This window comes from Nocardia takedensis NBRC 100417 (assembly GCF_000308695.1).
Lineage (GTDB): Bacteria > Actinomycetota > Actinomycetes > Mycobacteriales > Mycobacteriaceae > Nocardia > Nocardia takedensis.
Genome location: NZ_BAGG01000028.1, coordinates 1 through 56,955, shown reverse-complemented (window position 1 = coordinate 56,955; position 56,955 = coordinate 1). Strand labels below are relative to the sequence as shown.

The window sequence follows — 56,955 nt, the reverse complement described above, 5'->3', positions numbered from 1 at the left end:
CGCCTGCACGCCCGGCGTCACCGCGACGCCGGAACTCCCACCGGAATCCTGCGCGGCGACCGGCATACCCGCCACTGACCTGCCGCACCCGCTCAGAGCTGCGACGACGAGTGCACCGGCGAGCATCGACCGCCGTATTCCCCCACGTACGAACACGGCTCGAACCCTAGCGCACCCGGGGAAACAGGAATGCCCGGTGATGTGGGGGCACGGTTCGCGGGCGCCGACCGGACTTCGGCACGGGCGAGTCGGGACCACCGCCGGGCGCGGTTCGCCCAGAGCGGAACGCGCGGAATGCGCGCCCCCGCCCCCGTACGCTCGGAGCATGAGCGAGCATCCGCGACTGCACGCGATCCCCGGAGGCCGCGCGGACGACCCGCGCGAGCGTCCGGCCCCCGAACCCCTGTGGCGCGAGGTGCTGGGTGAGCAACTGCGCGAACTGCGCCGCGACCTGGACGAGACGCTCGCCGAAACCTCGGGTCGCGCGGGCATCTCGCCGCAGTATCTGTCGGAGGTCGAGCGTGGTCGCAAGGAACCGTCGAGCGAGATGATCGCGGCGTTGGCGGGCGCGCTCGGCATCGGACTCGGCGAACTCACCGAACGGATCGCCGACGACCTGCGTGCCCGCAGGTTGCGCGCGGTGCGTCCCGCGCTCCCCCGCACCGGTATGCCGACGATGCTGGCCGCCTGATCGACCGAAGCCCCTCCCCGCCGACTATTACCCGCGCGGGCGCATCACGTGGTCGGCCAAGCCGTAATCGACGGCCGCCTGGGCGGTGAACACCCGGTCGCGGTCGGTGTCGTGACGTAACCGTTCGGCGGTCTGGCCGGTGTGCGCGGCCAGGATCGACTCGATTTCGGCGCGCATCCGCACCAGCTCATCGGCCTGGATGATCAGGTCCGGGATCGCGCCCTGTCCGCGCGCGGCGGGTTGGTGCAGGACCACCCTGGCGTGCGGGAGCAGCGCGCGATGCCCCGGCGCGCCCGCCGCGAGCAGGACCGCGCCGACCGCGATGGCCTGCCCGACGCAGGTGGTGTGCACGGGCGCGCCGATGTGCTGCACGGTGTCGTAGATGGCCAGCCCCGCCGACAGGTCGCCGCCCTCGCAGTTGATGTAGAGCTGGATCTCCTGTTCGGGACTGTCCGACTCCAGGTGCAGCAACTGGGCGATCAGCGCGTTGGCCACCCCCGAATCGATCGGGGTGCCCAGGTAGACGATGCGTTCGGCGAGCAGGTGCGAATAGATGTCGGTGATGCGTTCACCGCCGCGCGGATGCTGGGCGATGACATTGGGAATCGTGTAGGAGCTCATGAGATTCCGATCCGGTGCCGTTGCGGGACGATACTGTCGAAGCTGTCCACGATGGCGTCGACGAAGCCGTAGTCGCGGGCTTGGGCGGCGGTGAACCAGCGGTCGTGCAGCGAATCCTCGTAGATGCGGTCGAACGGTTGGCCGGTGTCCTCGGCGATGATGCCGAGCACGGTGTCCACGGTGTAGCGCAGGTCCTCGGCCTGCACCTGCACGTCCACGGTGCTGCCGCCGATGCCCGCCGAGCCCTGGTGCATGAGGATGCGCGCGTGCGGCAGCGCGTAGCGGCGGCCCCTGCTTCCCGAGGAGAGCAGGAACTGCCCCGCGCTGCACGCCAATCCCAGTGCGAGCGTGGAGACTTCGCACGGAACCAACCGCATGACGTCGCGGATGGCGAGCATCGCGGGCACCGACCCGCCGGGTGAGTGGATCCACAGCGAGATGCCCGCCGCGGAATCCTCGGCGGCCAGCGTGAGCAACTGCGTCATCAGCAAGGTGCCGTTGTCGTCGTCGAGCGGACCGTCGAGTACGAGGATGCGGCGGCCGAAGAGTTGTTCGCGGGCGCGCCACCCGAACAGTGGAGTCTTGTCGTCGTGAGCCATGCCTCCACGATGCGGCGCGCGGGGCCGGGAATGCGCGCGACGCTGCTGTGAGCGGATCCGCTCACAGCAGCGCGGCATTCAGCCGCAGACCGCGCCGATCGAGGCCGAGCCGACCAGTTTGGTGTATTTCGCCAGCACACCGCGGGTGTAGCGGGGCGCCAGCGGCGCCCAACCCACGGCGCGGTCGGCCAATTCGCGCTCGTCGACATCCAGATCGAGGGTGCCGTTGGCGACGTCGAGGGTGATGCGGTCGCCGTCGCGCACGAACGCGATCGGGCCCGCGTCCACCGCCTCCGGCGCCACATGCCCCACACACAACCCGGTGGTGCCGCCGGAGAAGCGACCATCGGTCAGCAGCAGGACGTCCTTGCCCAGCCCCGCGCCCTTGATCGCGGCCGTGATCGCCAACATCTCCCGCATCCCCGGCCCGCCCTTGGGGCCCTCGTAGCGGATGACCACCACGTCACCGCCGGTGATCGTGCCGTCCTCGAGCGCGTCCAGCGCGGCCCGCTCGCGCTCGAAAACCCGTGCGGTACCGGTGAACACATCGGAATCGAAACCGGCGGACTTGACCACCGCGCCACCCGGGGCCAACGACCCGCGCAGGATGGTGATGCCGCCGGTCGGATGGATCGGGGCGGTCATGGCGCGCAACACCTTTCCGTCCGGATCGGGCGGTGCGACGTCGGCCAGGTTCTCCGCCACCGTCTTTCCCGTCACCGTCAGGCAATCCCCGTGCAGCAGACCGGCGTCCAGCAGCGCCTTCATCACCACCGGCACGCCGCCGATGCGGTCGACGTCGGTCATCACGTAACTGCCGAACGGTTTCACATCCGCCAGGTGCGGCACCCGCGCGCCGACCCGCGCGAAATCGTCCAGATCCAACGGCACCTCGGCCTCGTGCGCGATCGCCAACAGGTGCAGCACCGCGTTGGTGGAACCGCCGAAGGCCATCACCACCGCGATCGCGTTCTCGAACGCCTCACGGGTGAGGATGTCGCGCGCGGTGATCCCGCGCCGCAACAACTCCACCACCGCGCGGCCGCTGCTGCGCGCGAAACCGTCACGGCGACGGTCGGTCGCGGGCGGGGCGGCACTGCCCGGCAACGACATTCCCAACGCCTCGGCCGCACTGGCCATCGTGTTCGCCGTGTACATGCCGCCGCACGCGCCCTCGCCCGGACAGATCGCGCGTTCGATCGCGTCGACGTCCTCGCGCGACATCAACCCGCGCGCGCACGCCCCCACCGCCTCGAACGCGTCGATGATGGTGACCTCGCGTTCGGACCCGTCCGACAGTTTCGCGATCCCCGGCAGAATCGACCCCGCGTAGAGGAACACGCTCGCCAGATCCAGCCGTGCCGCCGCCATCAACATGCCCGGCAGCGATTTGTCGCAGCCCGCCAGCAGCACCGAACCGTCGAGTCGTTCGGCCTGCATCACCGTCTCCACACTGTCCGCGATCACCTCGCGCGACACCAGCGAGAAATGCATGCCCTCGTGCCCCATCGAGATGCCGTCCGACACCGAGATCGTGCCGAACTCCAGCGGATAGCCGCCGCCCTCGAAGACACCGTCCTTGCACGCCTTGGCCAACCGGTCCAGCGACAGGTTGCACGGCGTGATCTCGTTCCACGACGAGGCGACGCCGATCTGCGATTTCGCGAAATCGGCGTCCCCCATCCCGACCGCGCGCAACATCCCGCGCGCCGCGGTCTTCTCCAGTCCGTCGGTGACATCGCGGCTGCGCGGCTTGATGTCGGCCCCAGGCCGGTCGGTGGTCGTCATGACAGGCAACGTACCCCCGCCGCACCGGGGTCCGCGACGTTCACCGCCGACAAGCAGGGATTTCGTCACCTTCGCCTACGGTCGTCGCATGGCCACCCCCGATTTCATCCACACCATCCGGGCGAGCGCGGGCACCCAACTGCTCTGGCTGCCCGGCGTCTCCGCGGTCGTCCGCGACGACGCCGGACGCATCCTGCTCGGCCGCCGCGCCGACAACGGGCACTGGTCGGTGTTGGCGGGCATGCCAGAACCCGGCGAACAGCCCGCGGCGTGCGCGGTGCGCGAGGTCTACGAGGAAACAGCCGTGCACTGCGTGGTCGAACGCGTCGTGCTGGTGCGCGCGCTGCCCCCGCACACCTACCCCAACGGCGACATCTGCCAGTTCATGGACATCACCGTCGCCTGCCGGGCCGTCGGCGGCGAGGCACGGGTCAACGACGACGAATCGCTCGAAGTCGGGTGGTTCGCGCCCGAGGACCTGCCCGACCTGCGCGAGCACGACCGCTTCCGCATCGCGCGGACCCTGGCCGAGGAACCGACCTGGTTCGCGCCCGCCGACTGACCCCTCCCGGAACGGAGACACCATGCCACCACCCCAGGTCGCCGTCTGCGGACCCCGCGACCGCACCGCCGCCGAAGCCGCGTGGGCGCGGGAAGTCGGGCGTCTGCTCGCCGAAGCGGGCGTCACCGTGCTGTGCGGCGGCGGCAGCGGGGTGATGGCCGCCGTCGCGGCGGGCGCGCGCTCCGGCGGCGGACCGGTCATCGGCATCCGCCCCGACACCGACCGCGACGCGAATCGCGCCGACCTGTCCGCCGTCGTCCACGGCGTCGCCGCTGCGCCGAGGGCGGACCGGCTATCGCGGGCGGGGATCAGGGGCGGTCGGAGGCCCGATCGGGAAATTCGATGACGAGCGCGAGGTCGAAGGAGTCCGGTTCGACGTCGTCGCTGTCCGCGATCAGGTCGCGCGCTGTCCCCTCCACCTCGGCCAGTTCGCCGGCCCGGGTGACACGGCCGACTTCGGGCACCTCGACCCGCCACGCGTCGTCGTCGCGACTGACCCGCGCGGTGTACGCCTTCACCCGGACCCGCGACGGAACCACCCGCGCCACCCTCGGCGTGCGGTCCGTTCGCGCGGTTCGGCAATGTGGGGCGGCGGTTCGGGGACGGTCCGGGCGGCGGGCGCGCGTAGCGCACTCCACCGGGTGAGCATGTCCTCGACGTCGACCAGCCCCATCGGCACCATGGGGCCCTGCGGCACCCGCATCCAGTCCACGATGCGCGCGTTGAGGTCCGCGCAGGCCGCGCGCACCTCGTCGGCGGAATCGAACTCCCCCAGCCCGTCCGGGAACCGCTCCACCTCGCGCCGCAACCGGAGCGAGGTCGGCAACATGACGTCGCCGCTCACCCCCTCCCGGCGCAGGTACCCCCGCAACCACCAGTTCTCGTCGATCGGCGAGCCCGCCCCGGGGATCGGCTTCCCCGCACCGGCCAGATTCTCGAACTCGCCGCGCTCGGCGGCCTCCCTGACCTGCTTGTCGATCCAGGACTCGAAAGTGGAACCGGCCGGTTTCCGCTCGGTCACGAGGCCGTGGCGTCCCGCGCGGCGATCCGCGCCCGCACCTCGGGCCTGCGCAACGGCGGCACCGTCTTCGGCGGCGCCTTGCGATCCGGCAACCGCGCCAACAACCGGTGCGTCACGGCCGCGATCTCCGCCACCGCCTCCTCGATCGCGGGCCGCGTGGCCTCCGAAACCGAGGAGATCCCCCCGACCTTGCGAACATATTGCAGCGCGGCGGCCTCGATCTCCTCCGATGTCGCCGCAGGTTCCAACCCCCGCAGGGGCGTGATATTTCGGCACATACCCCGAGGCTAACCCTCCCCACCGACACCCGCCCGCTCTTCTGCGCCGTATCTCCTCGACACGAGACCAGGCGCAACGGGCGAACACGAACACCGCCGCCGCACCTGCGCGTGCCTATTTCGCGCCACACCGACCTCCCGCGTGCGGCTCAATCTGTCATCAAAAATCATTAATAGAACATCAAAACTGGATGCTCGTGCGCACTATTGCGGTTTCAATGTTATTTTTGATGCCATGCGTGGAGTCGAGAGGCTTGTGGACCTAGCCGACCTGGCAGGGTCGCAATGGGGGCTGTTCACGTCCGCGCAAGCCGGCGATCTCGGCTTCGTCGCCCAACAACTCAAGCGACTGACCGAGGCCGAACTGCTCACCCGGCTTCGCCACGGCGTCTACCGACTCACCGGCGCTCCGGAGACGCCTTGGGATGCGATCCGAGCCGAATGGCTGGCCCTGGAACCCACACGCACCGCGGGCGACCGACTCACCGATCCAACTCCTGTCGGCGTCGTCTCCCATCGTTCCGCCGCCAGACTGCTGGACCTGGGCGACATCGACGCCGACATCCACGAGTTCACCGTGCCGAAACGGCGTGGCACCCGTAGCCCGGATGTGCGGTTTCACGTACGTGAACTCGCACGCTCGGAGTGGTATCCGGTGGCGGGACTCCCGGTCACCAGACCGTTGCGCACGACCCTGGATCTCGCTCGAACTCGCTTGGACGGCGGCCACTTGGCAACGATTGCCCGCGACACGATCCTCAGCGCGGATGCCACCCGTGACGAACTCGCCGCCGCCCTGCGCCCCTTCGCCCACTTCTACGGATTGCCACTGGGTGCGGGCGAGGAACTCGTGCGCGACTTCATCCGCCAGGCGGGCGTGCCGGAATCGGCGCGCGACCTCACTCGCGACGAATAGACGTCAATTCCGACCGAATCCACCGGCCGATCGGCCTCCCATCAACAGCTCTACGGTCGAACAGCGCAGCACCGCAAACGCTTTCGCTAGCATGTGCGCGGCCCCGACGAATCGTGCACTCCGTCGCGGGCATCTCGGTGCGACGGGAGCCGAGACGACGACCGAGGGGGAGAACTGTGCCGGAGAAGTATGCGAGCCGCCGCGGATTCCAGGCCGCGATCAACCAGCGGATCACCGAACAGGCCCGCGCCTTGTCACGCCCGCCGGCGGAACTGCATCGCGAGTTCTACATGCAACGCATGCTCGCTCGGGTGTTCGCCGATCCGGCGTCACCTTGGATTCTGAAGGGCGGCACCGCACTGCTCGTGCGGATCAGCGGGGCACGGCACAGCCAAGATGTGGACTTGCTGCATCTGGACGCCGATCTGGAGCGAGCATTCGAAGAACTGGACCGCACCGTCTCCGCGACCAGTTCATTGGATCGGCTGACCTTCCAATTGGACGTCAGGCAGCGCAATGTCCACGAAGGGTCCACCGCTGTCTGGCAGGTTCGGGCCACTCCGCGACTCGGGACCAGAGACCTCCAGCACTTTCCGATCGACCTGACGGCGGGCCGGACGTTGATCGACCGGATCGCGCCGAAGCAGACGATCGAGATCGCAGACGTCGCGCCGCTGCCGCCGTTCGCGTGCTATCCGCTCGCCGACCAGATCGCCGACAAGCTCGCGGCGATGTACGAGTACCACGGGGCGGCACAGCATCCCTCGACACGGTGGCGTGATCTGGTGGATTTGTTGCTCATTCTCCGCACCTCCGCTTTCGACGCGGCGGCGGTCGTGTCCGCGCTGGATCATCAGCGTGCGCGTCGACCGGCTCTCCAACTCCCCGGGTCGATCCACACACCCGGGCCGCGATGGCACGACGCCTATCCAGCCCTCGCGGCGAGTGTCACCGGGCTGCCGAAGGCACTGCACCGCTTGGACGACGCACTTGCGTTCCTCGGGCGGTGCATGAATCCCTTGCTGGACGGCACCGTGTCGACCGGTACGTGGAACCCCACCGAATGCCGATGGGATTCGCCGCGCTAGCGCCCAGGTCAGGGTTTGCGGGCTAGGGCGCCGTAGGCGCCGGATTGCCAGGGGGATTCGGGGGAATCGGTGGGGGTGTCGGGGCGCCAGAGGGGGAGGGGGACGAGGCCGGGGTCCAGGAGGGGCCAGTCGCCGAAGTAGGCGGCGATGGCGGATTTCGGGCGCAGGACGATCGTGGTGTCGGTGCGGCCGGAGAGCTTCTGGGCTTCGAGGACTTCTTCGGGTTGGCCGTCGGCGGTGGCGTGGGTGATGGCCAGGTAGCTGCCCGCCGCGACGGCTTCGCGCAGGTGGGCGACGCTGGCGGCGGGGTCGGCTTCGTCGGGGAGGAAGTGCAGGACGCCCAGGAGCAGGACGGCGATCGGGCGGTCGAAGTCGAGCAGGTCGCGGACCTGGGGGTCGGCGAGGATGCGGGCCGGGTCGGCGGCGTCGGCGAGGATGACGGCGGTGTTGGGGTCGCCGTCGAGGATGGCGCTGCTGTGCGCGACCGCGACCGGATCGATGTCGACGTACACGACACGCGCGGCGGGGTTACCGGCTTGGGCGACCTCGTGAACATTCCCGACGGTCGGTATACCGGAGCCGATGTCGAGGAACTGGTCGATGCCCGCCTCGACGAGGTGGCGGACACAGCGCCGCAGCAGTTCCCGGTTCGCGCGCATGGTTTCGGCGATGTTCGGGGTGAACGCGGCGATCTGGTCGGCCAGTCGACGGTCGATCTCGAAGTTGTGCATCCCGCCGACGAAGTAGTCGTAGACCCGCGAAGCGCTGGGCCGTTCGACGTCGATGCCCTCGGGCGCCCAGCTCGGTCTGGTCATGGATGGCCAAATCCTCTCGCACCGACCCTGTTTCGCCGACGCCGCGCACCGGCCTGTGCATCCTATCCCAGCGTGCGTCCGGACGGAGGTTGTCCACTACTATGTGTGCTCATGGGATGGGATGCCGGGCCCGCACCACATCCTGTCGGCCCGCACACCGACCTCGCGGGCCGCTGGTCGGCCGCGCTACGCGAGGGTGCTCGCGATCACATCGTCCCGATGAGCGCGGCCGAGGCGCGGGCGCTGCTGACGGAGTTCGCGGCCGAACTGGTCGATGCCGCAGCCGTTTCGCCGTTGCCGAGCGACCGGATCGCGGCGGTCGGCGCGCGACTGGCCGGTTCGCATTTCGTGGGTTCGGAGGTCCTGGGCCGCAGTATCGCCGTGCTGGGGCAGCATTTTCCCGAAGGAGCGGCGGATCTGCTGGCCGCCTTCGCCACCGGTTACCTGCGGGCCTTCCGCGGCTGGCTGCTGACCGAGCAGGAGAGTGTGCGCGCGGCGGAGATCACGGCGCGCCGCGAGGCCGAGGAACAGTTGCGCGCCAGCGAAGCACGGTTGCGGGCGGTGTTCTCCCAGGCGGGCGTGGGGACCGGTCTGTCGGATATGTCGGGCCGGATCATCGAGGTGAACGTGGCGTTCGCGCGGATGCTCGGATACGAGCCGGAGCGGATGGCGCGGATGTCGGTCACCGATCTGACCCATCCCGACGATCCGCCCGGGATGTGGGAGCTGTATTCGTCGCTGCTGCGCGGCGAGGTCGACAACGTGCAGGTGGAGAAGGCGTATTCGCATCGCGACGGGCACGCGGTGTGGACGAACCTGAACGTCTCGCTGATCCGCGACACCCACGGCCGTCCCCAGTTCACCCTGGTCCTGGTGGAGGACATCTCCGAGCGGCGCGCCCTGCGCGAACGCCTGGACTACCGCGCCAACCACGACCAGCTGACCGGACTTCCCAACCGTTCCAAGTTCTTCGACGCGTTGCGGGCCGCGTTCGCCGACACCTCCGCGCGGGTCGGCCTGTGCTACGTCGACCTGGACCACTTCAAGAGCGTCAACGACACCTTCGGACACGCCGCGGGCGACGAGGTGCTGGTGCAGGCGGCGGCGCGGTTGAGCGCGTGCGCGGGTCTGCCGGACCAGATCGTGGCGCGCATGGGCGGAGACGAATTCGTGGTGCTGGTCCCGCGTCCGCGCGGTCCGGGCGAGGTGGCCTCGCTGGCGCGCACCATCCTCGACACGCTGGCCCGCCCGTTCGACGTGCACGGCCACCACATGACGGTGACGGCCAGTATCGGCGTCATCGAGGATCGCAGGCATCACGCGAGCGCCGACGACCTGCTCCAGGCGGCGGACACCACGATGTACTGGGCGAAGGCGGCGGGGCGCGACCGCTATTCGGTGTTCGATCCGGACCGCGACCGCCGCGAGCACACCCGGGCCGAGTTGTCGGCGGCGATGCCCGCCTCGTTCACCCGCGGTGAGTTCTTCCTCGACTACCAGCCCATCGTGGCGCTGGGCGACGCGCGCCTGACGGCGGTGGAGGCACTGGTGCGCTGGCGGCATCCCGAACTCGGTGTGCTGCCGCCGGGCCGGTTCGTCGATCTGGCCGAGGACAACGGACATATCGACGCGCTCGGCGCGCTGGTGCTGGAGTTGGCGTGTCAGGACAGTCGCGGGTGGTGCGACCGGTTCCCGGAGCACACGCCGACGGTGAGCGTGAACGTCTCGGCGGCGGAGGTGGCCGATCCGACGTGGTTGGAGCGGGTGCGGCGGATCATCGCCGACACCGGCATCCCGCCCGCTCTGCTGCAACTGGAGTTGACCGAACGCACCTTCATGGAGACCACCGGCCGTCCGCTCGAGGCGCTGCGGACACTGGCCGAACAAGGCGTTCGCATTGCGATCGACGATTTCGGCACCGGATACTCCAATCTCGCCTACCTGGGTCAGCTACCGCTGCACGTGGTCAAACTGGCCGGCCCGTTCGTGCAGCGCATCCGGACGCCGGAGACGGTGCAGCGCTCGGACCTGCTGGTCCTCGAGACCATCGTCGGCCTGAGCCACGCGCTGGGGCTGACGGTCACCGCGGAATGCGTGGAGACGGCCTACCAAGCCGAACGGTTGCGCGACCTGGGCTGCGACACCGCGCAGGGCTGGCACTTCCACCGTCCGATGCCCGCGCACCGCATCACCGATCTGCTCGCCCTCCCCCGCCACCGTCGAACCCTGACGCCCGAAGGCCGAGGCGGCGGCCGCCGAGCGGCGGCCGGCCCCGCGCCGGCGGGGGAAATCCGGTGGGCGCGACGGCCGCGACGCCGGCATGCTGACTGGGTGGAGTCCGGGGAGATCACGATCGGCTTCGCGCCGGAGTTGGACGTCTTCGTCGGCGCGGCGCGGCGGGGTGGCGCGACCCGCGTGCGGGTCGACGGGGTGTCGACGCTCGGTCACCTGGTGGAGTCGCTGGGCGTGCCGCTGACCGAGGTGGGCGAACTGGTGGTGGACGGGCGCACGTCGCCGCCCGCGCACATCCCGGCGGCCGGTCAGGTGATCGTGGTGGCCGCCGTGACCCGCCCGCAGCGGCTGACCGAGCAACCGCGCTTCCTGCTCGACATCCATCTCGGCACGCTGGCGCGACGGCTGCGACTGCTCGGCGTGGACGCCGCCTACGAGAACCCCGATATCGGCGACGCGGCGTTGGCGGCCCGGTCGGCGGGCGAACGCCGGGTGCTGCTCTCGCGCGATCGCGGCCTGCTGCGGCGGCGCGAGATCTTCGCGGGCGCTTACATCTACAGCCATCGGCCCGCCGATCAACTCGACGACGTGCTGTCGCGTTTCGGTCCGCGCCTCGCGCCGTGGACGCGCTGCACCGCGTGCAACGGTGCGCTGCGGGCGGCGGACAAGGAGTCGATGCGCGGGCAACTGCCGGGCAGCACCGAGCAGACCTACGACACCTTCGCGCAGTGCGTGGAATGCGGTCAGGCGTATTGGAAAGGCGCGCATCACGCGCGCCTGGACGAGATCGTCGCGCACGCCACCGCGAAATTCGGTCTCTGACCGAGCGGTCGGAGACGACCGGAAACGATTACGCCAGAGTCGATCCCGGACAGCGGGTTGTCCGGGCCAGGCCCTGATCCGCACCGCGTGTCGTCGCGAATATCCCTCCGATCACAGCTTTTTCGTCCGCGCGGGGTTCCGGAGGTGCGGCGGGCGTGCAGGCCGGACTGCGCGACTACACCGCGCAGGTGATCGGCCCGGAATGGGCGGTGATGGACGACGAGCGCGCCCTGCGCCCGAACACTGGGCGTGGTGGTGGGCGCGTCGCTGTGGCAGATCCAGAGCCTGGATCACCCGTTCGCGGGCGGGAACCCGGTCCCCCGTGCGGCTTTCGAGCTCGCGGTCACGCGCTTCGAGCAGATCGACCGCGCCGACCACCGACTCGTCGACTGATCCGGGCGGCCGTCGATGACTCCGCTCGTCCCGCGCACCCGTCCATGGGTGGTCGCGCTCGCCCTGCTGCTGCCCGCCGCGCCCGCGCAGGCCGGTCCGCCTGCCGACATCGCCTCCGGCAGCGCCGGTCCCGTCGCCGTCGACACCGGAAGCGCCTCGGTCGGAGAGGAACTGGCGTTGTCACCCGCCACCGGATCCGCGTCACCGAACGATACAGCGCCGGCCGCCGCGCCCACGACACCGAGCGACGTTGCGCCGGTCCGCATTCCGGGCACGACGCTCGCGACACCCGGCGAGGCCGCGCCCTCGGCGAACTCGGCCGAGACGCTCGGGGTGGACACGGGCAGCGTCGCGGTGGCCTGCGCGGGAAGCGCGGCGGCCGGGAGCGGCCTGCTCGCACTGGGGTCGGCGACCAGCGGCGTCGGTTCGGCGGCCGGGTCGCACGGGCCGTACCTGGTCGGGCCGGGATCGAGCGGATCGGGCCCCGGGAGCGGCGTGGGAACGGGATCGAGCGGTTCCGGGAGCGGCGCGGCGCTCGGCAGCGCGGCGGTGGGCAGCGCGGCCGTGGGGAGCGCGGCGCTGGGCAGTGCGCTGCCGACGTGTCTGCTCCTGGTACCCGTGCCGGAACTACCGGGGATACCGCTGCGGCTCGATCCCCTCCCGCCGGTTCCGGAGATACCGCCCGCGCCGTCGCGGGCCCCGCAGGCGATCGGGCCGCCGATGCCGGTTCCGGTGGTCGACGCTCCCCCGGAGCCGGTGGCGGCCCCGCCGACGGCCGCCCGCGCGACCGAGCGGTTCGAGCCGATGCCGTCGCCGTCGGACCCCGTCGCCTGGAATCTGCTGGAACTGGTGACTGTGCTGGTTGTCACGGTCGTGGCGGCGATCCGGCTGCGCTCGGGCGCGGCACGCGGTTCTGGGCCGGGGACGCACGCCCCGATCTGGTGATGGGATGTTCACCTGCCGGTCACCGGTGCGATCTGCCGATGGCGTACCGATCGGCCGCGTTGTAGCATCGGCCCGCTCAGCAGTTCGTACAGGCGGGACAGAACGTGACCAGTGGTGTGCAACGGGCCGCGTCGTCGCGCCGGGCCCGCCCGCGTCGTCGCGGGGGCGTCCAACCGCCGACGCTCGCGACGTTGTTGACGGCGGCGGCCGAGGCCAATCCCGACGGTGTGGCGGTGATCGACGGTGACCGCACGCTGACCTATCGCGCCCTGGACGCGCGTTCCTCGCAGTTGGCCCGGCTCCTGCTCGCCCGTGGCGCGCGGCCGGAGTCGGCGGTCGCGATCGCCTTGCCGCGCTCCCTGGAATCGGTGGTGGCGGTGTGGGCGGTGGCCAAGACGGGCGCGGCGTTCGTGCCGATCGATCCCGGTTTCCCGCCGGCGCGGATCGAGTACCAGGTGGCCGATTGCGGCGCGCTGGTCGGCCTGACCGTGGACGCGCACCGCGCGGCGCTGCCCGATGCCCTGGAGTGGCTGCGCCTGGACGATCCCGATCTGGTGCGGCGCTGCGCCGAGGAGCCGACCAATCCGCTGTCCTACCTCGATCAGCTCGCCCCGGCGCGTCCGGCGAATCCGGCCTACCTCGTCTACACCTCCGGGTCCACCGGTCTGCCCAAGGGCGTCGCGGTCACCCATGCCGGACTGGCCGCGCTGTGTGCGGAGCAGATCACCCGGTTCGGCCTGACCGAGTCCGACCGCGTCCTGCATTTCGCCTCGCCCGGATTCGACGCTTCGATCCTGGAGATGCTGCTGGCCTTCGGTCCCGCGGCCACCATGGTGATCGCGCCGCCGACCCTCTACGGCGGGCCGGAATTGGTGACGCTACTGGCCGAGCACGAGATCACCCACGCCTTCCTGACGCCGTCCGCGCTGGCCTCCATCGAACCGGCCGGGCTGACGGCGCTGCGGGTGGTCGTGGTCGGCGGCGAGCCGTGTCCGCCCGCGCTGGTGCGGCGCTGGGCGTTCGGCGGGCGGGCCTTCCACAACGCTTACGGCCCGACCGAGGCCACCATCGCCGCCACCCTCAGCGGCCCGCTGACGGCGGGGATGCCGGTGACGATCGGCTCGGCGGTGCCCGGCGTGGGCGTGCAGGTGCTCGATTCGCGGCTGCGCCTGGTCGGGGTCGGGGTGGCCGGTGAGCTGTATCTGAGCGGTCCGGCGGTGGCGCGCGGCTATCGGGGTCGTCCCGGGCTGACCGCGCAGCGTTTCGTGCCCGACCCGCACGGCGCGCCCGGGGCCCGCATGTATCGCACGGGCGATCTGGTGCGCTGGAGTTCCGACGGCGAATTGGACTATCTGGGGCGCGGCGACGACCAGGTGAAGATCCGCGGGTTCCGTATCGAACTCGGTGAGATCGACGCCGCGCTGTCGGCGCTGCCGGGCGTGCGGTCCGCGGTGACGGTCGACCGCCGCACTCCGGCGGGCGACACCGAATTGGCCGCGTTCGTCGAGCCCGGCCCCGGCGCCGACCTCGATCCGGCCGCGCTGCTGACCGCGGTGGCCGATCGGCTGCCGCGCTTCATGCTGCCCGCCTCGGTGACCGTGCTGGACCGCCTCCCGTCGACGCCCACCGGCAAGACCGATCGGGCCGCGCTGCGCGCCACCGTCACCGACCAGCCCGCCTCGCGCAGGCTCTCCGGGCTCGGGGAGGAACTGGTCGCGGCCGTGTTCGCGCACGTGCTCGGTCGCGAACTGGTCGGCGCCGAGTCGGATTTCTTCGCCGCGGGCGGCAATTCGATCCTGGCGACGCAGGTCGCGGCCCGCCTCGGCGAGACCACCCGACTACAGATCCCGGCGCGGCTGGTCTTCGACCATCCGACGGTCGCGGGACTGGCCGCGGCCATCCAGTCCCAGCGCTTCGACTCCGCGCGGCCCGCGCTGCTGGCCCGGCCGCGTCCGGCCCGGATCCCGTTGTCCCCGGCGCAGTTGCGGTTCTGGCTGCGCAACCAGTTCGATACGAGTTCCGCGGTCGACAACATCGGCTTCGCCATGCGGGTGGCCCGCGAGCAGGTCGACGTCACCGCCCTGCGCGCCGCCTTCGCCGATATCGTCACCCGGCACGAATCCCTGCGGACCCGGTATCCGGCCGACGCCGACGGCCCCCGGCAGGAGGTCATGACCACCGCGGACGTGCTGGGCGAATTCACCGTCGAGGACGTCGATCCCGCCGTCGTCGAGGATCGGGTGCGCGCCGTGCTCGGCCGCGGTTTCGACGTCGCCGCCGAGGTGCCGCTGCGGATCACCCTGCTGCGCGCGGGCGACGGGTACGTCCTGGTGTTCACCGTGCACCACATCTGCGCCGACGGTTCCTCGCTGGCCCCGCTGGCCAACGATCTCGCCGCCGCCTACGCCGCGCGGCGGGCCGGGAACGCGCCCGGGTGGCGTCCGCTGGACGTGCAGTACGCGGATTACGCATTGTGGCAGCGCGAAGTCCTCGGCGAGCGCACCGATCCCGACTCGACGCTGGCGCGTCAGCTGGACTACTGGACCACCGAATTGGCCGGTCTCCCCGACGAATTGGATCTGCCCGCCGACCGCCCGCGCCCGCCGGTGGCCTCGCTGCGCGGCGCGGCGGTGCAGGTCGCGGCGCCCGCCGACCTGCACCGCGCCCTGCTGGCGGTGGCGCGCGAGCATCGCGCGACGTTGTTCATGGTGATGCGCACCGCGCTCGCGGTCCTGTTCGCGCGCCTGTCCGGCACCGCCGACATCGCCATCGGCGTGCCGATGACCAACCGCGCCGAACCCGCCCTCGACCAACTCGTGGGCATGTTCGTCAACACGACGGTGTCGCGGACCACCGTCGATCCGGCGGAGAGTTTCGCCGCGCTGCTCACCCGCGCCCGCGATCGGGATCTGGCGAACTTCGCGCACGCCGAGGCCCCGTTCGAGCACATCGTGGACGCGGTCGACCCCGTGCGCTCCCCCGGTCGCCACCCGCTCTACCAGGTGGGTTTCGCGTTCCAGAACTTCGCGCAGGCGAGTCTGGAACTGCCGGGGCTGAGCTTCTCCTTCGTGGACGTCGACGCCACCACCGCCAAGACCGACCTGCACATCGTGGTGGTCGACACCGTCGCGGTCGACGGCGGCCCCGGTGCGATCATCCTGCGCTTCTGTTATGCCACCGACCTTTTCGACGAGCCGACGGTGCGGCGCTTCGTGGAGGGGTACCTGCGGGTGCTGCACGAGGTGGCCGCCGATCCTGGCGTGGCGGTCGGCGCGCTGGACATCCTCGCGCCCGCCGAGCGGAAACGGCTGCGGGCGTGGTCGAGCGGCGAGCGGGTCGCCGTGGTCCCCGAGTTGTTGGGGGACGCGCTGGTCCGCAGCGCGAGCGCGACCCCGCACGCCGTCGCGGTGATCGCCGGATCGGTCTCGCTGACCTACGCGGAATTGTCCGCGCGGGTGAATCGGCTGGCGCGCAGGCTGATCGCGGACGGGGTCGGGCCGGAGACCGTGGTGGCGATCGCCATGCGCCGCGGTCTCGACCAGCTCGTCGCGCTGTACGCGGTCGTGGCGGCGGGCGGCTGCTGGGTTCCGGTGGACCCGGACCATCCCGCCGAACGCGTGCGCGCGGTCCTCGACGCCGCCGTCCCGCACCGGGTGCTGACCACTGTCGCCGACGGGTTCACCGCCGCCGAAGCGCTGGCCGTCGACACCCTGGACCTGTCGGCCTTCGCCGACGGGCCCGTGCGCGACGGCGAGCGGCGCGCGCCGTTGCGCGGCGACCATCCCGCCTACGTCATCTATACCTCCGGGTCGACCGGGCGACCCAAGGGCGTGGTGGTCGAGCACCGGGCGATCCTCAACCAAGTGGTGTGGATGCTGCGCGCCTACCGGATCGACGAGCACGACCGCTACCTGCACAAGACGCCCGCCACCTTCGACGTCTCGCTGTGGGGTTACTTCCTGCCGATCCGCGCGGGCGCGACGCTGGTCCTGGCGGGCCCGCAGGATCACCGCGATCCGGCCGCGCTGAGCCGGGCGATCGCCGAGCACCGGATCACCCTCACCGATTTCGTGCCGTCGATGCTGTCGGTGTTCGCCGCGCAGGCGGGCGCCGCCGAGATCGCCACGCTGCGCGCGATCTTCGTCATCGGTGAGGCGCTGCCCCCGGAGACCGCCGCGGCCCTCGACGCGCTCTGCTCCGCCGAGATCCACAACCTGTACGGGCCCACCGAGGCCGCGGTGAGCATCACCGGACATCTCGTGCGTCCCGCCGACCTGCGCGCGGGCGCGGTCCCTATCGGTGTGCCGCAGGGCAATTCGATCTGCCACGTGCTGGACGAGCGGCTGCGACCGGTTCCGGTCGGCGTGGTCGGCGAACTGTATCTGGCCGGTGTCCAGTTGGCGCGCGGCTATCTCGGCGCGTCCGCGATCACCGCGGGCAGGTTCGTGGCGAATCCGCTCGACGGCGCGGGCGAGCGCATGTACCGCACGGGCGACCTGGTCCGCTGGAACTCCGCGGGTGGCCTGGACTATTTGGGGCGCACCGACTTCCAGGTCAAGGTTCGCGGCCACCGGATCGAACTCGGCGAGATCGAGACCGCGCTGCTGGCCGTGGCCGACGTCGCCCAGGCGGCGGTGACGGTGCGGCCCTCGGAGACCGGCGATCAGCTCGTCGGCTACGTGGTGCCCGCCGCCGGAACGACCCTGGACCCGGACACGGTGCGACGTGGACTCTCGCGCACCCTGCCCGGCTATCTCGTCCCGGCCGCCGTGCTGGTGCTGCCCGCGTTCCCGGTGAACTCCAGCGGCAAACTCGACCGGGCCGCGCTGCCGGAACCGGTGTTCGCCGCTGGTGCGGGCGCCGCGCCCGCCACCCCGCTCGAACGCGAGATCGCCGCCGTCTTCGCCGATGTCCTAGGGCTGGACCGCGTCGGCGTGGACGACGACTTCTTCGCCCTCGGCGGTTCCTCGCTGCTGGCCTTCACGCTGCACCAGCGACTGTCGGCCCGTCTCGGGGTGACCGTGCCGATGGCGGTGCTGCTGGCCGAATCCACGGTGGGGGCGCTGGCGACCCGCCTCACCGGGACCTCGCTGCCCGGACTCGCGACGACGACAGAAGCTCCGCTCGCCGACAGCACCGGCACCGCACCTTCCGGTGAACCTGGAACCCACTCCCCCGAAGACGGCCACGCCACAGCGCGGCCCGGCCGCACAGCGGAAGCGCCGGAACACCACGACCTCCCCGGCCGCTCGGACACCGTGTCGCCCCTGGTCTTCGATGCCCTTCCGTCCAGCGACGACCTGCTGGCCGCGGATATGGTCCTCGACGCCGACATCACCGCGATCGGCCGGGAACCGGCCGTGACCGGCACCCCCCGCACGGTGCTGCTGACGGGCGCGACCGGGTTCCTCGGCGCGCACCTGCTGCGCGAACTGCTCGACAGCACCGAGGCGCGGGTGTGGTGTCTGGTGCGCGCCGAGGACGCCGTCGCGGCGGACAATCGGCTGCGCCGGGCGCTGACCCGGTTCCGGTTGTGGGAGCCCGCGCTGGCGCAACGGGTGGTGGCGATTCCGGGCGATCTCGCCGCGCCGCGGCTGGGGCTCTCCGAAGACGACTACGCCGCGATCGCGCGCACGGTGGAGGTCGTCTACCACAACGGCGCGCGGGTCAACCACGTCGATCCGTACGCGCGACTGCGGGCGGTCAATGTCGAATCGACGCGGGAAGTGCTGCGACTGGCGACGACCGGGCGGATCAAGCCGGTGCATTTCGTGTCGACAGTGGGCGTGACCGTCGGCTCGGCGGCGGTGGACGGGCCGATCGCGGAGTCGACCCGGTTGGCCGCGCGGGACCTGCCCGAGAACGGGTACGCCCGATCCAAGTGGGCGGCCGAGGAATTGGTCCGCGCGGCCGGGGAACGCGGTGTGCCGGTGGCGATCCACCGACCCGGCACGATCTGCGGTGATCCGGCGGCCGGGATGAACAGCGCCGACGACTCGTTCTGGAATCTGGTGCGGGCCGCGGCGATTCTCGGCGTGGCCCCCGAGGTCGGCGAGACGGCGGTGCCGCTGGTGCCGGTGACCTACGTGGCGGCGGCGATCGTGGCGATCTCCCGCGCGGCCCGGCACGAAGGGGTGTATCACCTGGTCAACCGTGAGCCGGTGCCGGTGCGCGAGGTCTTCGCGAGCCTGCGCGACCACGGGATGCCGGTCGCGACCGCCGACCTCGACACCGTGCGCGACGCCTTGGAACGCCAGGCCGCCGCCCGCGCGGATTCGGGTGACGACTCGCTGGTCCGCGCCGTGCTGACGGCCGGGAATTACGCCGGATTCGCCGCCGAGTTCGCCTGGGCGGACGATGCGGCGCGGGAGGCTCTGCGCGACACCGAGATCCGGTGCCCGGTCGTGGATCGGGCCGCCGTCGACGCCTTCGTCCGGGAGTTCGTGGTCACCGGATTCCTCCCGCAGCGCTGAGGTGTCGCCCCGGTCCCGGCGGCGGCACCGGCCGCCGGGAACCATCCCCGCCCCTGATCGTCACCCGACGGCGAACCGGCGGGCTGAATCCTCGCCCGCGCAAGACCCCTCGGCACCGCCCGACAGCGCTCACGCGGCCGACGGCGAACCGTCAATCGAGTCCTCACCCGCGCGTGACGCCTCGGCACCGCTTACGAACCGGCGGGCCGAGGTCGACCGCGGAGCGGGGCCGACCGCGGATTTCAGCGCAGGACGTAGCGACTGGTCGGCACCACATCGATGTCGCGGTCCGCGCCGAAGGTCGCGACGCTGCGCATCATGATCTCGACCCGGCGGGTCAGTTCGGCGGGGTCGCCGTCGCTGCCGTAGAAGGCGTGCGGGTCGGTCAGGGCGGCCATCGGGAAGAGTTCCTCCACGATGGCGGCGATCTCCGGGGCGTCGGGCGTGACGGCGTCGAGGACCAGGTTCTGGACGTAGCCGAAGGTGGCCTGGGTGTCGATGGCGACGGGGGTGTGCCGGGTGCGCCAGGCTTCCAGCCAGCGATCGTGGGGCAGGTCGGCGGGACGGCGCAGGAACGCGACGTTCGCCAGGCCGGGAGTGCGCTCACCGGAGGCCGTCGCGGGCGGTTCGATGGGGCGGAACTCGCGGACTCGCCACCCCGCGACGCGATCGGCACAGGCGGCGACCTCCTCGACCAGGGCCGGGATGTCGGCCTCGACGGCGTCGACGGAGACCACGGCCTGAACGGGACGGTCGAAGGCGGTCAGGCGCAGCATGGCTCCGGCGACCGCGGCGTCGGCGAGGTTGAGGCACAGGGCCGTCGCCGCCCGACAGCGCGCGGTGAGTTCCTCGGCCACCTGGTCGCGGGGCTCCCACAGCGCGAAGACCAGTTTCGTCGGAGGCAACGGACCACCCTCAATCTGCAACAGGTTCTACTCAAGCTCGGGCAGCCTACGGCGACCGGGCCGAACCGGTCAACGAATCCCCCCTCGCGCGGCCGGAACCACATCGGCCGCGATCAGAGCCCACTCAACCCCTTGCCGAGCACCACGGCGCCCATGACCAGCAGCAGCGTCGCCGGCACGGCGTGATTGTTGGCCTGCAACCAGTTCTTCGTAGCGTCCAGCGGGCCGCGCAACCGGTCGGCGGCCACCGCGTAGCCGACCACCGGCACCGGTACCGAGACCGCCGCGAGAACGGTGAACAGCGCCACCGTCACCACTTGTTCGCCCGCGCCGAGTCCGGCCGTGCCGATCGCGACGCCCGCCGAGACGCACAGCAGCAGGTTCTTGGGATTGATCGCGGACAAGGCCAGACCGAGTCCGGCCGCCTTGACGGCGGTCAGGCCGTCGATGGCCCGCATCCACCCCGGGACCGAGGTGTCGGCGCGCGAGCGCCACTGCCGGATCGCCAGCGCCACCAGCGCGACGCCGAGTCCGATCTTCACCCAGGACGCCGCGGCCGACGGCTGACCGTCGCCCGGGTCGATCCAGCGCGCCCCGAATGTGAGCAGACCGGTCGCCGAGAAGATGCCCGCGACCCAGCCGAGACCGAATCCGAGACTGGCCGCGTCCGCGTCGCGGGAGAGCAGCATGAGGATGGCGGCCACGATCGGGATAGGGGAGATCGCCACCCCGACCGCGAGCGGCAGCACTTCGCCGAGCACGTCGAGGATCATCGCGCTCCTTCCGGTCGGGTCCGCGTGCCCGCGACGCTAGGCACGCTCCGGCGGCGGTGCCTCACACCTTCCGGATGAGATGCGACGAGTTCGCTCGTGGCGGACGGGCCCGCGCGGTCGACCGCGAGCGCCACCGCCGCTGTTCGGGCGCCGCCGCGACCCGCTATCGTCGTGCACGCCGAACCCGGCGGATCACCGGGGGCAGGCGGACCTTCGCCGGGGGCCGAACGGGTCCGCGGGGGTGGCGCTGGGCACGCGACCTCCACGCGGCGAAACGCGTTGATCGAGAAGGCTATCGATAGGTGACCGCACAATGATCGCGGAGGCGAGAACGCCGGAACAGTGGGCCCGACTGTACGAGTCGTGCGGACTGCGTGGAACTCATTCCACGGCACCGGGATTCGTGATACTCCCGCTCACCGGCGACGTGACCGCCGTCAACACCCCTGGCGCACTGGGGGATCGGATACTGGGACTGATGCCGGAGGCGGGCATGTACGGTCCGGTGCTGGCGCGGGCCAAACCCTCGCGCTATACCTTCCTGACCCTGTTCGACCGGGCGGGTGAACCGGAAGTGGTCGCGCGACTGGTGCGCCACGGCGTCGACGCCGGACCGCATCGCGCCAATGTCATCCTGCCCACCGGTTTCGGGCCCGTCACCCGCGAGGACCGCTACTGGGTGCGCTCACCGCGACCGGGTGAGCCGCTACCGACCTTGACCGTGCTGCTCGACCTGATCGCGACCCATCTGGACGGCTAACCGTGCTCGCCGCGGTGCACGCGCGGCGGCACGCCGGTCCAGCGTCGAAAGGCGTGGGTGAACGCGGCGGTCTCGGCGTAGCCGAGGCGTTCGGCGACCTCGGCCACCGACAGTCGCGTCTCGACCAGCAATTGTTCGGCGACGCCGCGGCGCACGTCGTCGAGGATGCGGCGGTAGGAGGAGCCTTCCTCGATCAGCCTGCGCCGCAACGTGCGCGGGGTCAGGAACAGCGAGGCGGCCACCTCGTCACCGGTGGGCGGGCGGGCCGGGTTGCCGAGCAGCAGGGTGCGCACCTGCCCGGTGACGCCGACGCCGGTCTGGCGTTCGAGCAGTTCCCGGCACTGCTGTTCGGCCATCGCCGCGGTGTGCGGTTCGGCCAGCGGCAGCGGATCGTCGATGCGGACCGCGTCGAAGCCGATCGCGTAGCGGCCCGCGCCGAAGTGGGCCTCGACACCGAGCAGGCGGCGGATCTCCGCGCGGACGGCGGGTTCCGGTGCGGGGTAGGCCAGTTCGACCCGGCGCGGGCGCGCGCCCGCGCCGACCAGTTCGCGGTGCAGGGAGCCGATGATGCCGAGGTCGCGTTCGGCGACGAAGCGGCGGACGGGTTCCTGGACGGGTTCGGGGTCGATGACCAGGGTCAGCAGGTCGCCTTCGGTGCGCGCGACGATCCGGCAGAACGAGAAGGACAGGTCCAGATAGCGCAGGCCGAGGGCGATCGCGGCGCGCAGGGTCCGACTGCTGATCAGCGCGTATCCCCAGATGCCGTGGGTGGTGACGTGGTAGCGCACGCCCGCGGCGACGCCGAGGCCGGGCGGGTCGGCGAGCGCGGTCACCAAATTGGTGATCACGACCATTTCCTGTTCCGGCGACACCACCGCGGCCGGGTCGGCCACGCCGGACGCGCGCAGTCCGGTCCGCCGCAGACAGACCGGCGGCGCGACGCCGTGTTCGGCGGCGAAGTCGACCAGCAGGCGCACGCTCGGGGCCCGTCGGGCGCTCACCACCCTGTCGGCCACTGCTCCACCTCCGTGAACTGCGCGCGAATCCCGGGCGACCCCGTGGCCGAATCTATCAAAATTCTGTCCGCCGGCACCCTGGGTTCGGGGTATCGATCGGCCGTACATTGGAGCTAGACGTGACGTAGGTCACGCCAGTTCTCGGTGAGGAGACGCGGGTGCCCGATCAGGACAGCTTCGATTACGTCATCGTCGGCGCGGGCAGCGCGGGCTGCGTGCTGGCCGACCGACTCAGCGCCGACGCGGGCGTCTCGGTCCTGCTGCTCGAGGCGGGCGGACAGGACGACGCCGACGAGATCCACATCCCGGCCGCGTTCTCGAGCCTGTTCAAGACCAAATGGGACTGGAACTACGAGACCACCGAGCAGAAGCACATGGACGGCCGCAAGGCGTTCTGGCCGCGGATGAAGGCACTCGGCGGCTGTTCGTCGATGAACGCGATGATCTACATCCGCGGCAACCGCGCCGACTACGACGGCTGGCGCGACGAATACGGCGCGACCGGTTGGGGTTACGACGACGTGCTGCCGTATTTCCGCCGCGCCGAGGGCAATTCGCATTTCGGTGGTCCGCTGCACGGTAGCGACGGACCGCTGCACGTGGAGGATCGGCGCTACACCCACCCGCTGTGCGACGCCTGGGTGCGCGCGGCCGTGGCACACGGGCTGAAGCCCAACGACGATTTCAACGGCGCGAGCCAGGAGGGCGCGGGCCGCTATCAGGTGACCTGCAAGAAGGGCCGCCGCTGGTCCACCGCCGACGGCTACCTGCGCCCCGCGCTGCACCGGCCCAATCTCACCGTGCGCACGCACGCCTACGCGAGCGGGATCGTCTTCGACGGTGTCCGCGCGCGCGGCGTGCGCTACCGGTCCGAGGGCGTCGAGCACACCGTCACCGCCGAGCGCGAGGTGATCCTGTCCGGCGGCGCGCTCAATTCCCCGCAGTTGCTGATGCTCTCGGGCATCGGCCCGGCCGCGCACCTGCGCGAACTCGGCATCGACGTGGTCGCGGACCTGCCCGGCGTCGGGGAGAACCTGCACGACCATCCGGTCACGCCGATCCTCTGGTACACCAAGGACACCAGCGACCTCTACGACTACCTCGGGCCCTCGCGGCTGATGCAGTGGAAGCTCACCGGCCGCGGCCCGCTGACCTCCAATGTCGGCGAGGCGGGCGCGTTCTTCGCCTCCGACGAGGACCAGGCCGCGCCCGACATCCAGATCCACGTCGCGGGCACCGGCTTCTACGACAACGGGATGCGCGAATTCCTCGCGCCGATGTTCACCGCGGGCGTCACCCTGGTCAAGGTGCACAGCCGCGGCCGGATGCGCCTGCGGTCGGCCGACCCGTCGTGGAAGCCGGAGATCGACCCCGGCTACTACGCCGACCCGCAGGACATGCGCGCCACCGTCGCCGGGATGCGGCGCACCTTGGAGATCACCGCGGACTCCGCCTTCGGCCGCTACCTGGACCGCCCCTACATCCCCGAACGCCTCGCCGGCGTCACCGACGACGATTTGGCCGACCACGTGCGCGCCTGGGCGCAGACCCTGTTCCATCCGGTCGGCACCTGCGCGATGGGCGTCGACGACAACGCCGTGGTCGATCCGACGCTGCGGGTCAACGGCGTCGAGGGACTGCGCGTCGTGGACGCCTCGGTGATGCCGGAGATCGTGCGCGGCAACACCAACGCGCCCACCGTGATGATCGCGGAGAAGGCCGCCGACCTGATCCTGGGCCGACCGGCGTGAGACCCCGTCCCCGACTCCGAGGAGTACCGAGATGACCGCAACCACCGAGACCACCGCGGTGGCCACCTTCGATTCGCTGGACCCCGCCACCGGCGACGTCGTGGGCACCTACCCCATCCACGACGCCGAACAGGTCGGTGCGGCCGTCGCGCGCGCCCGCGAGGCCGCGACCTGGTGGGGCGAACTCGATTTCGCCGAACGCGGCAAGCGCCTGCGCGCCTGGGGCGGCGTGCTGACCCGCCGCATCCACCAACTCGCCGACGTCTCGCACGCCGAGACCGGCAAACCGCATTCCGACGCCACCCTCGAGATCGCGCTGGTGCTGGACCACATCGCCTGGGCGGCGAAGAACGCGCGCAAGGTGTTGGGCCGCAAGCGTGTATCGACCGGACTGGTCATGTCGGACCACTCGGCCTCGGTGGAGTACCGACCGCTGGGCGTGATCGGCGTGATCGGCCCGTGGAACTATCCGGTGTTCACCCCGCTGGGTTCGATCGTCTACGCGCTGGCGGCGGGCAACGCGGTGGTGTTCAAGCCCAGCGAATACACCCCCGGCGTCGGCAAGTGGCTGGTCGACAGCTTCGCCCAGGTGGTGCCGGAAGCGCCCGTGCTGCAACTGATCACCGGGTTCGGCGCGACCGGCGAGGCGCTGTGCCGCTCGGGTGTGGACAAGATCGCCTTCACCGGATCGCCCGGCACCGCGCGCAAGATCATGCACGCCTGCGCCGACACCCTCACCCCGGTCGTGATCGAGGGCGGCGGCAAGGACGCGCTGCTGGTCGACGCCGACGCCGACGTGGCCAAGGCCGCCGACGCCGCGGTGTGGGGCGCGCTGTCCAACGCGGGCCAGACCTGCGTGGGCGTGGAACGGATCTACGTCCACGAACAGGTCTACGACGAATTCGTCGGCAAGCTCACCGATCTGGTGCGGCCGCTGCGGGCGGGCTCGGACGCGGCGGCCAAGATCGGCCCGATGACGATGCCCTCGCAACCCGAGGTGGTCCGCCGCCACATCGCCGACGCGCTGCGCCGCGGCGGGCGCGCGCTGGTCGGCGGACTCGACGCGGTCGGCGACCGGTTCGTCCAGCCCACCGTCCTGGTGGATGTCCCGGCGGATTCGCTGGCCAACACCGAGGAGACCTTCGGGCCGACGGTCACCATCGCCAAGGTGGCCTCGATGGACGAGGCGGTCGATCTGGCCAACGACTCCAGCTACGGCCTCGGCGCGACCATCTACGCCAAGAAGCGCGGCAAGGAACTGGCCCGGCGCATCCGCTCCGGCATGGCCTCGGTGAATTCGGTGATCTCCTTCGCGGGCATCCCGGCACTGCCTTTCGGCGGGGTCGGCGAATCCGGGTTCGGGCGCATCCACGGCCCGGACGGCCTGCGCGAGTTCACCTACGCCAAAGCGGTGGCGAGTCGTCGGATGCCGGGCCTGATGAACCTCACCACCTTCGGGCGCACCGAGGCCAACGACAAGACGCTGACCACGTTGGCCACCCTGCTGCACGGCAAGGGCTGAGCCCGCCGAGGAGCGTCAGACCCCGAGCAGGCGCTCCCCGATCACCTTCAGCGCCGCGTCGACGCCGCGCCGCCCGCGCAGATGCGGGACCAGGGCGATGTCGTTGAACGTCGTCTGCGCCGCCTGTACGCGCACGCGGGCGCGCACCTCGTCCCATTCGGGGTGCACCAGCACCGCCAAGTGCACCCATTCGGCGATGTAGCTGTGCTGGGTGGACCGCGCGCGTACCCGGTCCGGTTCGGGCAGGTGCGCGGTCTCGGAGACGAGCAGTTGGATCAGGTCCGGGTTCTCCAGGACGAACCGGATGTAGCTGTCGATCAGGCGGCGCAGTCCGTCGCGGGGGTCGGCGGCGTGCGCGTAGACGCGGTTCAGATCCATCCACAGCCATTCGTCGCCCCGGTACATCACCGCGGCCAGGATGTCGGTCTTGGCGGCGAAGTGGTTGTAGAGGCTGGGCCCCGCCATGCCGACGCCCGCGCCGATGTCGTCCATGCTGACCCCGGTGAAACCGCGGCGGGCGAACAACCGGGTCGACTCGGCCAGGATCGCCTCGCGACGCGAGCGGGTCACCAGCGCGGGAGGTGCCGGCGGGCCGTCGGCGGGGGCGGGCAGCGCGATCGGCGCGTCGATCACCTCGGCGACCAACTCGGCCAGCGAGACGGTGAAACCCGGTTCGGGCAGGACCAGGCTGTGGAAGGACACGCTGTTGGCGGTGGCCAGCGCGCACCACGCCAGCAACGCGGTCTCGTCCGCGCCGAGGTCGGGTCGGCGGTGGCCGATCAATTCGCCCAAGCGGGCCCCTATTCCCTTGGTGGCCGCGCGCAGATCGGCCAAGGGGGCGGGGTCGAGGTGGCGGGCTTCGCGTTGCCACAGCACTCCGACCCGCCGGTGTTCGAGGGTGAGTGCCGCCAGTCGCCGGGCGACGTCGTCGGGGCCCGCTTCGGCCAGCACCCGCCGGGTGGCCTCGATGGCCTCGCCGACGACGGTGACGAGCAGATCCTGTTTCCCGCGGAAGTGTCGGTAGAGCGCCGACGGGCCGATCGCGACGGCCTCGGCCACCTCGCCCATCCCGACCGTGGCGTAGCCGCGGCGGTAGAACAGGTCGGCGGCGGCGCGCACGATCAGTTCGCGGCGATTGGCCGGGCGGGTGCCGCGCGCCGGGGCGCGGGTCGGCTCCACCTCCTCGAGCATCGCGAATTCCTCTCCGACAACCGTGCGCGGGCAGTCGAGAGTAACTAATCGAAGTTCACATCACCAAGCACGACTTACCATAGAGTAGTCTATTGAAGTTCTGACCTGCGGTTAAATATCAGAGTCAGCGGCTATGACATCGCAGAAACGGACAAACCCACCTGACGTGATCGCTGTTACACTACGGGCGATTCACATGGACGGCCCGCGCACCGCTCCCGCCGGACCGCCGCGACGGCACGACACGAAGGAACCACGCCGATGTATCTCACCCAGGGCCTGCACCGCGCGCTGCAACAGAACCCCGACGGCGTCATGACCGTCTGCGGCGCCAGGAGCACCACTTTCCGGCAGGCGGCCGACCGGGTGGCCCGACTCGCGGGCGGACTGCGCGCACTCGGGGTGAACAGCGGCGACCGGGTCGCGATCCTCGCGCTCAACTCCGACCGCTACAGCGAATACCTGCTCGCCGTCCCGTGGGCCGACGCCGTGCTCAACCCGGTCAACATCCGGTGGAGCCCCGCCGAGATCATCTACAGCTTCCAGGACTCCGGGACCAACGTCCTGTTCATCGATGACGCGTTCGCGCCGATGCTGCCCGCCATCCACGCCGCCTACGACGGCCTGATCGCGGTCGTGCACTGCGGCGACGGGCCCACCCCCGAGGGCGCGCTGTCCTACGAGACGCTGATCGCCGAGGCCACACCGATCGCCGACGCGCGCCGCGGCGGCGACCAGGTCGCCGGCCTGTTCTACACCGGCGGCACCACCGGGTTCCCCAAGGGCGTCATGCTCAGCCACGCCAACCTGTTCGCCTCCGCGCTCGGGGCGGTCGCCAGCGGCCATCTGTTCCGGCCCAACGGCAAGTACCTGCATGCCGCGCCCATGTTCCACCTGGCCGACCTCGCGGGCTGGATCTGTTCGGTCACCCTGGGCAACACCCAGTTGACGATCCCCGCCTTCGATCCGGTGGCGACCATGAAGGCCATCGCCGAACACCGGGTCACCGACACCCTGCTGGTGCCGGTCATGCTCCAGATGCTCGTCGACCACCCGGAGGTCGCGAACTACGACCTGTCCAGCATGGAGCACGTGGTCTACGGCGCGTCCCCGATCGCGCAGACGGTGCTGGAGAAGGCCATGAAGGCGTTCCCCAACGCGGGCTTCGTGCAGGCCTACGGCATGACCGAACTCGCACCGGTCGCCACCCTGCTCGGCCCCGACGACCACCGCGACGGACTGCTGCGCTCGGCGGGCCGCTCGGCCCCGCACGCCGAAGTGCGCATCGTCGACCCCGCGGGCGACGAGGTCGCGCGCGGCACGGTCGGCGAGATCGTGGTGCGCGGCGACCACGTCATGCTCGGCTACTGGAACCGGCCCGAGGAGTCCGCCGCCGCGGTCCGCGACGGCTGGATGCACACCGGCGACGGCGGTTACATGGACGAGAACGGTTACGTCTACGTGGTCGACCGGATCAAGGACATGATCGTCAGCGGCGGGGAGAACGTGTACTCCGCCGAGGTCGAGAACGCGGTGTCCGCCCATCCGGCCGTGGCGACCTGCGCGGTCATCGGCGTGCCCGACCAGGAGTGGGGCGAGCGAGTGCACGCGGTGATCGTGTGCGTGCCGGGGTCGTCGGTCACCGCCGAGGAGATCCGCGAGCACAGCAAGGCGCTCATCGCCGGCTACAAGGCGCCGCGCACGATCGAGGTCGTGGAAACCCTGCCGGTCTCGGGCGCGGGCAAGATCCTCAAGCGCGAACTGCGCAAGCAGTACTGGGGCGAGTCCGACCGCCAGGTGCACTGAGACTCGCGGGTCTCAGAACAGCGTCATCGGCTCGGTCGCGATCGGTTCGGGCAGCGGGACCAGGTCGGGGACCCGCTGCCGGACCGCGTCGTGGAAGCGGCGGGCCAACCCGAGCGCGCCCGCGTTGTCGGGGGTGTGCACGAACACCGTCGGCGACCGGCCCTCGCGCAGCCAGCCCGTCACCACCTCCACCCAGGGAAGCCAGCCCGCGACGGTGCGGTCCGCGTCGTCGCGACCGTGGTAGCGCACCATCGGGAATTCGGTGAGCGCCCTGGTGCGCCGGGGCATGCGCGGCTTCTTGGCGCGCGCCTCGGCCTCGGCGGGACTCGCGGCCGCGCCCTCGAACAGCACCGTGGTGTCGAAGACGACCCACTCGGCGTCCGCGCGCTCCAGCACCTGTTCCAGCCGCGCGGCGGCGCGGTCGTCGGTGAAGAAATCCGGGTGCCGGACCTCGACCGCGCGGCGCGGACCCGCGGGGAGCTCACGCAGGAATCCGGCGAGTCTGCCCAGCTCGGCGGGGCCGAAGGTGGGCGGCAACTGCACCCACCAGGCGTGCACGCGCGGGCCGAGCGGACGCAGCGCGGTGAAGAACTCGCCCAGTTCCGCGTCCGCTCGCACCAAGCGGCGCTCGTGGGTCACCGTCCTGGGCAGTTTCATCGCGAACCGGAAATCCGGGTCGGTCTGCTCGGCCCAGCCCGCGACCGTCCGCACCGTGGGTGTGGCGTAGAAGGTCGTGTTGCCCTCGACCGCGGTGCAGTGGCTCGCGTAGTGGCGCAACGCCTCGCTCGCCGCGAGTTGCCCGTCCTGCCAATCGGCGTGACGCCACTGCGCGCAGCCCACGAACAGTCGGGGGGCGCTCACCCGCGGTGGTCGCGCGACCACGCTGTCATCACGCGGGCCGAGAGGTCCGGCCACGGCGGGCGGCGCAGCAGCGTCAACGTCCCGATCGTCGCCGCGACCAGTCCGACCAGCACGCCCGCCAGCGCCACGCGCGAGGTGGGGTCGGCCGAACGCCAGGTGACCTGGCCGTCGCGGATCACGAAGACGCCCATCGGTATCGCGGCGTAGGCGTCGGTCCCGGCGCCGTGCACCTGCGCTGCGGTGACGACGGTCGAGCCGTCGGCGATCTCGTAGGGTTCGCCGAATACCCGCGCGGGCTCGTTCGGTGCCATGGGTCCCCTCGGAAGTCGAAGTAGCTCTTCGATACTCGCACACCGGCCGACCGGCCGCGCTACACCGCCGCGGGCGGGGTGGCGGGCTCGGGTTCCTCGACCGGACGGCGACGCAACAGCAGCAGGTTGAGCAGGCAGCCCACCGCGATGACCACCGCGACGAGCGCCGGTTTGACCTCGTTGAGCACGAGCGACGGGTCGGTGTAGAACAGGCGTCCGCGCATCGAGATCACCACGCCGGGGACGAGCAGCATCGCGATGCCGAGCATGATGCTGGGACTGTTGCCGGGCAGGGCCGCGCTGAAGGCGTAGCCGGTGACGAACCCCAGCACGACCGTGCCGATCAGCGCGATCGTCAAGGTGTTGTGCAAGGGGCCGGTGATCAGAACGCCGAACAGCGACAAGCCGAGCAGGGCCAGCATGGCGGCCACCGGCGACGGCCGGCGCAGACCGTAGAGCAGTCCGGCCAGGTCGAGGGTGATCGAGAAGGGGATGAACCACATCGGCAACGGCAACGGCACGATGACGCTGCCGACCGTGCCGACGCCGACCGCGAGTTGCAGCAGCATGCCGTCGCGGCCGGGCAGCAGGCGTCCGGCGATGAGCGCCGCGAGCACGGTCGCGGCGGTGACCAGCGCGAGGTCGCTGTTCTCCACGCCGTTGCGGACCAACCACTCCGACCCGAGCACGGGGACGCTGATGCCGATGACGGCCGCCATGATCGGGCGCAGCGGCAGTTCCACGGTCAGCGCCGAATACCGCCGCCCGAGTCGGTAGCGCAGGGTGCACCAGGCGAACAGGACGGTGGCGGGGCAGATCAACCACAGCGGCGGCGAGTCGACGATGAGCCAACGCGCGACGCCGTGCACCTCGCCCAAGCCGCCGGGGGTGTTCAGTTCGCCGATGACCACCGCCGTCAGCGCGCCGAGGATGAAGGCCAGCGTCATGGCGAGTTTGATCGCCGCGGCAGCGGCCAGCCCGCCCAGCAGGACGCCCCCCGCGAGGGAATCGATGTAGTTGAGCGTGGTCAGCGGGGCGATCGAGGACAGACTGCGCCCCAGCATGTGGTTGAGCAGCAGCACGATCATGCCGCACAGGGCGCTGGCCCACGGCACCACCAGCGATTCGGCGGTGCTGCCGAAGACCGCCACCACCACGGCGGCCAGGCAGCCGATCGCCGCGGCCCTGGGCATGTTGGTGGCGAGCAGTTCGATCTGCACCGTCGCGGTGCCGCCGCGCAACCAAGCCACCGAGGCGGGGGTCACGAGCGCGAGACCGCCGATGACGGCCGAGAGCAGGACCGTCACCAATTCGAGCACGCGGCTGCTTCGGCGCACCTGCCCAACCTACCAACTCCGACATGTTTGCTCGGTGTTTGCGCGAATCCTCGAGCGGCGGATGTGCCGCGGTTCGCCGCGCCGCGTTCGCACCGAGGACGACGACACCGGCCCGGAGAAAAATCCTGTGACCTCGCGTCACTGTTGTTCCGCCCCAGCGGAAGTCGGGGGATCGACACGGCCGACATTCGCCCCCGGGGTGGACAAGGGGGCGATACACTCATTTGCAGGTCAGTTCTCCTCTCAAATATTCGGAAACAGGGCCGGGCCACCGACCCGCGCCCCGACCTACGCGAACACTGATGCGGGGCAGCGTGATCCGGGGCGCACGGCGCGACGGACGGCTGCCACCGAGGACACCACCGGAGGTGCGGGATGGGCGAGGGTTGGCACGCGGCCGAATCGGGCGGGTCGGGACCGCCCCCCGAGGCCCCGGCATCCCGCCCGCCCGCCGACCACATGTGGACGGTGTCCGCGGTCGTGGTCGAAGGTGACGATCTCGCCCCGCGCCACGGCGTCGTCGCCGCCGCCGACCTCGGCGACGCCGCCGAACAACTCTGCGAATACCTCCCCGAGACGCACCCCGACGACGGCGACTACTACCTGGTCGCCCGGGAGGTGCCGCTGATGGCGCGCGAACCGCGTCCGCGCGGCCAGCATCCGCGCCGCACCTGGGTCAGCCCCATCCGCCGCGACGACGACACCGGCGAGACCACCTACGGCCGCTGGACGGTCGCCGACGAGCACCCGCACTTCCGCGACCACGGACCCGGCTACCTGAACTGAGTCACCGCGCGCCGGGCCGCCGGACCCGATCCCGGTACATCAGCGACTTGTTGCGGTACATGGCCGTGTCCACCGAGTTCATCAACTCGTCCACCGCGGCGGGCCGGTCCTCCACGAACACGGTGCCGATACTCGCGCCGACCGTCATCGTGGCCCCGTCCACCTCGACCGGGCCCGCCAAGGTCCGGTGCAGCAGTCGCGCGATCGAGGCCAGTTCGGTGTCACCGTCGCATTTCTCCACCAGCACGATGAACTCGTCGCCGCCGAGCCGGGCCACCAGGCCGCCGGTCGGGTCGATCGCCGCGCGCAGGCGCACGGCCACCTCGCACAGCACCTTGTCGCCGACGGTGTGCCCCCACTCGTCGTTGATGGCCTTGAAACCGTCCAGGTCCAGGTAGCACACGCCCAGCGGCGGGGTGGCCCGGGCGAGCCGGTCGAAGAACAGCACCCGGTTCGGCAGACCGGTCAGGCTGTCGTGATGGGCGTCGTGCCAGAGCCGGTCGGCCAGTTCGCGACGTTCGGTGACGTCCACGGCCACGCCGATCAGGAACTGGATCGCCCCGACCGCGTCGCGCACCGCCGACATCGACAGGTCGATATAGGCGACCTTGCCGTCGGGCCGCACGTGCCGGGTCTCCAGGCGGAAGCGGTCGGTCTCCCCGCCCAGCAGGCGCTGCATCTGGGCGAAGGCGTAGCCGATGTTGACCGGGCCGAGCAGTTCGGCCACCGAACGGCCCGGCATGACCTGCGCGGGGATGCCGAGCATCTCACCGAACGCGGCGTTGACGTCGAGAACCTCACCGCGGGTGTTCAACGTGCCGATGCCGATCGAGGCCCCCGCGAACACCGCCTGGAACCGGGCCTCGGACAGTTGGCGGCGGGCCTCGGCATCCTGCGCGGCGGCCAGCACCGCCATCAGCGTGGTCTCCTGTTCGCCCAGCGCCGCGCTGCGCAGGGCCTCGGTGAAACCCGCCGCGAATTCGGCGGCGATCACCTCGGAGCGATCGCGGACCCGGTCGTGGGCCGGGTCGGCCGGATCGGGGCAGACGGCCTCGACCATGTCCCGGCAGATCACCAGCATCGACCTGCTGACCGCGACCGGATCACGATAATTCGCCGCGACCAGGGCGGCCGCGGCGTCTCGGGCCGCGCCTGCCTCCGCCGCGCCGCCTACCGCCGCGATCAACGGATCGGCGAGTTCGGTGAGCAGATCCTCGATCCGATCGCGGGTCAGCGTGGGAGCGACGACACCGTCGAGCGCGTCGGCCCACCGCACTGCCACCTCGCGAACGCCCACCTCAGCGCCACCCAGCCCCTGGTCCGGTCAAGCCTTGCGGCCGACGCCGGCCAACCCGAGGGACCGGCCCGGGGCTTCGTGTCGATCGCGGTCGGATTCGGGTCGCCACAGCGGCAACTCCACCACCCCCGGCTCGACCGGTTCCCATCCCTCGAACATAGCCTCGATCGCCGAACGTGGCCGGAAATGGATACCCACCCGGCTGCTCGAGGCCGCGCTCGCACCGAGCAGGCCCGCGTCCTCGGGACGCAGTTCCGAGGTCAGATGCGAGATCGCGACATGGCTGCCGGGCCGGACCGCCGCGCGCAGGTCGGCGACCTTGGCGGCCGGGCCGTCCTCGTCGGAGAGCAGGTGCAGCACCGCGACGAGCAGCAGGCCGACGGGTCGGTCGAAGTCGATCAGGCCGGTGGCGCGGGCCTGGTCCAGCAGGTCCTCGGGTCGGCGCAGGTCGGCCTCGATCGCGCCCGCCCGATCGTTGCCGTGCAGGATCGCGCGGGCGTGGGCGACCGCGACCGGGTCGATGTCGGCGTAGAGCACGGTGATCTCGGGATCGATGCCCTGGGCGATCTCGTGGACGTTGCCCGCGGTGGGGATGCCCGAGCCGACGTCGAGGAACTGGGTGATCCCGGCCTCGACGAAGAAGCGCACCGCGCGGCGCAGGAAGGCGCGGTTGCTCAGGGCCAGCCTCGGCAGGTCGGGAACGAGTTGGCGACCCATGTCGGCCGCTTTGCGATCGACCTCGAAATTGTGCGAGCCGCCCAGCAGCGCGTCGTACATGCGCGCCGGACTCGGCTGGTGCATGTCGACGCCTTCGGGGGCCCACGACGGCCTGTTCATTCCGACTTCCCTCTCACCGCGTACCTCTCGACGGACCGTCGCCCGATCCGGGACGATCCGGGGCGGTTTCCGAGGGTAACGAGATCGATACCGACCACCCGGATCGCGCAGTCCGAATAGTAATCGCGCCGGTCAATCGCCATGTATCGCACTCGATCACATTTGAGCGGCGGTCCGGTGGGACGCGCCGACATCAGATGCAGACATGCGCATGTCTGCACAATCGGTTAGGCTGTGCCGCGGAACACGGACGACGAAAGGGGTACGGGGCACCATGGGTGAGCACTGCCTGTCCGACGGGGGCGCCGCGGACGCGCTCGCGCCGACGCGCGCCGCCGCGGCATCCGCGACGCGGAAACAACCGCACCACACCGACCAGCACGGACACGACCACGGACACGAGGGCCACGACCACGGCGTCACCGCCGACTCCGATCCGCGCTGGCTGAGCATCGCGCTCACGCTCATCGTGGTCTTCATGGCCGCCGAAGTCGTCGTCGGCGTCATCGCGCAGTCCCTGGCGCTGATCACCGACGCCGCGCACATGCTCACCGACGCGGCCTCGATCGTGCTGGCGCTGATCGCCATCCGCCTGTCCCGCCGCCCGGCCGGCGGCCAGTACACCTACGGCTACAAACGCGCCGAGATCCTGTCCGCGCAGGCCAACGGCATCACGCTGCTGCTGCTGGCCGCGTGGTTCGTCTACGAGGGCATCGCCCGACTCATCGACCCGCCCGACGTCGAAGGCCCGCTGGTGCTCATCACCGCGCTCGTCGGCATCCTGGTCAACATCCTCGCCGCGTGGAGCATCAGCCGCGCCAACCGGACCAGCCTCAACGTCGAAGGGGCCTTGCAGCACATCCTCAACGACCTCTACGCCTTCATCGGCACGGCCGTCGCGGGCGCCGTGGTCTGGCTGGCGGGCTACCCGCGCGCCGACGCCATCGCCGCGCTCGTGGTGGCCGCGCTGATGATCAAGGCGGGCTGGTCGCTGGTGCGCGAATCCGGGCGCATCTTCCTGGAAGCGGCCCCCGCGCATCTGAACCCGGACGAGATCGGCGCGGCCATCGTCGGCGCGGACCAGGTCGCCGAGGTGCACGACCTGCACGTCTGGGTCATCACCTCCGGCGAACCGTCGCTCTCCGCGCACATCCTGGTCGACCGCGGCGCGGACTGCCACGCCATCCGCTCGCGGGTCGAAGCGCTGCTGCACGACGAGTACGGGGTGGAGCACACCACCCTCCAGGTCGACCACGTCCGCGGCGGCCCCGTGGCGGAGGACGAGCACTGCGCCGAAGCGCACGGACCGGTGCACCGCGCTTGACCTTCGGGCTACCTGAGGGCCCATGCTGAGCCGGTGACCGATACCGACCCGCTGATCACCATCGGCGCCGTGGCGCGCGCCAGCGGACTCACCGCCAGCGCGCTGCGGTTCTACGACGACGGCGGACTGCTCATCCCCGCCCGCGTCGACCCCGTCACCGGCTACCGCTACTACGACCCCGCGCAGTGCGAACGCGCGGTCCTGATCCGGCGACTGCGCGAGATCGGGTTGCCGCTCGACGCCGTCGCCGAGATCCTGGCGGGTGATCCACACGCCGCCGCCGCGATCCTGGACGACCACGTCCGGACGCTGAACCGACGCGCGGAACAGGCCGCCTCGGTCGCCGCCGCCGTCAAACAGGTCCTCGGCGCGGGCGGCGTCACCGTGCCCGGCGCGGTGCTCGCCGAGGCGATCGGTCAGGTGGTGGGCGCGGCGTCCCGCGATCCCGCCATCCCGGTGCTGACGGGAGTGCTGCTCGAGGTCGCGGCGGGGACGCTCACGCTCACCGCCACCGACCGCTACCGCCTCTCGACCCGTTCGATCAGCGGCCCGCCGACCGAGCACGGATGGCAGGCCGTCGTCCGGGCCGACGACCTCGCCGGCCTGCGAGAACGCCTGCGCCGCCGCGAGACCGTCACGCTGATCCCCGCCGAGCACGCCGTCACCGTGCGCGGCGGCGACCTGACCGCCGACTGCGCCCGCGTCGACGGCGAATTCCCCGACTATCGCGGCATGCTCGCGGCCCTGGCCCCCGTGCGCACACGCGTCGTGATCGACCGCGCCGCCCTGCTCGACGTGCTCGAAGGAGCCGACGATCCGGCGCCGTGCGCGGTGGGGGCCGACGCCGTCGTGTTCGGGGACGTCCGAATCCCGGTGTCCGGCAGCGGCCCGCTCCTCGAGGTGGCGTTCAGCCCTTCGAGTCTGGCCGCCGCCGTCACCGGCGCGCTCGGTCCCGACGTCATGCTCGACCTGGCCGCCGCCGATCAACCGGTCGTGGTGCGCTCCGCCACCGACGGCGACCTCACCACGCTCGTCATGCCCCGCAGGCGTTGACGACCATCCCGCTGTCCCCCACTGCCGAAGGAGAACCGTGACCACCACCGACGCGACCATGGACGCGATCACCGCAGCCGTCACCCGCGCTCGCGGCGGCGACCGCGACGGAGGACGGGCCGGACTCCAACGGCTCTGGGCCGAACTCGGGCCGCTCGGCGATCCGCTGCACCGCTGCACTCTCGCCCACCACCTCGCCGACCTCCACGACGACCCCGCCGAAGCACTGGCCTGGGACGTCCGCGCCCTCGACGCCGCCCACGCGCTCACCGACGAGCGCACCGAAGCCCACCATCCGGGACTGCGGGAGCGCGGCTTCTACCCGTCCCTGCACCTCAACCTCGCCGACAACTACCGCCGCCTCGGCTCGTTCACCGCCGCCCACCGCGAACTCGCCGCCGCCAGGACCCACCTGTCCGCACTGCCCGACGACGACTACGGCGCCCTCATCCGCACCGCGCTCGACGAGATCGAGGGCGCGATCGACAAAGGCGACACCACCGCCCGCCCGTCCGCACCGCGATAGTCCGGTCTGCTTCCGTCCGGCACGAGACGGTAGCGCCGGATTCCGGCGACCTCGCCGTCGATCAGGAGTCGCGCAGATGTCCCACGAGCGCGGCGAGGGTGTCGTCGGCGGGCGCGTAGGGCTGGTAGAAGCAGACGCGGTCGCAGATCCCGTCGACGCGGGCGCGGATGTCGGCGGCGACCTCGGCGGGGGTGCCGCGCGCGACCAGCGTGGACAGGATCTCCTCGTCGATCAGGCCGGCCAATTCGGTCCACCGGCCCTGTTTGGTCAGGGCGTTGAGTTCGGGTTGCAGGTCGCCCCAGCCGTGCAGGTCCAGGACCGGGCGGTAGGCGGGGGTGGACCCGTAGAAGCCGAGCAGACGACGGGCGGCGGCGTCGGCCTGTTCCCGTTCCCGGTCGGTGGCGGCGACGGCCACGATGACCTCGGGGACCACCGTGAACGCGGCGCGGTCGCGTCCGCTCTCGGCCAGACCCTCCAGCACCGAGGGCATGACCCGTTCGCGCAGGTAGCGACCGGAGTTGAAGGGCATCACCAGCAGTCCGTCGGCGACCCGCGCGGCCGTGCGGGTCATGATCGGGCCGAGCGCGCCGACGTGGATCGGCGGCGGGCCGAACGGGTTCGGTCCGGGGTCGAACATCGGGGTCATCAGCGTGTGCCGGTAGTACTCGCCGCGGAAATCCAGCGGTGTGCCGTTGTTCCAGCGGTCGAAGATGGCGCGCAGCGCGCCGACGAGTTCGGCCATGCGCCGGGCGGGGCGACCGAACTCGATGCCGAAGCGCTTCTCGATCTGCGGGCGGATCTGGGTGCCGAGGCCGAGGGTGAAGCGGCCTTCGGCGAGCAGTTGCAGGTCGTTGGCCTGGTGGGCGAGGTGGATGGGGTTGCGCGGGAAGGCGATCGCGACATTGGTCAGCAGGTCCATGCCGCCGACGGTGGCGGCCAAAGTCAGCGGGGTGAAGACGTCGTGCGGTCCCTCGAAGGTGAAGACGCCGCGCACGCCCATCTCGCGCAGCGCGGCGGTGCGGCGCACGGCATCGCCGGGCCCGTATATCGCGGTGCTGACCTTCATCGGGCTCCACCTCCGAACTAGAACCTGTTTCAGTGAGAAACCTAGCATCGCGTCCGTCACACCGGACCCGATCCGGCGCGGGAACCGAACGGCGCGCGCGGACGTCCTACGGATATGAGCGCCACCGAGATCCCGGATACGCGCCCGCGTCACGCGGGCACCGTCGACCTGCTCTACGCGGCGCGGCACGGGCAGAGCACCACCAACGCGGGTCTGCGCCCCGCCACACCCGCCGACGCCGACGACATGGCCATCGCGCTCACCGACCTCGGGGCGAGCCAGGCCGCGGCGCTCGGCGTCCGACTCGCCGCCCTCGCGCCGGACCGACGGCCGGACTGGGTGCTGTGCTCGCCCTACCCGCGGGCGCGCCGGACGTGGCGGATCGCCGAGGAACAGTTGGCCGCGGCCGGGGTCCCGCTGCCCGACGTCGAAACCGATCCGCGCCTGTACGACCGATTCCGCGGGGACCACTCGCACCTCCCGGCCTCGGTCGTGCGGGCGAACCACCCCGAGGAAGCCGCCGCCGAAGCCGCCGACCCGCTGGGCTACCGACCGCCGGGCGGCGAATCCTTCCGCGACGTCGCCGACCGGTTGCGCGCCGTGGTGGACCGCGTCGACCGCGACACCCGCCACCGCACGGTGTTGATCATGGCCCACGACGCCGTGGTGCTGATGCTGCGCCACCTGCTCGAACACCACTCCGATGCCGAGATCCTCGCGATCGCCGCCGACGGCTTGGCGGGCAACGCCTCGCTCACCTCCTGGTCGCGCACGGAGTCCGGTTTCCGCCTGCTCGCCTACGACGACCGCGCCCACCTGGACTGAACCGATCCACCGGAAACTCACACCGAACCAACAGCCGCGCCCGGCAGGATGGTGCCGTGCGGGTACTGGTGGTGGAGGACGAACGATTGCTGGCCGACGCGATCGCGGGCGGGTTGCGCCGCCGCGCGATGGCCGTCGATGTCGTCTACGACGGCACGGCCGCGCTGGAACGGGCCGCGGTCAACGACTACGACGTCGTCGTGCTCGACCGCGACCTCCCGGGCGTGCACGGCGACGCGGTCTGCACCACCCTGACCGAATCCGGCGCCGAATCGCGGATTCTGATGCTCACCGCCGCGGCCGAGGTCGCCCAACGGGTGGCCGGTCTCGGCCTCGGCGCGGACGACTACCTCACCAAGCCGTTCGCCTTCGCCGAACTGGTGGCCCGCGTGCAGGCGCTGGGCCGCCGGTCCCGACCCGCGGCTCCCCCGGTGCTGGATCGCGCGGGCATCCGACTCGACCCGCACCGGCGCACCGTCACCCGCGACGGCGCGCCGGTCCCGCTCTCGCGCAAGGAGTTCGCGGTGCTGGCCGAACTGCTGCGCGCCGACGGCGGCGTGGTGTCGGCCGAGCACCTGTTGGAGAAGGCGTGGGACGAACACACCGACCCGTTCACCGGGGTCGTGCGCTACACGATCATGATGGTGCGCCGGAAGTTGGGCGATCCGCCGGTCGTGGAGACCGAAGCCGGTGTCGGCTACCGCATCCGGTGACCGCGATGCCCCGCCGCCCGACCCTCCGCCGCCGACCGACTATCCGCCTGCGCCTGACCCTGCTCTACGCGGGGGCGTTCTTCCTCGCGGGCGCGCTGCTGGTGGCGCTGATGTATTTCTTCCTCGACCAGTCGCTGCAACGGCGCGGCGGCACCGGCGTGCGGGTGCTGATCCGCGAACAGTTGGCCCGATTCGGCGCGCGCGACCGCGCCGACATCTACGAGACGGTCACCGCGCAGGTCGAACAGGACCGCCGCGACACCCTCGAGGCGATGCTGGTCTGGTCGCTGGTGTGTCTGGGCGCGGTCGGCATCGCGGCGGGCGGTTTCGGGTGGGCGCTGGCCGGGCGGGCGCTGGCCCCGCTGCAACACATCACCGCGACCGCGCGCCGGGTCGCCGATCGCAGCCTGCACGAACGCATCGCCCTGGACGGTCCCGACGACGAGATCCGGCAACTCGCCGACACCTTCGACGCCATGCTGGAACGCCTCGACCGCGCCTTCGACGGGCAGCGCCGGTTCGTCGCCAACGCCTCGCACGAACTGCGCACCCCGCTGACGATCAACCGCACGCTGATCGAGGTGGCGATGGACGATCCGGACGCGCCGGACGCGCTGCGCTCGCTCGGCACGACCCTGCTGGAGGTGAACCGGCGGCACGCGGCGCTGATCGACGGATTGCTGGTGCTGGCGGGCAGTGAGCAGCGGTTGACCACGCGGGTGCGGGTCGATCTGGCCGAGATCGCCCGGCGCGCACTCGCCGTCGCGGACGCCGACGCCGCGCGTGCCGGTGTGGCGGTCCGCGCGGCGATCGGTCCGGCCGCGGCGGTGGGCGACCCGGTGCTGCTGGAACGGCTGGCACAGAACCTGGTCGACAACGCCGTGCGCTACAACAGCCCCGAGGACGGGTGGCTCGCGGTACGGGTGGGCGCGCGCGACGGGGCGACGGTTCTCGAGGTCGAGAATTCCGGTCCGCCGGTCCCGCCGCACGAGGTCGACGGCTTGTTCGAGCCGTTCCGGCGACTGGCGGCGACCGAACGCCTCGCCGATCCGGCGGCGCGCGGGCGCGGCGCCGGACTGGGGTTGTCGATCGTGCGGTCGGTCGCCGTCGCGCACGGCGGTGCGGTGCGCGCGCTGGCCCGTCCCGAGGGCGGCCTGCTGGTGACGGTCACGCTGCCGGACCCGGACGTGCGCGGGGCGGGCGGTGTCGCCGCCCGCCCGCCCGGTCAGTAGTTGTGGCAGGTGTCGGCGAGGGTGTCGAGGGTCTCGCGCAGGATCTTCGCCTTGCCCTCGCCGCGCCGCTCCTCGAACTTCTGTCGGGCGTCGGGATGTTCGGCGAAGCGCTGCTCGACACGGGCGCGGCGCTGCTCGACGGGCAGGGCGAAGAATTCGGCGAATTTCGCCTTGCGGCCGGGGTGGGCGTCCAGTCGCGCCGCGAAATCGGGCGCGGTGGCGTGCAGGGCGGCGTCGATCTGGGCGAAGGTGCAGTCGGTCTCGATCAGTTTGCCGTGCGGTCCCGGCTGCGCCGCCGCCGTGCCGGGTGCGAGCAGTGCCGCGGCCGCGATCGCGCCGAGCGCCAACGCCACGCGCGCGCCGCGGGTTCGTTTCTGTGCCATGTCCGGTGGCCCTTTCGGTGAGGATGCGGGTTCTCGATCGACCCGGCCCCAGTCCACCAGTCACCGTGTTGGGTGGGCGCTAGGACAGCGCGAAGCCCGCCGGGTCGGACCCGGCGGGCTCGGCGCACGCGGTCAGATCCGGTCGGGATGCCAGGTCGAGACCGCCCAGATCACCACGATGCTCAGGGCGATGATCAGGATCGACCACCACGGGTAGTAGGGCAGCGACAGGAAGTTGGCGATGATGGTCAGCGCCGCGATGATGATGGCGGCGACCTTGCCCCAGGTGCTGCCGGTCATCAGCCCGAGCGCGCAGATGATCAGGATCGCGCCGAGCACGATGTGGATCCATCCCCAGCCCGTGGTGTCGAACTGGTAGATGTACTCGGGGCCGACGACGAACAGGTCGTCCTCGGCGACCGCCGAGATGCCCTCGAAGATCGACAGCACGCCGACGGTGAGCAGCAGGATCGCCGCGCCGATGGACGTGCCTGCCGCGAGCCCTTGGCGGACCGGGCTTCCGGTTTCCGGTTTCTGAGTCGTCATTGTCATTCCCTTCCGCGGAGAAGAACGTGGGTCAATCTCAGTCCGACGGTGGTAGCGGTGACCTCACCCGCTGGGGGTGATCTCCCGGCGGGTCGTGCGCCTTCTCGGCGATGAGGATGTTGACCCAGCGGGTCGCGGGGTCGATGTCCAGCAGCAGGGCCTTGACCAGCAGCGTCAACGGGACGGCGAGGATCGCGCCGAGCGCGCCGATCACCCAGGTCCAGAACACCAGCGACAGGAAGGTCATGGTGACGCTGATGCCGACGGCGTCGCCGACGAATTTGGGCTGGATGATCGACTGGATGACGAAGTTGATGACGCTGTAGACCACGATCACCCAGATCATCGGCCACAGCCCGCCGTCGAGCAGGGCCAGCAGCGCGGGCGGCAGCAGTCCGATGACGAAGCCGATGTTGGGGATGTAGTTGGTGATGAACGACAGCAGGGCCCACAGCAGCGGCAGCGGTATGCCCAGCAGCCACAGCGCGACGCCGTCGAAGACCGCGACGATCAGGCCGAACACGGTGGAGACCAGCAGGTAGGTGCGGGTGCCGTGGGCGAAGGCGTCCAGCGCGTAGGCGATCTCGGGGCGTTCGCGGCCGATGATCTCGAGTTTGCGCCCGATCGACATGCCGTCGAAGGCCATGAACAGCAGCAGGGCCAGCACGAAGAACAGGTTGGAGAAGATGCCGAGCAGTCCGCTGAGCACGCCTTCGAGGGCGGTGACGAGTTTGCCGACGTCGATCTGGCTCAGCAGGTTCTGGATCTGGTCCTCGGAGACGCCGAAGTCCGCGAGCAGGTCCCGGACGTTGCCGAGCAGGTCGTCGAGGCGATCGGTGTACTGCGGCAGTTCGGTGGCGAGTTGGGCGGCCGAGACCACCAGCATCGCGATCATGCCGAGCACGATGGCCAGGACGGCGAGGAAGGCCGCGCCCATTCCCGCCCAGGCGGGCCAGCCGCGGCGGCGCGCCCAGGTTTGGATGGGCTGTACGGCGATGGTGAGCATGAGCGCCAGGAACAGTGGACCGAGCAGGCCCGCCGCGCCTTTCATGCCCGCGATGGCGACCACGCCCCCGGCGCCTGCCAGCAGCACGATCAGTCCGCGCGGGATGGCCCAGGAGGTCGGTGTCAGGGCGGGGACCGTGACGGCGGTGCGTGATCTTCTCGACGAGGGCATCGGCCACCTTCTCCGGTCCGCTGCGGCGCTCCGACGGTAGGTCGGTGGGCGGGCGGGGATCGTCATCCATTTCGGATGAGTCGCGGTTCGTTTGCTGCGCACCAAAGAACACCGTTCGGTCGGTATGCTCAGACCCCCCGACACCAGACGGCGAGCGGCGAAGCGGTACGGGCCGAACAAGGCCGAGGAGGCTCAGGTGCACTCATCGCGGCGACTCCACGTAGTTCCCACTCCGGCAGTGCTCACGGGCACCGCGCGGGCCGGCGGCATCCCCGCGCCGCTGTTCACCCCGCTGGTGCTGCGCGCGAGCCACGACCGGCTGGACCGCGCGGTCCTCCCGGCCGCCGGACGCAGCGTCCTGCTGTGTTCGCCGGCAGGTAGCGGGAAAACCGTGCTCGCCGCGGATTGGCTGCGCCGACACCTCGAGGAGCACCCGGGGACCCGCTCGTGCTGGATCACCGTCAACGAGACGGTGGACGACGCCACCCGCCTGTGGGCCACGATCCGCGCCGGCCTCGGCCTGCCCGTCGAAGCCGACCCGCCCTCCCCCGACCCGCTCGCCGCGGCCGTGGACCTGGTGCGCGATCTGGGCGAGCAGCCCACGGTGCTGGTCCTGGACGACGCGCACCTGCTCACCGACCCGCTCGCGCTGGCCGGACTCGAACACCTGCTGCACCACGCGCCCACCGCGATGCTCAGCGTCGTCACCGGACGCTACGAACCCCCGCTGCGCTGGCACGTGCTCGACATGGCGGGCCGCCTGGTGCGCCTGGGCGCGGAGGATCTGGCCTTCGACGACGAGCACATCGGCACGGTCTTCATCGAACACGGCTGCCCCCTGGACGAATCCGAGGTGGCCTCGATCCAACGGCTGACCCGCGGGTGGGCGGCACTGGTGCGCATCGCGGCCCTCTACACCGCCATGCACGGCTCCCAGCGGGCGAGCGCGCTGGCCATGCTCGCCCACGCCCCGCACCCGATCTCGGACTTCCTGGTCGGCGAACTGATCGACGTCCTGGACGACGACGTGCGCGAATTCCTGCTCGCCACCTGCGTTCCCGACTCCTTCACCGACGCGCTCGCCGAGGAACTGGCCGGCCCGCAGGCCCCACGGATGCTCGACGACCTGGCCCGCATCAACTTCCCGGTGCAGCACACCGCGCACGCGGGCCTGCTCTGGTACTCCTACCACCCGATGCTGCGCGCCTACCTGCTCGCCGAACTGCAACGCGCCGTCCCGCAGCGCATCCCGGACCTGCACCGCCGCTGCGGTCGCTGGTACCTCGACCGCGGCGAACCGCTCGAGGCGCTGCCGCACCTGCTCGCCGAACCGAATCATCCCCGACTACCGATCTTCCTGCGCGACCACGGATTGCGCGTGGTACTCGACGGGACCGGCCCGATCCTGTTCGAGCGGATCGACACCGCCGCACCGGACCTGCGTGAGGACGCGTTCGTGCTGCTGCTGCGCGTGGTCGACGCCGTGGAACGCGGGGACGGCGCGGCGGCGACGGCCTATCTGGACCAGGTGCGGGCACGGGCCGGGTCGGCCTCGGCGATCGTCACCGCGGCCTGCCTGGAGGTCGTGCGGACCGCGGTGACCACGGCGGTGACCGGCGCGTCCGCGCTGGTGCGGGAATCGGTGCTCGAACCGGACGGCACCGCGGTCGACGCGGTCGAGCCGTCCACCACCGGACTCCCGGATCTGGACTGCTACGCGGCGGTGCAACTGGGCAGCGCGCTGGTGTGCGCCGGGGCGATCATCCCCGGCGAACAGACCCTGCACCGGGCGCTCGCGCTGGCCGAACAGGGCGGTCACCACCGCCTGCACCTGCGTGCCGTGACCCGACTCGCGCTCGCCTCCGCCCTGACCGGTCCGGTGCCGCTGCTGCACGACCGCGCGCAGCGGGCCGTCGATGTCGGTGTCGGACACCGTCTCACGCACATCCCGGACCACGTGCACGCGATCGCGTTGCGCGCGCTGGCCGCGCATCTGCGCGGACTGCCGATCGAGCAGGCGGATCTGGCCGCGCTGGCCCGGACCCGGCGCGGCCTGGACGGCGCGAGCGAACCGATGGCGGGCCGACAGGCCCACATCATCGGTCTGCTGCTGGCTTTCGAGGACGCCGCCGACAAGCACGCCGCCGCGCTGGCCCTGCACACCCAGATCCAACGACTGCTGCTCGAGGCGCCGCATCCGCCGATCGCGGGACGACTGCTGCTGCCGGTGGTCTCGATCCTGGTGCGACTACACGAACGCGACACCGCCTATCACCTGGTGGTGGCCGCGCGGCGCGCGCTGCGCGACTCCCCCGAGGCGATGCTGGCCGCCGCCGCGGTGGCCGACGCCAACAACAAGCCGCTCGACACCCTCGACCTCGTGCAACCGGTGCTCGACCGCGCGGCGATGCTGCCCGCGCACACCGCCGTCACCGGATGGTTGCTCTACGCGTGCGCCTGCCACCGCCTGGACCGGACGGTGAAGTCCTACGAGGGATTCGCCGAGGCGGTGCGGATCGCGGCGCCCGACGGTCTGGTGCGGCCGTTCTTCGAGGTGGCGGGCGCGGTGACGCTGCTGCACGACCACGCGGGACGCTTCGGCCCGCGCAACGGATTCGTCGAGACGGTCCGCGAACTGTCCGCGACCCGCCCCGAACCGATGACCCCCGCGCTGACCGACGCCGAACTGACCGTGCTCGAGCAGTTGCCCAGCGGCCGAACGGCATTGCAGATCGCCCAGGACCTCGGGGTGTCGATCAACACCGTCAAGACCCACCTGCGCGCGATCTACGCCAAACTCGGCGCCAACTCCCGCGCCGACGCGATGCTGCGGGCGCGCCGCATCGGTCTGCTCTGAGCCGCGCCGCGCATCTCATCCGCGCCGGGTGAGGTCCGGCCACCCGGCACGGTGCAGGCTCGACGGACACGCCCGGCCGCGCCGTCGCGAACGAGAGGAGCGTCCATGCCGCCGATCCGGTACCAGTTCATCATCGACGGCACGCTCTCCGAACGCGCGGTGGCCGCCTTCCCCGAACTCTCGGTCTCCGATCGCGCGCCCGGCGACGTCACCACCCTCTACGGGCCGGTCCCCGATCCGGTCGCGTTGCGTGGCATCATGGCCCGCATCGATTCGCTGGGGCTCACCCTGCTGGAGATGCGGCAGATGCCGGACTGATCAGCGAGCCGGAACCGGGGCGCGCGTGGCCGAACGCTTGGTCGGCTCGAGGGTCTTGGACAGGTCGGTCCGCATCGTGGTGGCCGAATCCAGCAGGTAGTTCTGCCGAACCTTCCACGGGTGCCGGTCACCTTGACGCGGGAACTCCGCGATGGACCGCTGCACGTAACCGGAGGCCAGGTCCAGCAGCGGCCGCTCCGCGAGATCGCCGCGCGGGCGCGGGACCACCGCCGCGTAATCGTTGCGGTCCATGTGGTTGAGGATCTTGCAGACCAGTCGGGAGGTGAGGTCGGCGCGCAAGGTCCAGGAGGCGTTGGTGTAGCCGATGCAGACCGCGAAGTTCGGCACGCCGGTGAGCATCGCGCCCTGCCAGACGAACTGGTCCGACAGCGTGACCGGAACGCCGTCGACGGACGGGGTGATGCCGCCGAAGGCCAGCAGTTGCAGCCCCGTCGCGGTGACCACGACGTCGGCGGGCAGCACCCGACCGGACTTCAAGCGGATGCCTTCGGGCACGAAGGCATCGATGTGGTCGGTGACCACCTCGGCCTTGCCCTTCTTCATCGCCTTGAAGAAATCGGCGTCCGGGACCGCGCACAGGCGCTGGTCCCAGGGGTTGTAGGTGGGGGTGAAATGTTCGGCGACGAGTTTCTCGTCCTTGAGGATGCGCGTGGTCAGACCGGTCAGCAGTTTGCGCGCGCGCTCCGGGCGGCGACGGCAGTACTGGTAGAAACCGATGCTGAACAGGATGTTCTTGGTGCGGATCAGGCGGTGCGCGAGATCGGGCGGCAGCAGCTCGCGGATCTTGTCGGCCTGCTTGTCGCGGCCCGGCACGGCGCTGATCCAGGTGGGACTGCGCTGCAACATGGTGACGTGCTCGGCCTGTTCGGCCATCGCGGGCACCAGCGTCACCGCCGTCGCGCCGCTGCCGATGACCACGACCTTCTTGTCCGCGTAGTCCAGGTCCGCGGGCCAGAACTGCGGCCGCACCACCTCGCCGGTGAAGTCCTCGATGCCGGGGAAGACCGGGTCGTAGCCGTGGTCGTAGTTGTAGTAGCCCGCGCAGGCGTAGAGGAAATCGCAGGTCAGCGCGGTCGTCGCGGGGTGGCCTGCCGCGTCGCGGGTCTCCAGGGTCAGCGTCCAGCGGGACTCGGCGCTCGACCAGTCCGCGGAGACGACCTTGGTACGGAACCGGATATTGCGGTCGATGCCGTTCTCGCGGGCCGTCTCCTCGACGTAGCGCAGGATCGACGGGCCGTCCGCGATCGATTTGGCCTCCCGCCACGGCTTGAAGGGGTAACCGAGGGTGAACATGTCCGAATCCGACCGGATGCCCGGGTAGCGGAACAGGTCCCACGTCCCGCCCAGCGCCTCGCGCGCCTCCAGGATCGCGTACCGCTTGCCGGGGCATTCGGTCTGCAACCGGTAGGCCGCGCCGATCCCGGAGAGTCCCGCGCCGACGATCACGACGTCGAGATGGTCGCTTACCAGGTGGTCGCTGCCACTACCCGCTTCGGTCATACCCCCAGTCTCCAGGGCGTTCCGGTCGCTGCCTTGACTCCGCGCGACAACCTTTTGTCTGTGCGCGACAGGAGCGGGGGTTTCCGCCGTCGCGCACCGATCGCTTGACTTCGCCGCGGCGGTCTTCGATCGTGGGCGACATGTCGGTGATTCGGTCGGCCGGGTTGCGTGGGTTCCGCGCGACCGTCGCGGAGTTGGGCGGCGACGCGGAGGAGTTCACGCGCGCGGTCGGCCTGCCCGCCGCGGCGCTGGACGCCGACGACCTGCTGATCTCGGATTCGGCGGTGGCCGCGGCGCTGGAGTTGGCGGCGCACCGGTTGGAGGTGCCGGACCTGGGGTTGCGCATCGCCTACCGGCAGGACCTGGACATGCTCGGGCCGCTGGCGCTGGCGATCCGCAATTCGCCGACGCTGGCGCACGTGCTCGAGTGCACCGAGCGCTACCTGTTCTCGCACGCCCGCTCGCTGCGGTTGACCCTGGCCGAGGACCCGTACGGGGATCACGGGGTGATCGGATTGCGCTACGGCGTCGCGCCGGGGATGCCCAGTCCGGTGCAGGGCACCGACCTGGGGTTGGGGTTCGTGCACCGGGCCATCCAGCGCCTGGTCCAGGACCGGTACGGGCTGCGCTCGGTCGAACTGCCCTACCGGCCGCCCGGCCCGATCGAAGCCTACGAACGATTCTTCGGCGCACCGGTGCGCGTCGAACGGCAGGCGGCGATGCTGCGCCTGCCCAGCAGTCTGGCCGACCGTCCGCTGCCCGGCGGCGACGAGAACCTGCACCGACTCGCCATGGCCTTCCTGGCCGAACAGTCCGACGCCGCGGACCTGTCGCTGGTCCCGCAGATCCGCGCGACCGTGCAACGGCTGCTGGGCACCACGCCGCCCGAGATCGGGATGGTGGCGGGCCTGCTGGCGATGCACCCGCGCACCGTGCAGCGCCGCCTCGCCGCCGAGGGCACCACCTTCGCGGCCATCCTCGACGACGTGCGCCGCCACGAGGCACGCCGCTACCTGACCACCACCGACATGCCGATGGGCCAGATCGCCTCCCTGCTCGGACTGGCCGAACAGGCGACCTTCACCCGGTGCGCGCGCCGCTGGTGGGGCGCCACCCCGACCGCGATGCGGCGCGCCGCGACGCGCTAGGCGGCGTCGCGCACCTTCGTCACCGCGTCGGTGAAGACCTTGGTGAACCCGTCCTCGTCGCCCTTGTCGTCGAGCGCGCTGACCCGCACCGCGACGCTGAGTCCGCGCAGGGTCGCGATGCCCATGTAGTCGGTCATCGTGATCGGCTTGCCCGTGCCGACCGAGGACACGGTGGTCGAGCGGTAGACGATCGCGTCGATCCCGTCCAGGGCCGCGGGCGGCGTCTTGTTCTCGACCTTCACCGTGCTCTCGATGCTCTGCCCCTCGACGGTGGTGGTCAAGGTGACCTCGCCGCAGGTGCGGTTGCCCTCGGTGATGCGGTCCAACTCCGCCAGGCGCGGCGACAGGTACTCCACGTACATCACGCCCGCCGCGGCGTCGGAGGCGGCGATGAAGGTCGAGTCGCCGATCACCTGCTGGGTGGCCGCGCCCACGCTGTTCTGGGTCTGGGCGCATTCGGGCGGGGTGAAGGTGGCCGAATCGTTGAGTGACGCGAAATCCGCGGCGGCCGACTGGACCTTGTCCTTGGGCAGGTCCAGCTTCTTGGAGCCCTGCGGGAACTGCTCGGGCGTGAGCAGCAGTTGTTCGTGCGCCGTGGTGGGCGGGGCCGAATTCCCGTGCCCCGCGTGTTCGTCGGAACCGCATCCGGCCAGCAGCAGCGCCCCCGCCGCGACAACCACCCCGTATCGTGCGACCTTGCCGCGCAGATCGATCATGCCGCACAGCATGCCGGCCGGGGGCGCGTCGGTCACGAGCACCCCGAACGCCGCGAGATGCCGACCGGTCGCCCGGAATTCGCGCACACACCTTCGCAGACCGCGAAATCACCGCTGGGAACACCCCACTCGACGTTCTAGACTGCACCGGAGGTTCGGCGGGGAAAGGATCGGATGGATACCGTCAGAGAGGTTGCCGAGGAGGGCAGGCGGCTCATCGATCGGGCTTGGCTCGGCGAGTTGACGCGCGAGGAAGCCGTGCACCGCTTCGTCCAGGTCGGCGACGGCCTGGTGTGCCGGACCACCGCGGCGGAGATCATCGACGCGGGCGTGCGCGAACTCGACGCGGGCGCGGCCCGGCGACGGATCCGCCTGCGCTGCGCCCTGCTGGAGGTTCCCGTGCTCGGCGGTTTCGCGTTGGCGGCCCTGGCCTTCGGCGATCTCGTCACCGCCGTCGCGGCGCTGACGGTGCTGGGCGGACTGCAACTGCTGCACCGGGTCCTTCCGCCGGTGCCGGACCGGCGGTTCGCCCGGCATTCGCCCTAGCGCGACACTCGCGTGACCGTCCGCGCGGGCCGTCCTCGACCGCTACTGTGCGGCACATGGTGGATTCTACGGAAACTCCGCATCCGCGCGAACCGCACGGGACCGGACTGGCCTCGCGGCTGAACTGGCTGCGGGCAGGCGTGCTCGGCGCCAACGACGGGATCGTCTCCACCGCGGGCCTGGTGGTCGGCGTCGCGGCGGCCACCACCGGCGCCGACGAGATCTTCACCGCCGGTATAGCCGGCTTGACCGCGGGCGCGATCTCGATGGCGGTCGGCGAATACGTCTCGGTCAGCACCCAGCGCGACTCCGAACGCGCGGTGTTGGCCCAGGAACGCCGGGAACTGCGCGAGGACCCCGACTACGAACTCGCCGAATTGGCGGGCATCTACCGAGCCAAAGGGCTCTCGGCCGAGACCGCGCGCAAGGTCGCCGAGGAACTGACCGCGCACGACGCCTTCACCGCGCACGCCGAAGCCGAGTTGGGCCTGGATCCGCGCGCGCTGACCAACCCGTGGCAGGCCGCGCTGTCCTCAGCCGTCGCGTTCACCCTCGGCGCGCTGCTGCCGCTGATCGCGATCCTCACGCCGCCGGTGACCGCGCGCATCCCGGTGACCTTCGTCGCTGTTCTGGTGGCCTTGGCCCTCACCGGATCGATCAGCGCGCGCCTGGGCGGCAGCCGTCGCTCGCGGGCCGTGGTGCGGGTGGTCGTGGGCGGTGCGCTGGCGATGTGCGTCACCTACGGCATCGGTCAACTCGCCGGTGTGGCCGGTATCTGAGCCGTTCCGCGGTGGCCCGCGGCCCACCGGCGACGATGCGGTCCGGGCGGCCGGGGGCGTAGAGTACGGGTTCTCGACGAGTCCCGATGGCGCGGCTCCGATTCACCACGGTACTCGAGCGAGGAGGACCGACATGCCATTCCACGATCGCCGCGATGCCGGTCGCCGCTTGATCGGTCGGCTGCGCGGCCTCCGATTCCCGGCCGAGGACGTGGTCGTACTCGGCGTCACCCACGGCGGTGTTCCGGTGGCCTCGGAGATCGCGGCGGCGTTGCGGGCCCCGCTCGACGTCGCCGTGGTCCGCAAACTGCCGGTGCCCTTCCAACCGCGTCTGGCCTTCGGCGCGCTCGGCGAGAACGGCGTGCGAATCATCGACGACGAGGTGCTCGGGCGCGCGTTCATCTCCCGCACCGAACGCGAGCGCGTGGAGACCGAGACGCGGAACAACCTGCTGCGCAGCGCTCTTCGCTTCCGCGCCACCCATTCCCCGGTGCCGCTGGACGGCGCCATCGCGATCGTCGTGGACGACGGCGTGGCCACGGGCGCTTCGGCGCGGGCGGCCTGCGCGGTGGCGCGGGCCCAGGGCGCGCGGCAGGTGGTGCTCGCCGTCCCGGTCGGCTCGCCGCGCGCGATCCGGGTGCTGGCGGGCGAGGTCGACCACGTCGTCTGCCTGGAGACGCCGGAGATGTTCCACTCGATCTCGCAGTGGTATCAGGAATTCGAGGAGGTCGGCGATCGCGAGATCACCGACCTGCTCGACCGCGCGGCGGTAGACCGCGCGGGCTACGGACTCGCCTCGCCCCCGGTCGGATGATCCGACCGGGGGCGAGGCGAGTTCTTCAGTTCGTGTTACGAACGGGCATCAGTAATAGTGACGCCGTCCGCCGACCGGGCGGCCGACCGAGCCCGCGATGAACAGCACCGCGCCGACGAGCAGGACGACGATACCCGCGGTGGTCAACAGGCCGATTCCGAGCAGCCAGCCGACGATCAGCAGAATCAGTCCGAGAACAATCATGATCCATTCCTTACTTCCGACGATCGAGGTCGATCGTTACTTGGCCGCGTCCGCCGTCGGTCGGCTCTGATTCGCGGATGTCTTGGGCAGGAACCGGTTCAAACTCCACACCGGTTTCTGATCGGGCTGTGTGGTGGCCGTCGCCGAAGCCGGGATCGGCTTCTTGGGTTCGGCGGCGACCGGGACGGTCTTGGCGGCCGGGGCCGCCGGTGCGGTGGGGGCAGCGGGAGGCGCGGTCGGCGCGTTGCGCTTGACCTCGGCCACCTCCTTGCGCGAACGCCGCAGCTCACGGCGGGTCTCGCTGTTGCGTCGCGAGGAGCGCCAGACCCCTAGCAGCAGCAGGCTCAGACCGAGCATGCCGATCGCTCCGACGGCCATGCCGTAGAAGAACAGCTCACCCGCCGAGGCGGTGAAGTGATAGTCGAGGACGCCGAAATCGCTGGTGTCGGTGCGCACTTCGCCGGAGTTCGCCGCGACTCCGGCGACACCGACGACGACCGCGGCGATCAGGACCAACAACCCGATGAGTATGATCATGAGTAATCCCGTTGCGCTGAGTGTTGTCTGACGCACACCGCAATTCCCCGGCCCCCGGGGCCCAAACCCGCCCGGCCCGAATTTCGGGCAGATTTTTTCGGATTATTTCGTCGGGCCCAGATCGAGCCTGCGCGTCACCCGGTCGACCAGGTCCGCGGGCATCCCCGGTTCCCGGCGCGCGGACTGCACCTCCCGCAGGCCGGCCTCCATCACCTCCGCGCGGATCGCGCGCAACCGCTTGGCCATCTTCGCGTCCCGCAGCATCTGGGCGCGCGCGTCGGCGTCGGCGGCCTCGGGGTCCGCGCGCGTGTACCGCTGCCGGAACTGGTCGCGCATCCGCTCGTAGAGTTCGTCGGGCAGGTGCTCGGTCTCGGCGATCTCCTTGAGCCTGCTCATCTGCGCGCGCACCACCCGATCCCACAGTCGCCGTTCGAGTTCGCGCTCGGCGGCGGTGTCGGCGTGCACACCGGTCCAGCGCACCACCAGCGGCAGGGTCGGCCCCTGCAACAACAACGTGAACAGCACCACCGCGAAGGCGGTGAAGAGGATCTCGGTGCGGCCGGGGAAGTCCGCGCCCGCCTCGGTCAACAGCGGAATGGCCAGTGCCAGGGCCACTGTCGCCACCCCGCGCATCCCCGCCCACCAGGTCACCACGACTTCGCGCCAGGTGTAGGGCTCGTCGGCGTCGTGGTCGCGGATCCAGGTCCGCCCGACCGCCCAGGTGCTCAGCAGCCAGAGCAGGCGCAGCACGACGACAGTGGCAACCACCGCGCTCGCGACGCCGAGCAGTTTCGGCCGGCCGCCCCCGGTCGCCTCCAGCACCACCCCCAACTCCAGACCGATCAGTCCGAAGGCGAAGCCGCTCAACAACATCTCGATGATCTCCCAGAACGAGTCACCGACCAGGCGGTAGTCGCGATCGGTGAACTCGGTGACCGCGTCGGTGAGATACAGCGCGCACACCAGCACCGCCAGCACACCCGACCCGTGCCACGCCTCGGCGAATCCGTAGGCGGCGAACGGCAGCAGCAGACTCAACGCCACCTGCCAGGACGCCTCGGCCAGTCGATTGGTCAACCGCGTGCCGAACACCCCCAGCGCCAGACCGACCGCGACCGCCACCACCGCCGAGACCACCAACTCCCCCAGCGCGCGCAGCGTGGAGAACTGTCCGGTCACCACGGCCTGCACGGCCACCGTGTAGACCACGATCGCGGTGGCGTCGTTGAACAGGCCCTCGCCGCCGAGCACCACCACCAAGCGGCGGGGCAACCCGAGACGACTCGCCAACGCGGTCGCGGCCACCGGGTCGGGCGGCGCGACGATGGCGCCGAGCACCACCGCCGCGGCCACCGGCAACGCCGGGTACCAGGCGTGGAAGACCGCCGCGACGGCCGCGGTCGTGGCGATCACCAGGCCGACCGCGCGCAGGGCGATCGGTCCCCAGTTCTCGGCGAACTGATGCCAGGAGGTCCGGCGGGCCGCCGCGTACAGCAGGGGTGGCAGGACCAACGGCAGAATCAGATCGGGCGGGATGTGGATGCGCGGCACGGCGGGCACCAGCGCGAGCGCGCACCCGATCACCGTCATCAGGACCGGTGACGCGACGCCGATCCGCCTGGCCGCGGGCTCGGCCAGGATCGTGGCGAACAGCAGCGCGAACATCAACACCAACTGGTCCATGACCGTTCAGTCTGGGGGCCGGCGACGGGACTCCCGGCGCGACGCGCGGGGGCCGCGACCGCGAGCAGACCGATCGGTACGAACGCCCGTGCGGCACGTGTCGGTCCCGCCGGGTAGTTTCATACGCGCGGTGTGACACCGAGAACGATTGCCGGACAAAGCGAATGGAGGCCAAGGGTGCTCGAGGTCTTCGATTCCGGATTCGCGGCCGATCCCTGGCCCGTCCTGGACAGGTTGCGCCGCCAAGGCGGCGTCCATCGCGTGCGCACCCCTGACGGGCGGCCCGCGTGGCTGCTCACCCGCTACGCCGACGTCCGGGCCGGACTGCTCGACCAGCGCCTGTCCGCCGACACGCACCGGGCGGGCGGGCGCGACTACCGCGCCGCGCCCACGGCGCTGGACGCCCTGCTCACCGCCGCACCCGAGGCCCAGGACAGGCTGCGCGCCACGGTCGCCGCCGAAGCCGCGGCCTGCACGGCCGAATGGGGTCGCCGTCTGCCCGACCTGCTCGAAAACCTCTCCGCCGACCTCGATTCCGCCGACGAGGTCGACCTGGTGCGATGTCTGGCCGAACCGCTGCCCGACATCGTCCTCGCCGACCTGCTGGGTCTGGCCGAACCGGAATACCGGAAACTGCTCGACGAGACGACCGCCGCCCCGGGGGCGGTCGACGCCCTGCTCGCCGTCGACCGCGCGGAGGCCCCGCTCGGCGGACTCCTCGCGGGCGACCGGATCGGCCCCGCGGAGTCGGCGGGCCTGCTCTGCTATCTGCTCTCGTTCTGGCGCGAGGTGCTCGCCGACGTAGTCGCCGGGTCGGTGCTTACCCTGCTCACCCGCCCCGACCAGATCCGGGTCCTGCGCCGCGGCCGCAACAAACCGCCCATGATCGACGAACTCGTCCGCTACGTCTCACCGCAGGTCCTGGCCCGCCCCCGCTACGCCGCCGAGGATCTGACCTACGGCCCCTACGACATTCGCGCCGGTGACACCGTGCTGCTGTGCCTGGCCGCCGCCCACCGCGATCCCGCCTACTTCGACAGCCCCGGCCGCGTCGACCTCACCCGCCGCCGCAACCGTCAACTCGGCTTCGGGCACGGCGCGCACGCCTGTCTCGGCGTGGCCCTGGCCCGCACGATCACCGCGGCCGTCATCGAGCACCTGTTCACCCGCTGGCCCGCCACCACCCTCACCGTCTCCCCGCGCGACATCGAATGGCGCTGCGGATTCCAGCACCGCGGACCACTCACCCTGCCGGTCCGCCCCGCCTGAGCGCGGTCATCGTCCGCGTGGTCGGTTGTTGCGGTTGGGTGGGCGGCTGACGGTGACCGCGGCGCGGCGGCGTTCGCGCCACGGGACGTGCGCCGGGCGGGTGACGTGGCGGTCGCGGCGTCGCCACCACATCGCGCTCACCGGGCCGCCCAGGGGGCGATGGCCTGGACGGCGGGCCTGCCGAAATCGTCGGTGATGCCGTCGGCGACGAACCACAGCCAGTTCTGCACCGCGCGCACCAGGGTCCACGCGCGGGCGCGCTCCGGATCGAGTCCGGCGACGGCGACGAGTTCGGCGAACCGGTGGTCGAGGGTCGATTCGTCGCGGCGGTTCCACAGGATCGACAAAGTGGTGAACTCGACGTCGCCGCGCAACGGTTGCGGGTCGATGACCAGCCACGGTTCCCGCGCGCCCGCCAGCACGTTCTCGAAGTGCAGGTCCTCGTTCACCAGCAGGTCGCCCGCGCTCGGCCCGTGGTCGCGGCACACCCGCACCGCGGCGTCGAGCAGGCGACGCGGCAGCGGCCTGCCCAGCCGTTCCCAGTCGCGCGGCAGTTCCGTCGCCCATCGCTCGGCCTCCACCCGCAGGTCACGGGTGAGACCGTCCGGGGCGGGCACGGCCAGCCTGCGCAGCAGCGTCGCGATGATCGGCACCGCCGCCGCGATCGGCTCCCCTTCCAGGGAGCGCCGTTCGTCCAGGCGTTCCAGCAGCATCGCGCCCTCGGCGATGTCGCTGTCGTGCAGCAGGACCGCGCCGTTACCCTGCCAGGCCGCCAGCGCGCGAGGTTCGTCCCGCGTCTCCGGCCCGACGTACCCGAGTTTGAGCACCACCGGAGTCCCGTCGGCCCGGACGCCGGGCAGCGCGATCCCCGCGTACCCGTGCCAGGGCGTCACGGTGTCCAGACGCACCGCCCAGCGGCGGGTGTACTCGGTGACGAGATCGGGCAGGCGGGCCAGCCAGGCCCGCGCCGGATCACCCTCGGATCGGCTCAGACGCTCGGCGAAGAATTCGGGGACGACGATCACTTCTCGAGCATCGCAGCCCCGTCCACCGATTTTCCCGGTCACGGACGGTAGACCGCAGTCCGGCACAGCGGCCGCAGCCCGGCATCACGCGGCCCACGGCCTCGGATGCCACAGCTCACGGACCGGGATGCGGCAAGTACGCGGATGCGGCAGGTTCGCGGGACGCTGCGGGTCGAACGAGTCGCGCGGCGGGTCAGGGGGCGGGCGGCGCACCCGGTAGCGGCAGCCACGGCAGCGGGGGCAGCGGCGGGATCCAGATCGGCGGCGGGGCGGGCGCTGGCGGCGGGGGGCGCGGG

The 56,955-nt window shown here is 71.1% G+C and carries 54 protein-coding genes (1 of these 54 only partly in view); 27 read left to right on the top strand and 27 right to left on the bottom strand.

The window, feature by feature from the left end; translation table 11 throughout:
- Positions 1–66 carry the 5' portion of a hypothetical protein gene (locus ON30_RS06420; protein ID WP_051028990.1) on the bottom strand. 318 nt of this gene lie to the left of the window's left edge, so only the first 66 of its 384 coding nucleotides appear in the window; the start codon lies at positions 64–66; the stop codon falls past the left edge of the window.
- A gap of 259 nt (positions 67–325) precedes the next feature.
- Between ON30_RS06420 and ON30_RS06415 the strand changes: the two genes are divergently transcribed.
- Entirely contained in the window at positions 326–691 is a 366-nt protein-coding gene (locus ON30_RS06415; protein WP_040704870.1) for a helix-turn-helix domain-containing protein, read from the top strand.
- Between the two features lie 27 nt (positions 692–718).
- On the opposite strand, the gene ON30_RS06410 is transcribed toward ON30_RS06415, so the two are convergent.
- The 3 genes from ON30_RS06410 to ilvD form a co-directional block, all read right to left on the bottom strand.
- A complete protein-coding gene (locus ON30_RS06410) occupies positions 719–1,312 on the bottom strand; it encodes a ClpP family protease (RefSeq protein ID WP_040704869.1) in 594 nt (197 codons plus the stop codon).
- On the bottom strand, positions 1,309–1,911 hold the full coding sequence (locus tag ON30_RS06405) for a ClpP family protease (protein WP_040704868.1): 603 nt from the start codon (positions 1,909–1,911) through the stop codon (positions 1,309–1,311). The genes ON30_RS06410 and ON30_RS06405 overlap by 4 nt, the downstream gene beginning before the upstream one ends.
- 78 nt (positions 1,912–1,989) lie before the next feature.
- On the bottom strand, positions 1,990–3,699 hold the full coding sequence (gene ilvD / locus ON30_RS06400) for a dihydroxy-acid dehydratase (RefSeq protein ID WP_040704867.1): 1,710 nt from the start codon (positions 3,697–3,699) through the stop codon (positions 1,990–1,992).
- 88 nt (positions 3,700–3,787) lie between these two features.
- Here ilvD and ON30_RS06395 point away from each other — a divergent pair, with 88 nt between their 5' ends.
- Together ON30_RS06395 and ON30_RS40040 are read left to right on the top strand one after the other, a co-directional pair.
- Positions 3,788–4,261 carry an NUDIX hydrolase gene (locus ON30_RS06395; RefSeq protein ID WP_040704866.1) on the top strand — a complete coding sequence of 158 codons (474 nt, stop codon included), beginning with the start codon at positions 3,788–3,790 and terminating at the stop codon, positions 4,259–4,261.
- Between the two features lie 22 nt (positions 4,262–4,283).
- On the top strand, positions 4,284–4,607 hold the full coding sequence (locus ON30_RS40040; RefSeq protein ID WP_169334886.1) for an SLOG cluster 4 domain-containing protein: 324 nt from the start codon (positions 4,284–4,286) through the stop codon (positions 4,605–4,607).
- Here the strand turns inward: ON30_RS40040 and ON30_RS40880 are convergent.
- From ON30_RS40880 to ON30_RS06375, 3 genes are read right to left on the bottom strand one after another with little or no spacing between them, the layout of a single operon-like run.
- Entirely contained in the window at positions 4,570–4,800 is a 231-nt protein-coding gene (locus ON30_RS40880) for a hypothetical protein (RefSeq protein ID WP_245553956.1), read from the bottom strand. The two genes, ON30_RS40040 and ON30_RS40880, sit on opposite strands and share 38 nt — an antisense overlap.
- A complete protein-coding gene (locus ON30_RS06380; protein WP_040704864.1) occupies positions 4,776–5,282 on the bottom strand; it encodes a DnaJ family domain-containing protein in 507 nt (168 codons plus the stop codon). The genes ON30_RS40880 and ON30_RS06380 overlap by 25 nt, the downstream gene beginning before the upstream one ends.
- Positions 5,279–5,560 carry a DUF2277 domain-containing protein gene (locus tag ON30_RS06375; RefSeq protein ID WP_040704863.1) on the bottom strand — a complete coding sequence of 94 codons (282 nt, stop codon included), beginning with the start codon at positions 5,558–5,560 and terminating at the stop codon, positions 5,279–5,281. The genes ON30_RS06380 and ON30_RS06375 overlap by 4 nt, the downstream gene beginning before the upstream one ends.
- Positions 5,561–5,702: 142 nt before the next feature.
- Between ON30_RS06375 and ON30_RS06370 the strand changes: the two genes are divergently transcribed.
- Both ON30_RS06370 and ON30_RS06365 read left to right on the top strand, forming a co-directional pair.
- Entirely contained in the window at positions 5,703–6,476 is a 774-nt protein-coding gene (locus ON30_RS06370) for a type IV toxin-antitoxin system AbiEi family antitoxin domain-containing protein (protein WP_157183629.1), read from the top strand.
- Between the two features lie 176 nt (positions 6,477–6,652).
- Positions 6,653–7,564: a nucleotidyl transferase AbiEii/AbiGii toxin family protein gene (locus ON30_RS06365; RefSeq protein WP_040704860.1), complete on the top strand. Its 912-nt coding sequence runs from the start codon at positions 6,653–6,655 to the stop codon at positions 7,562–7,564.
- 8 nt (positions 7,565–7,572) lie between these two features.
- Here ON30_RS06365 and ON30_RS06360 read toward each other — a convergent pair whose 3' ends face one another.
- Positions 7,573–8,379: an SAM-dependent methyltransferase gene (locus tag ON30_RS06360; protein WP_040704859.1), complete on the bottom strand. Its 807-nt coding sequence runs from the start codon at positions 8,377–8,379 to the stop codon at positions 7,573–7,575.
- Between the two features lie 111 nt (positions 8,380–8,490).
- Between ON30_RS06360 and ON30_RS06355 the strand changes: the two genes are divergently transcribed.
- The 4 genes from ON30_RS06355 (at position 8,491) to ON30_RS06345 (ending at position 19,244) form a co-directional block, all read left to right on the top strand.
- A complete protein-coding gene (locus ON30_RS06355; protein WP_083911178.1) occupies positions 8,491–11,433 on the top strand; it encodes an EAL domain-containing protein in 2,943 nt (980 codons plus the stop codon).
- Positions 11,434–11,685: 252 nt separating this feature from the next.
- Positions 11,686–11,826, top strand: a complete 141-nt coding sequence (locus ON30_RS38865) for a hypothetical protein (RefSeq protein WP_157183628.1) — start codon at positions 11,686–11,688, stop codon at positions 11,824–11,826.
- Between the two features lie 15 nt (positions 11,827–11,841).
- A complete protein-coding gene (locus ON30_RS38370; RefSeq protein ID WP_157183627.1) occupies positions 11,842–12,771 on the top strand; it encodes a hypothetical protein in 930 nt (309 codons plus the stop codon).
- 104 nt (positions 12,772–12,875) lie between these two features.
- Entirely contained in the window at positions 12,876–19,244 is a 6,369-nt protein-coding gene (locus ON30_RS06345) for a non-ribosomal peptide synthetase (protein ID WP_083911176.1), read from the top strand.
- A 242-nt stretch (positions 19,245–19,486) separates the two neighbouring features.
- Here the strand turns inward: ON30_RS06345 and ON30_RS06340 are convergent, their stop codons facing one another.
- Positions 19,487–20,149, bottom strand: a complete 663-nt coding sequence (locus ON30_RS06340; RefSeq protein ID WP_245553955.1) for an EthD domain-containing protein — start codon at positions 20,147–20,149, stop codon at positions 19,487–19,489.
- Between the two features lie 113 nt (positions 20,150–20,262).
- Complete coding sequence (locus ON30_RS06335) at positions 20,263–20,919, bottom strand: GAP family protein (protein WP_085999283.1); 657 nt, start codon at positions 20,917–20,919, stop codon at positions 20,263–20,265.
- A gap of 481 nt (positions 20,920–21,400) precedes the next feature.
- On the opposite strand from ON30_RS06335, the gene ON30_RS38860 reads away from it, so the two are divergent.
- A complete protein-coding gene (locus ON30_RS38860) occupies positions 21,401–21,682 on the top strand; it encodes a hypothetical protein (RefSeq protein ID WP_157183626.1) in 282 nt (93 codons plus the stop codon).
- On the opposite strand, the gene ON30_RS06325 is transcribed toward ON30_RS38860, so the two are convergent.
- The gene (locus ON30_RS06325; RefSeq protein ID WP_169334885.1) at positions 21,679–22,698 is read right to left on the bottom strand and encodes an AraC family transcriptional regulator; all 1,020 of its coding nucleotides are present in this window, start codon (positions 22,696–22,698) and stop codon (positions 21,679–21,681) included. The genes ON30_RS38860 and ON30_RS06325 overlap by 4 nt on opposite strands.
- Positions 22,699–22,856: 158 nt before the next feature.
- Between ON30_RS06325 and ON30_RS06320 the strand changes: the two genes are divergently transcribed.
- Entirely contained in the window at positions 22,857–24,449 is a 1,593-nt protein-coding gene (locus ON30_RS06320) for a GMC family oxidoreductase (RefSeq protein WP_040704855.1), read from the top strand.
- A gap of 31 nt (positions 24,450–24,480) precedes the next feature.
- A complete protein-coding gene (locus ON30_RS06315) occupies positions 24,481–25,971 on the top strand; it encodes an aldehyde dehydrogenase family protein (RefSeq protein ID WP_040704854.1) in 1,491 nt (496 codons plus the stop codon).
- A gap of 15 nt (positions 25,972–25,986) precedes the next feature.
- Here ON30_RS06315 and ON30_RS06310 read toward each other — a convergent pair whose 3' ends face one another.
- Entirely contained in the window at positions 25,987–27,162 is a 1,176-nt protein-coding gene (locus ON30_RS06310) for a TetR/AcrR family transcriptional regulator (protein ID WP_040704853.1), read from the bottom strand.
- A 261-nt stretch (positions 27,163–27,423) separates the two neighbouring features.
- Here ON30_RS06310 and ON30_RS06305 point away from each other — a divergent pair, with 261 nt between their 5' ends.
- Positions 27,424–28,968 (top strand): acyl-CoA synthetase, encoded by a 1,545-nt coding sequence (locus ON30_RS06305; protein WP_040704852.1) that lies wholly within the window; start codon positions 27,424–27,426, stop codon positions 28,966–28,968.
- A gap of 12 nt (positions 28,969–28,980) precedes the next feature.
- On the opposite strand, the gene ON30_RS06300 is transcribed toward ON30_RS06305, so the two are convergent.
- From ON30_RS06300 to ON30_RS06290, 3 genes are read right to left on the bottom strand one after another with little or no spacing between them, the layout of a single operon-like run.
- Entirely contained in the window at positions 28,981–29,829 is an 849-nt protein-coding gene (locus ON30_RS06300) for a DUF72 domain-containing protein (protein ID WP_245553954.1), read from the bottom strand.
- Complete coding sequence (locus tag ON30_RS06295; protein WP_040704851.1) at positions 29,826–30,140, bottom strand: hypothetical protein; 315 nt, start codon at positions 30,138–30,140, stop codon at positions 29,826–29,828. The genes ON30_RS06300 and ON30_RS06295 overlap by 4 nt, the downstream gene beginning before the upstream one ends.
- Positions 30,141–30,199: 59 nt before the next feature.
- Complete coding sequence (locus tag ON30_RS06290; protein WP_157183625.1) at positions 30,200–31,477, bottom strand: hypothetical protein; 1,278 nt, start codon at positions 31,475–31,477, stop codon at positions 30,200–30,202.
- A 375-nt stretch (positions 31,478–31,852) separates the two neighbouring features.
- Here ON30_RS06290 and ON30_RS06285 point away from each other — a divergent pair, with 375 nt between their 5' ends.
- A complete protein-coding gene (locus ON30_RS06285) occupies positions 31,853–32,263 on the top strand; it encodes a hypothetical protein (RefSeq protein WP_040704849.1) in 411 nt (136 codons plus the stop codon).
- 1 nt (position 32,264) lies between these two features.
- Here ON30_RS06285 and ON30_RS06280 read toward each other — a convergent pair whose 3' ends face one another.
- Together ON30_RS06280 and ON30_RS06275 are read right to left on the bottom strand one after the other, a co-directional pair.
- Entirely contained in the window at positions 32,265–33,545 is a 1,281-nt protein-coding gene (locus tag ON30_RS06280) for a sensor domain-containing diguanylate cyclase (protein WP_245553953.1), read from the bottom strand.
- Between the two features lie 42 nt (positions 33,546–33,587).
- Positions 33,588–34,397 carry an SAM-dependent methyltransferase gene (locus ON30_RS06275; RefSeq protein ID WP_040704846.1) on the bottom strand — a complete coding sequence of 270 codons (810 nt, stop codon included), beginning with the start codon at positions 34,395–34,397 and terminating at the stop codon, positions 33,588–33,590.
- A gap of 274 nt (positions 34,398–34,671) precedes the next feature.
- Here ON30_RS06275 and ON30_RS06270 point away from each other — a divergent pair, with 274 nt between their 5' ends.
- Genes ON30_RS06270 through ON30_RS06260 form a run of 3 tightly spaced genes read left to right on the top strand, consistent with a single transcriptional unit; the run spans position 34,672 to position 37,300 of the window.
- Entirely contained in the window at positions 34,672–35,721 is a 1,050-nt protein-coding gene (locus ON30_RS06270) for a cation diffusion facilitator family transporter (protein WP_083911174.1), read from the top strand.
- 33 nt (positions 35,722–35,754) lie between these two features.
- Positions 35,755–36,774 carry a DNA polymerase III subunit beta family protein gene (locus ON30_RS06265; RefSeq protein WP_040704845.1) on the top strand — a complete coding sequence of 340 codons (1,020 nt, stop codon included), beginning with the start codon at positions 35,755–35,757 and terminating at the stop codon, positions 36,772–36,774.
- 37 nt (positions 36,775–36,811) lie between these two features.
- Positions 36,812–37,300, top strand: a complete 489-nt coding sequence (locus ON30_RS06260) for a hypothetical protein (protein ID WP_040704844.1) — start codon at positions 36,812–36,814, stop codon at positions 37,298–37,300.
- 61 nt (positions 37,301–37,361) lie between these two features.
- Here the strand turns inward: ON30_RS06260 and ON30_RS06255 are convergent, their stop codons facing one another.
- On the bottom strand, positions 37,362–38,366 hold the full coding sequence (locus tag ON30_RS06255) for a TIGR03617 family F420-dependent LLM class oxidoreductase (RefSeq protein WP_040704843.1): 1,005 nt from the start codon (positions 38,364–38,366) through the stop codon (positions 37,362–37,364).
- Between the two features lie 114 nt (positions 38,367–38,480).
- On the opposite strand from ON30_RS06255, the gene ON30_RS40340 reads away from it, so the two are divergent.
- The 3 genes from ON30_RS40340 to ON30_RS40330 are packed head-to-tail and all read left to right on the top strand — an operon-like array spanning position 38,481 to position 41,136.
- Positions 38,481–39,191: a histidine phosphatase family protein gene (locus ON30_RS40340; protein ID WP_051028985.1), complete on the top strand. Its 711-nt coding sequence runs from the start codon at positions 38,481–38,483 to the stop codon at positions 39,189–39,191.
- A gap of 56 nt (positions 39,192–39,247) precedes the next feature.
- On the top strand, positions 39,248–39,904 hold the full coding sequence (locus tag ON30_RS40335) for a response regulator transcription factor (RefSeq protein ID WP_040704842.1): 657 nt from the start codon (positions 39,248–39,250) through the stop codon (positions 39,902–39,904).
- A gap of 5 nt (positions 39,905–39,909) precedes the next feature.
- Positions 39,910–41,136: a sensor histidine kinase gene (locus ON30_RS40330; RefSeq protein WP_051028996.1), complete on the top strand. Its 1,227-nt coding sequence runs from the start codon at positions 39,910–39,912 to the stop codon at positions 41,134–41,136.
- On the opposite strand, the gene ON30_RS06235 is transcribed toward ON30_RS40330, so the two are convergent.
- From ON30_RS06235 to ON30_RS06225, 3 genes are all read right to left on the bottom strand, one after another.
- On the bottom strand, positions 41,130–41,519 hold the full coding sequence (locus ON30_RS06235; RefSeq protein WP_051028984.1) for a hemophore-related protein: 390 nt from the start codon (positions 41,517–41,519) through the stop codon (positions 41,130–41,132). The two genes, ON30_RS40330 and ON30_RS06235, sit on opposite strands and share 7 nt — an antisense overlap.
- Before the next feature lie 132 nt (positions 41,520–41,651).
- Positions 41,652–42,071, bottom strand: a complete 420-nt coding sequence (locus tag ON30_RS06230) for a DUF7144 family membrane protein (RefSeq protein WP_085999282.1) — start codon at positions 42,069–42,071, stop codon at positions 41,652–41,654.
- A 31-nt stretch (positions 42,072–42,102) separates the two neighbouring features.
- Positions 42,103–43,242 carry an AI-2E family transporter gene (locus ON30_RS06225; protein WP_040704840.1) on the bottom strand — a complete coding sequence of 380 codons (1,140 nt, stop codon included), beginning with the start codon at positions 43,240–43,242 and terminating at the stop codon, positions 42,103–42,105.
- A gap of 238 nt (positions 43,243–43,480) precedes the next feature.
- On the opposite strand from ON30_RS06225, the gene ON30_RS06220 reads away from it, so the two are divergent.
- Together ON30_RS06220 and ON30_RS06215 are read left to right on the top strand one after the other, a co-directional pair.
- Positions 43,481–46,099: a winged helix-turn-helix domain-containing protein gene (locus tag ON30_RS06220; protein WP_040704839.1), complete on the top strand. Its 2,619-nt coding sequence runs from the start codon at positions 43,481–43,483 to the stop codon at positions 46,097–46,099.
- Positions 46,100–46,204: 105 nt separating this feature from the next.
- Positions 46,205–46,417 carry a DUF8691 family protein gene (locus tag ON30_RS06215; protein WP_040704838.1) on the top strand — a complete coding sequence of 71 codons (213 nt, stop codon included), beginning with the start codon at positions 46,205–46,207 and terminating at the stop codon, positions 46,415–46,417.
- Here the strand turns inward: ON30_RS06215 and ON30_RS06210 are convergent, their stop codons facing one another.
- Positions 46,418–47,938 carry a flavin-containing monooxygenase gene (locus ON30_RS06210; protein WP_051028983.1) on the bottom strand — a complete coding sequence of 507 codons (1,521 nt, stop codon included), beginning with the start codon at positions 47,936–47,938 and terminating at the stop codon, positions 46,418–46,420.
- 140 nt (positions 47,939–48,078) lie between these two features.
- Here ON30_RS06210 and ON30_RS06205 point away from each other — a divergent pair, with 140 nt between their 5' ends.
- Positions 48,079–49,086 (top strand): AraC family transcriptional regulator, encoded by a 1,008-nt coding sequence (locus tag ON30_RS06205; RefSeq protein ID WP_040704891.1) that lies wholly within the window; start codon positions 48,079–48,081, stop codon positions 49,084–49,086.
- Here ON30_RS06205 and ON30_RS06200 read toward each other — a convergent pair.
- Positions 49,083–49,838 (bottom strand): hypothetical protein, encoded by a 756-nt coding sequence (locus ON30_RS06200; protein ID WP_157183624.1) that lies wholly within the window; start codon positions 49,836–49,838, stop codon positions 49,083–49,085. The genes ON30_RS06205 and ON30_RS06200 overlap by 4 nt on opposite strands.
- Before the next feature lie 138 nt (positions 49,839–49,976).
- Here ON30_RS06200 and ON30_RS06195 point away from each other — a divergent pair, with 138 nt between their 5' ends.
- The 3 genes from ON30_RS06195 (at position 49,977) to ON30_RS06185 (ending at position 51,941) form a co-directional block, all read left to right on the top strand.
- A complete protein-coding gene (locus ON30_RS06195; RefSeq protein ID WP_157183623.1) occupies positions 49,977–50,348 on the top strand; it encodes a hypothetical protein in 372 nt (123 codons plus the stop codon).
- A 56-nt stretch (positions 50,349–50,404) separates the two neighbouring features.
- The gene (locus ON30_RS06190; RefSeq protein ID WP_040704835.1) at positions 50,405–51,127 is read left to right on the top strand and encodes a VIT1/CCC1 transporter family protein; all 723 of its coding nucleotides are present in this window, start codon (positions 50,405–50,407) and stop codon (positions 51,125–51,127) included.
- Positions 51,128–51,260: 133 nt separating this feature from the next.
- Complete coding sequence (locus tag ON30_RS06185; protein ID WP_040704834.1) at positions 51,261–51,941, top strand: phosphoribosyltransferase; 681 nt, start codon at positions 51,261–51,263, stop codon at positions 51,939–51,941.
- Between the two features lie 48 nt (positions 51,942–51,989).
- Here ON30_RS06185 and ON30_RS40025 read toward each other — a convergent pair whose 3' ends face one another.
- From ON30_RS40025 to ON30_RS06175, 3 genes are all read right to left on the bottom strand, one after another.
- Positions 51,990–52,145 (bottom strand): DUF6131 family protein, encoded by a 156-nt coding sequence (locus ON30_RS40025; protein ID WP_085999280.1) that lies wholly within the window; start codon positions 52,143–52,145, stop codon positions 51,990–51,992.
- A 36-nt stretch (positions 52,146–52,181) separates the two neighbouring features.
- A complete protein-coding gene (locus ON30_RS35900) occupies positions 52,182–52,682 on the bottom strand; it encodes a hypothetical protein (RefSeq protein ID WP_051028982.1) in 501 nt (166 codons plus the stop codon).
- Between the two features lie 102 nt (positions 52,683–52,784).
- A complete protein-coding gene (locus ON30_RS06175) occupies positions 52,785–54,365 on the bottom strand; it encodes a Na+/H+ antiporter (RefSeq protein ID WP_040704833.1) in 1,581 nt (526 codons plus the stop codon).
- 177 nt (positions 54,366–54,542) lie between these two features.
- Between ON30_RS06175 and ON30_RS06170 the strand changes: the two genes are divergently transcribed.
- The gene (locus tag ON30_RS06170; protein ID WP_040704832.1) at positions 54,543–55,634 is read left to right on the top strand and encodes a cytochrome P450; all 1,092 of its coding nucleotides are present in this window, start codon (positions 54,543–54,545) and stop codon (positions 55,632–55,634) included.
- Between the two features lie 137 nt (positions 55,635–55,771).
- Here ON30_RS06170 and ON30_RS06165 read toward each other — a convergent pair whose 3' ends face one another.
- Complete coding sequence (locus ON30_RS06165; RefSeq protein WP_040704831.1) at positions 55,772–56,659, bottom strand: aminoglycoside phosphotransferase family protein; 888 nt, start codon at positions 56,657–56,659, stop codon at positions 55,772–55,774.
- Positions 56,660–56,955 lie beyond the last annotated feature (296 nt).

Bases quoted from the DNA above. Each gene is read 5' to 3' on its own strand.
- ON30_RS06310 (WP_040704853.1), bottom strand. From the start codon at position 27,162: ATGCTCGAGGAGGTGGAGCCGACCCGCGCCCCGGCGCGCGGCACCCGC.
- ON30_RS06355 (WP_083911178.1), top strand. From the start codon at position 8,491: ATGGGATGGGATGCCGGGCCCGCACCACATCCTGTCGGCCCGCACACC.
- ON30_RS40040 (WP_169334886.1), top strand. From the start codon at position 4,284: ATGCCACCACCCCAGGTCGCCGTCTGCGGACCCCGCGACCGCACCGCC.
- ON30_RS06210 (WP_051028983.1), bottom strand. From the start codon at position 47,938: ATGACCGAAGCGGGTAGTGGCAGCGACCACCTGGTAAGCGACCATCTC.
- ON30_RS06395 (WP_040704866.1), top strand. From the start codon at position 3,788: ATGGCCACCCCCGATTTCATCCACACCATCCGGGCGAGCGCGGGCACC.
- ON30_RS06405 (WP_040704868.1), bottom strand. From the start codon at position 1,911: ATGGCTCACGACGACAAGACTCCACTGTTCGGGTGGCGCGCCCGCGAA.
- ON30_RS40340 (WP_051028985.1), top strand. From the start codon at position 38,481: ATGAGCGCCACCGAGATCCCGGATACGCGCCCGCGTCACGCGGGCACC.
- ON30_RS06275 (WP_040704846.1), bottom strand. From the start codon at position 34,397: ATGAACAGGCCGTCGTGGGCCCCCGAAGGCGTCGACATGCACCAGCCG.
- ON30_RS06235 (WP_051028984.1), bottom strand. From the start codon at position 41,519: ATGGCACAGAAACGAACCCGCGGCGCGCGCGTGGCGTTGGCGCTCGGC.
- ON30_RS40025 (WP_085999280.1), bottom strand. From the start codon at position 52,145: ATGATTGTTCTCGGACTGATTCTGCTGATCGTCGGCTGGCTGCTCGGA.
- ON30_RS06230 (WP_085999282.1), bottom strand. From the start codon at position 42,071: ATGACAATGACGACTCAGAAACCGGAAACCGGAAGCCCGGTCCGCCAA.
- ON30_RS35900 (WP_051028982.1), bottom strand. From the start codon at position 52,682: ATGATCATACTCATCGGGTTGTTGGTCCTGATCGCCGCGGTCGTCGTC.
- ON30_RS06195 (WP_157183623.1), top strand. From the start codon at position 49,977: ATGGATACCGTCAGAGAGGTTGCCGAGGAGGGCAGGCGGCTCATCGAT.
- ON30_RS06185 (WP_040704834.1), top strand. From the start codon at position 51,261: ATGCCATTCCACGATCGCCGCGATGCCGGTCGCCGCTTGATCGGTCGG.
- ON30_RS06410 (WP_040704869.1), bottom strand. From the start codon at position 1,312: ATGAGCTCCTACACGATTCCCAATGTCATCGCCCAGCATCCGCGCGGC.
- ON30_RS06305 (WP_040704852.1), top strand. From the start codon at position 27,424: ATGTATCTCACCCAGGGCCTGCACCGCGCGCTGCAACAGAACCCCGAC.
- ON30_RS06175 (WP_040704833.1), bottom strand. From the start codon at position 54,365: ATGGACCAGTTGGTGTTGATGTTCGCGCTGCTGTTCGCCACGATCCTG.
- ilvD (WP_040704867.1), bottom strand. From the start codon at position 3,699: ATGACGACCACCGACCGGCCTGGGGCCGACATCAAGCCGCGCAGCCGC.
- ON30_RS06285 (WP_040704849.1), top strand. From the start codon at position 31,853: ATGGGCGAGGGTTGGCACGCGGCCGAATCGGGCGGGTCGGGACCGCCC.
- ON30_RS06215 (WP_040704838.1), top strand. From the start codon at position 46,205: ATGCCGCCGATCCGGTACCAGTTCATCATCGACGGCACGCTCTCCGAA.
- ON30_RS06295 (WP_040704851.1), bottom strand. From the start codon at position 30,140: ATGGCACCGAACGAGCCCGCGCGGGTATTCGGCGAACCCTACGAGATC.
- ON30_RS06315 (WP_040704854.1), top strand. From the start codon at position 24,481: ATGACCGCAACCACCGAGACCACCGCGGTGGCCACCTTCGATTCGCTG.
- ON30_RS06375 (WP_040704863.1), bottom strand. From the start codon at position 5,560: ATGTGCCGAAATATCACGCCCCTGCGGGGGTTGGAACCTGCGGCGACA.
- ON30_RS06415 (WP_040704870.1), top strand. From the start codon at position 326: ATGAGCGAGCATCCGCGACTGCACGCGATCCCCGGAGGCCGCGCGGAC.
- ON30_RS06205 (WP_040704891.1), top strand. From the start codon at position 48,079: ATGTCGGTGATTCGGTCGGCCGGGTTGCGTGGGTTCCGCGCGACCGTC.
- ON30_RS06360 (WP_040704859.1), bottom strand. From the start codon at position 8,379: ATGACCAGACCGAGCTGGGCGCCCGAGGGCATCGACGTCGAACGGCCC.
- ON30_RS06270 (WP_083911174.1), top strand. From the start codon at position 34,672: ATGGGTGAGCACTGCCTGTCCGACGGGGGCGCCGCGGACGCGCTCGCG.
- ON30_RS06255 (WP_040704843.1), bottom strand. From the start codon at position 38,366: ATGAAGGTCAGCACCGCGATATACGGGCCCGGCGATGCCGTGCGCCGC.
- ON30_RS06190 (WP_040704835.1), top strand. From the start codon at position 50,405: ATGGTGGATTCTACGGAAACTCCGCATCCGCGCGAACCGCACGGGACC.
- ON30_RS40330 (WP_051028996.1), top strand. From the start codon at position 39,910: ATGCCCCGCCGCCCGACCCTCCGCCGCCGACCGACTATCCGCCTGCGC.
- ON30_RS38370 (WP_157183627.1), top strand. From the start codon at position 11,842: ATGACTCCGCTCGTCCCGCGCACCCGTCCATGGGTGGTCGCGCTCGCC.
- ON30_RS06225 (WP_040704840.1), bottom strand. From the start codon at position 43,242: ATGCCCTCGTCGAGAAGATCACGCACCGCCGTCACGGTCCCCGCCCTG.
- ON30_RS38860 (WP_157183626.1), top strand. From the start codon at position 21,401: ATGCCGGAGGCGGGCATGTACGGTCCGGTGCTGGCGCGGGCCAAACCC.